Source organism: Pseudomonas sp. RA_105y_Pfl2_P56 (assembly GCF_963970845.1).
Taxonomy (GTDB): Bacteria; Pseudomonadota; Gammaproteobacteria; order Pseudomonadales; family Pseudomonadaceae; genus Aquipseudomonas; species Aquipseudomonas baetica_A.
Genome location: NZ_CAXAPL010000022.1, coordinates 57672 through 104258 on the forward strand (window position 1 = coordinate 57672; position 46587 = coordinate 104258).

The window sequence follows — 46587 nt, forward strand, 5'->3', positions numbered from 1 at the left end:
CTGCAAAATCCCGCCGGCCAATTCGTTTTTTTCAGCAGGCGCCGGAAGTTGAGGATCGTGTTTTCATCGGGAATTCGATCCAGATGCAGCCCGGAAAACTGGCGCAGGATCGTGATCTCGTAAAGTGCTTCTTCCATCGCCGGATCGCTATAGCCGAACCAGTTTTGCATCAGATGCACCCGCAACATCGCCATCAACGGATACGCCGGACGACCACCTTCGCCTTTCGGATAGTGCGGTTCGATCAAGGCAATCAGGCCCTTCCAGGGCACGACCTGATCAATCTCGATCAGGAAGCGCTCGCGGCGGGTCTGCTTACGTTTGCCGGCGTACTCGGCATCGGCGAAGGACATCTGTTTCATCGGAGCTCAACCGTTCGATTCGTGTGAGGCGGGTATTTCAGCAGATCGGGAAGTCTTTTTCAGAGTTTCCCTAAACCTTCGTTCATGGGTAGATGAACGCTTTCACGTCGCAGAAGTTGAACGTTCGCCGAGGTCGAGACCTGCTGAGCGGACAAAAAAAATCCGATGTTACAGATCCGGCATCGGATTTCCAGAAAGTCCAGCGTGAGTTCAAATACTTAAATAAACAGCATTACGCATGGCTGCAGGTTTTCGGTCCTTGCTTTCACTCCGGTTGCTTGGGAAGTGTATAGGGCGCCGGTCCCCTTGAGTTTTTGATTACCTCTGTCGATGACGCTGGTTCCGGCGGAATCGTTACGGGTGCCGGACCTTTCTCTTTCGGTGGTAAATCCTTCTTGCTCATGAGTCAGTCCTCCATTACCAAGTTGAACCCCAAGCCTGTGCGAAAACAATAAAAACGACCACTGTCAAACCTGACAGGTATCAATATCGAATTCGAATTATCCACCGCACGATCCGTTCTATGAAATATAGAATTCAACTCCCGCCTTTAGTAGCGATACGGTGTCAGTTCCGGTCGAATTGAAAGGACCGCGCGCCTGGCCGGCGGATTTTACATATGTGACCCCAAGGTAGCTCTAATTACGCCCATAGAAAGACTATTGTTTATCGCGAAACAACATTAAAACCTGTCAACTCTGACAGGTGACGAAGTACAAGACACCGTTTAACTTCAACTCCGCAACTAGCAAAAACAGGCAAAGCAACAAAACAATTCCCACCATCCACTATTAACCGCACGAAAAGGATTTTTATAATGGGCAAGCTCGTTGGTAACTTCTATGGCGCCTATGGCGGATCCAACATTTATCTGTATGTCACTTACAGTGATGACATCGGTGGAGCAGTAACAGCAACCGCCAGTGTTAGCGGCCCCACGGGCACACTGACAGGACATCAAACCATTGGCGCAACCACCACAACGGTTATGCTGACAGGTACAATCGGAGAAAACGCGGAAAGTTGGACATTTAACACTTCAGATTTCAACACCTTAACTGGAGGCCGTAACTATGCAGGCCCCAACGGCGTCTGGACTTATCAAGGTTTTGGACTTGGGCGAACTTAAGGCTTCCTGCAACTTCAAAGGGGAAATCATTCACCTCTAAAAAACACAAAAAAACCCGCCTCACGGCGGGTTTTTTTTAAACCAGTCTAACGCTCAGGCTTAGTTAACCTTGGCGTTCAACTCACCTTTCAGATAACGCTGGTACATCGCTTCCAGGGAGATCGGTTTGATCTTCGAAGCATTACCCGCAGTACCGAACGCTTCATAACGAGCGATACACACATCACGCATTGCAGTCACGGTGGCGCCGAAGAATTTACGTGGGTCGAATTCGCTCGGGTTGGTGGCCATCAGGCGACGCATGGCGCCAGTGGACGCCAGGCGCAGGTCGGTGTCGATGTTGACCTTGCGCACGCCGTGCTTGATGCCTTCTACGATTTCTTCAACCGGTACGCCGTAGGTTTCTTTGATGTCGCCGCCGTACTGGTTGATGATCGCCAGCCACTCTTGTGGCACAGAGGACGAACCGTGCATCACCAGGTGGGTGTTCGGGATGCGCTTGTGGATTTCCTTGATGCGGTCGATGGCCAGCACGTCACCGGTTGGCGGCTTGGTGAACTTGTAGGCGCCGTGGCTGGTGCCGATGGCGATGGCCAGGGCATCCACCTGAGTGCGCTTGACGAAGTCAGCGGCTTCTTCCGGGTCGGTCAGCATCTGGCTGTGATCCAGAACGCCTTCGGCGCCGATGCCGTCTTCTTCACCGGCCATGCCGGTTTCCAGCGAACCCAGGCAGCCCAGCTCGCCTTCTACCGAGACGCCGCAGGCGTGAGCCATGGCCACGGTTTGCTGGGTCACGCGGACGTTGTAGTCGTAGTCGGTCGGGGTCTTGCCATCTTCGCCCAGGGAGCCGTCCATCATCACCGAGCTGAAGCCCAGTTGGATGGAGCGCTGGCAGACGTCAGGGCTGGTGCCGTGGTCCTGGTGCATGCACACCGGGATGTGCGGGAATTCTTCGATCGCCGCCAGGATCAGGTGACGCAGGAAGGGTGCGCCAGCGTATTTACGGGCGCCGGCCGAAGCCTGAACGATCACCGGGGAGTCAGTCTTGTCAGCGGCTTCCATGATGGCGCGCATCTGCTCAAGGTTGTTGACGTTGAAGGCTGGAACGCCGTAGCCGAACTCGGCTGCGTGGTCCAACATCTGGCGCATGCTGATAAGTGCCATTGTGTGTGTCTCTCCCGGTTGAGGGTCGTTAATCGTGCCAGCCTGCCGGAGCGGCGGCGGCTATTCAAGTGATTGCAGATCGGGGGTTGAGGCCCGGTCTGGTGATTCGATAAAGCAAAATCCTGAGAACTACACAGAACCCTGTGGGAGCGAGCCTGCTCGCGAAAGCAATCTTGCAGTCGCTGATGCAGTGCCTGTCAGACCGCTTTCGCGAGCAGGCTCGCTCCCACATTAGAACTGTGGTGTGTCAATTACTGCGCTTTGCAGCCGCGGCCAATCAGGTCATTGGTGGCGACCCAGTAAACCAGGCCCTCGTCACCCTTGACGTGAAACGCCAGCATGCCGTCGCTGTACAGCGTGCCCGAGGCGCCCGGCTCTTCTTTCAGGCGATAGACCTGATCACCGCCGCCCAAACGGACGTCGACTTCCTTCTTGTCGGCATCGGCGTAGCGCCACAGCACTTTGGCCTGGCTGTCGCAGGTCCAGGTCGTCCAGTTATCCGCCGGGGCGGACGACTGAAACAGGTTCAACTGCGCGCAACCGCCCAACAATGCCAACGCCGCAATGGCGATCAAGCCTTTCATCCGTGTTCCTCGACCGGCAGCGCACGCCGCCAGCCCTGAGTTAAAGAGTCAGACCCGTCAAGGACAACCATGTTCCTTGGCCGGGGTTTGCGTCTCGTATTTCTCCAGACCGTCCGGCCCCGAGCGCTTGTTCAGCACCGGGTTGGTTTCGGCCTGCCAGTCGGTCTGATAACAGCCCTTGTTCAACTCGCTGGGTGCCGGTGTCGCTTCGGCCTTCGGGTTGCTCCCGCAGGCCGCCAGCGTACCGGTCAGCAGCAACAGTGCTAACGACTTGACCATGTGACCACTCCTTTGCCTGGCCAAACGGGCGGCCTCAGGCCTTGGCCCGGGTTTCCAGGACTTCAACGGCCGGCAGCACTTTGCCCTCGACGAATTCGAGGAACGCGCCACCACCGGTGGAAATGTAGGAGATTTGCTCAGCCACGCCATATTTATCGATGGCGGCCAGGGTGTCGCCACCGCCCGCAATGGAGAACGCAGCGCTGTCAGCGATGGCCTGGGCCAGCACTTTGGTGCCGTTGCCGAATTGGTCGAACTCAAACACGCCGACCGGGCCGTTCCACAGAATGGTTTTCGACGATTTCAGCAGTTCGGCGAAGTTCGCGGCGGTCTGTGGGCCGATGTCCAGAATCATGTCGTCGGCAGCGACGTCAGCGATCAGTTTGACGGTCGCCTCAGCGCTTTCAGCGAATTCCTTGGCGCACACAACATCGACCGGCAGCGGCACGCTGACCTTGGCGGCGATGGCGCGAGCGGTGTCCAGCAAGTCCGGCTCGTACAGCGACTTGCCAACCGGGTGACCGGCAGCGGCGAGGAAGGTGTTGGCGATGCCGCCACCGACGATCAGTTGATCGCAGATCTGGCTCAGGCTGTTCAACACGTCGAGCTTGGTCGACACCTTGGAGCCGGCAACGATGGCCGCCATTGGCTTGGCCGGAGCGCCCAGGGCTTTGCCCAGTGCATCCAGTTCAGCGGCCAGCAACGGGCCAGCGGCGGCGACTTTGGCGAACTTGGCCACGCCGTGGGTCGAGCCCTCGGCGCGGTGCGCGGTGCCGAAGGCGTCCATCACGAACACATCGCACAGGGCGGCGTACTGCTGGGCCAGTTCGTCAGCGTTCTTTTTCTCGCCCTTGTTGAAGCGCACGTTTTCGAACAGCACGATGTCGCCAGCCTTGACGTCAACGCCGCCCAGGTAATCAGCCACCAGCGGCACTTCACGGCCCAGCGCCTTGCTCAGGTAGTCAGCGACTGGCTTGAGGCTGTTCTCGGCGGAGAATTCGCCTTCGGTCGGACGGCCAAGGTGCGAGCACACCATGACGGCGGCACCTTTTTCCAGGGCCAGCTTGATGGTCGGCAGCGAAGCCAGGATACGCGCGTCGCTGGTGACGACACCGTCCTTGACTGGGACGTTGAGGTCTTCGCGGATCAATACGCGCTTACCTTGCAGATCGAGGTCGGACATCTTCAACACGGTCATGGGTCGCACTTCCTACGGTTTTTTTGAAGTTGCTGTTTGCAGATAGTGTTCTGCAACGTCCAGCATTCGGTTGGCAAAACCCCATTCGTTATCGAACCAGGCCAGGATGTTCACAAGCTTTGGGCCTGAGACACGGGTCTGGCTGGCATCGACGATGGCCGAATGTGGGTCATGATTGAAATCACAGCTTGCGTGGGGAAGCTCGGTGTAAGCCAACAGGCCTTTGAGCGGGCCGCTGGTGGCGGCTTCACGCAAGATCCGGTTGACTTCATTGGCGTCGGTCGCGGTGGTGGTCTGCATCGTGATGTCGAGGCAGGAGACGTTGACCGTCGGCACGCGTACGGCTTTGGCCTGAATTCGCCCGGCAAGTTCCGGCAGCAGACGCTCGATACCGCGCGCCAGACCGGTGGACACCGGGATCACCGACTGGAACGCCGAACGGGTGCGGCGCAGGTCTTCGTGGTGATAGGCGTCGATCACTGGCTGATCGTTCATCGCCGAGTGAATGGTGGTGATCGACACGTAATCCAGACCAATGGCCTTGTCCAGCAGACGCAACAGCGGCACGCCGCAGTTGGTGGTGCAGGAGGCATTGGACACCAGCAGTTCGTCGCCGGTCAGGCAATCCTGATTGACGCCGTAGACGATGGTGGCGTCGACATCCGCCTCGCTGGCCATTGGCTGCGAGAACAACACGCGTGGCGCGCCGGCGTCGAGGAAACGCTGGCCGTCTTCACGGGTGTTGTAAGCGCCGGAGCATTCAAGCACCAGATCGACGCCCAGGGACGCCCAATCGATGCCTTCGGGAGTGGCACTGCGCAGGACCTTCACGCAGTCGCCATTAATATGCAGACAATCGCCCTCAACCCGCACTTCGCCGGGAAACCGGCCATGAGTGGAGTCAAAGCGTGTCAGGTATTCAATGCTGGCCATGTCAGCCAGATCGTTGATTGCGACAATTTCAAACCCGGCTTTTTCGCCTCGCTCAAACAACGCACGCAAGACGCAACGACCAATCCGGCCGTAGCCGTTGAGTGCAACTTTGTAAGGACGCGGTTGAGGCATGGGGTTCTCGATTACCGTTTGAATCCGTTATTGCAGTGGCGTCTGAACCACCGCTTTCGCGAGCAAGCCCGCTCCCACATTGGAATGTAATTTCCTGTGGGAGCGGGCTTGTTCGCGAAGGCGTCAGTCCGGACGACGCGACTTCTGGATCAGTCTTCCAGCAGTTCTTCAGCCTGACCCAGGATGTTTTCCAGGGTGAAGCCGAACTCTTCGAACAGTGCTGGCGCAGGCGCCGACTCACCGTAAGTGGTCATGCCGATCACGCGACCTTCCAGCCCCACGTACTTGAACCAGAAGTCGGCGTGAGCCGCTTCGATCGCAATACGCGCGCCAACCTGCAACGGCAGGACGGCTTGCTTGTAGCCAGCATCCTGAGCATCGAACACGCTGGTGCAAGGCATGGAAACCACGCGCACCTTGCGGCCCTGCCCGGTCAGTTTGTCGAAGGCTTGAACAGCCAGGCCGACTTCCGAACCGGTCGCAATCAGAATCAGCTCCGGCTCGCCTGCGCAGTCCTTCAGCACGTAGCCACCGCGGCTGATATCGGCGATCTGGCCAGCATCACGGGTTTGGTGCTGCAGGTTCTGACGCGAGAAAATCAGCGCCGACGGGCCGTCCTTGCGCTCCAGAGCGTTTTTCCAGGCCACAGCCGATTCAACGGCATCGGCTGGACGCCAGGTGTCGAGGTTCGGCGTGGTACGCAGGCTGGTCAGTTGCTCGATCGGCTGGTGCGTCGGGCCGTCTTCGCCCAGACCGATGGAGTCGTGGGTGTAGACGTGGATCACGCGCTGCTTCATCAGAGCGGACATGCGCACGGCATTGCGAGCGTATTCCATGAACATCAGGAAGGTCGCGCCGTAAGGCACCAGGCCGCCGTGCAGGGTGACGCCGTTCATGATGGCGGTCATGCCGAATTCGCGCACACCGTAGTACATGTAGTTGCCGCTGGCATCTTCAGCGCTGACGCCTTTGCAACCTTTCCACAGGGTCAGGTTGGAACCGGCCAGGTCGGCCGAACCGCCAAGCAGTTCCGGCAGCAGCGGGCCGAACGCGTTCAGGGTGTTCTGACTGGCTTTACGGCTGGCGATGGTTTCGCCTTTGGCAGCGACTTCAGCGATATAGGCCGAGGCTTTCTCCGAGAAGTCAGCCGGCAGTTCACCGCTCAGACGACGGATCAGCTCGTTGGCTTCAGCCGGGAACGCGGCGGAGTAGGCAGCGAAACGCTGATCCCACTCGGCTTCAACGGCACGGCCAGCTTCTTTGGCATCCCACTCGGCATAGATGTCGGCCGGGATTTCGAACGGGCCGTGGTTCCAGTTCAGTGCCTGGCGGGTCAGAGCGATTTCCGCGTCACCTAGTGGGGCGCCGTGGCAGTCTTCTTTGCCCTGTTTGTTTGGCGAGCCGAAGCCGATGGTGGTCTTGCAGCAGATCAGGGTCGGCTGCGCGCTCTTGCGCGCGGTGTCGATGGCAGTCTTGATCTCTTCCGGGTCGTGACCGTCAACGTTGCGGATCACTTGCCAGTTGTAGGCTTCGAAACGCTTCGGGGTGTCATCGGTGAACCAGCCTTCGACTTCGCCGTCGATGGAGATGCCGTTGTCATCGTAGAAAGCGATCAGCTTGCCCAGACCCAGAGTACCGGCCAGGGAAGCGACTTCGTGGGAAATGCCTTCCATCATGCAGCCATCACCCAGGAAAACGTAGGCGTGGTGGTCAACGATGTTGTGGCTCGGACGGTTGAACTGCGCCGCCAGGACTTTTTCTGCCAGCGCGAAACCCACCGCGTTGGCCAGACCCTGACCCAGCGGGCCGGTGGTGGTTTCAACGCCCGGGGTATAACCGAACTCCGGGTGACCCGGGGTGCGGCTGTGCAGTTGACGGAATTGCTTGAGGTCGTCGATCGACAGGTCGTAACCGGTCAGGTGCAGCAACGAGTAGATCAACATCGAGCCGTGGCCGTTGGACAGCACGAAGCGGTCACGGTCAGCGAACGATGGATTGCTCGGGTTGTGCTTGAGGTAGTCGCGCCAAAGTACTTCGGCGATATCTGCCATACCCATAGGGGCACCGGGATGGCCGCTGTTGGCTTTTTGCACGGCATCCATGCTGAGGGCACGAATGGCGTTGGCACGCTCACGACGGCTAGGCATCGCTGATCTCCTGGGTGTGAATAGATTGAAACGGAAAAAAGGAGGGCATTTTCCCTCACCGGAGCGCCTCGGGGCAATGACAGATAGTCATCCGGAGGCGTTTTTCCCATGGTTAGCGGCCGATTGTGCGGGTGAAACCTTTCCGCTGCTGGTTTGTAGAGTTAACCCTTCAGCGAGAAGTGCCATCTATCGTGCAATATCAAAACTTTTTGATATTGCCCTTGCAGTGCTTTGTGCCCATCAATAGACTGCCTGCCCTATGAACTTACACGCGCCTTCCATTCGACATGATGATTGCGACGAGCTGGCAGCCCTGTGCAAGGCCGGCGGCGATCCGCTGCGGCTGAATGTATTGCGCGCGCTGGCCAACGATTCGTTCGGTGTACTGGAACTGGCGCAAATCTTCGGTATCGGTCAGTCGGGCATGAGCCATCACCTTAAAGTGCTGGCCCAGGCCGATCTGGTGGCGACCCGCCGCGAAGGCAACGCGATCTTTTATCGCCGCGCCCTGCCCCACACCGAACTGCTCGGCGGCAAACTGCACGCGGCATTGTTAGAAGAAGTCGACAATCTGACCCTGCCCGCCGATGTTTTGGCGCGCATCGCTCAGGTTCACGGACAACGTGCGGCGGCCAGCCAGGACTTTTTCGCCCGGGTGGCGGAGAAATTCCGCGCCCAGCAAGACTTGATTGCAGGCCTGCCGCAGTACCGCGACAGCGTGCTGGCCCTGCTCGACAAACTGAACTTCAATGGTGCTGCCACGGCCATTGAAGTCGGACCCGGCGATGGTGCTTTTCTGCCGGAACTGGCCAGCCGCTTCAGCACCGTCACCGCGCTGGACAACAGCCCGGCGATGCTCGAACTGGCGCGTCAGGTATGCGTTCGCGAAGAACTGGCTAACGTCAGCCTGCAATTGGCCGATGCATTGAACAGCTCCAGCCTTCAGGCCGATTGCGTAGTGCTGAACATGGTCTTGCACCATTTCGCCGCGCCGGCCGAAGCGCTCAAGCACATGGCCAACCTGCTGCAACCGGGCGGTAGCTTGCTCGTAACAGAGTTATGTAGCCACAACCAGAGTTGGGCCAGGGAGGCCTGCGGTGATCTGTGGTTGGGGTTTGAACAGGATGATTTGGCCCGTTGGGCCACCGCTGCGGGACTCGTTCCCGGGGAAAGCCTCTATATAGGCTTACGTAATGGTTTCCAGATCCAGGTTCGCCACTTTCAGCGACCGGCTGGCGACACTCACCATCGGTAAATTCAGGAAAACATCGAGATGAGCGAATACTCCCTCTTCACCTCCGAGTCCGTGTCTGAAGGACATCCGGACAAAATCGCCGACCAGATTTCCGATGCGGTGCTGGACGCCATTATTGCCCAGGACAAACACGCACGCGTTGCGGTGGAAACCCTGGTCAAGACCGGCGTGGCCATCGTAGCCGGTGAAGTGACCACCAGCGCCTGGGTCGACCTGGAGCAGATCGTTCGTGACGTGATCTGCGACATCGGCTACACCAGTTCCGAAGTCGGCTTCGACGGCGCCACTTGTGGCGTGATGAACATCATCGGCAAGCAATCCCCGGACATCAACCAGGGTGTTGACCGCGCCAAGCCTGAAGATCAGGGCGCCGGCGACCAAGGCCTGATGTTCGGCTACGCCAGCAACGAAACCGACGTTTTGATGCCAGCGCCGATCACCTTCTCGCACCAACTGGTGCAGCGTCAGGCCGAAGCCCGTAAATCGGGTCTGCTGCCTTGGCTGCGTCCAGACGCCAAGTCGCAAGTCACTTGCCGTTACGAAGGCGGCAAGGTTGTCGGTATCGAGGCGGTTGTCCTGTCGACCCAGCACAACCCTGAAGTGTCGTACAAAGACCTGCGCGAAGGCGTAATGGAGCTGATCGTCAAGCACGTACTGCCTGCCGAACTGCTGAGCAAAGACACCCAGTTCCACATCAACCCGACCGGCCAGTTCATCATTGGCGGCCCGGTAGGTGACTGCGGCCTGACCGGTCGCAAGATCATCGTCGACAGCTACGGCGGCATGGCCCGTCACGGCGGCGGCGCGTTCTCCGGCAAAGATCCTTCGAAGGTTGACCGTTCGGCGGCTTACGCTGGCCGTTATGTTGCCAAGAACATCGTCGCTGCCGGCCTGGCCGAGCGTTGCGAGATCCAGGTGTCCTACGCCATTGGTGTGGCTCAGCCGACGTCGATCTCGCTGAACACCTTCGGCACCGGCAAGATCAGCGATGACAAGATCATCAAACTGGTGCGTGAAGTGTTCGACCTGCGTCCATACGCGATCACCACCATGCTGGACCTGCTGCACCCGATGTACCAGGAAACCGCAGCGTACGGCCACTTCGGTCGCACGCCGCAAACCAAGACGGTTGGCGAAGACACCTTCACCACCTTCACCTGGGAAAAAACCGACCGCGCCGACACCCTGCGTTCTGCTGCCGGCCTGTAATTCCCTGGCGGCATGAAAAGCCCCGCACGGTTCGCGCCGTGCGGGGCTTTTTCTTGCCCCAAATGCGAGGCTGAATTCAACCGATACACCTGCACAAGCGGGCTTGCCCGCGAAGACACCCGAACAGGCGACATCAATTCCCGATCAGAAACACCCCGCAAAACACCCCACACACCCAATCTGGAATCCTCGCCTAGCCTTCAAGCACTCCCCTTGAGCAAGGACGCTCACGATGTTTGCCACACTGCGCCTGTTGATGACTTTTCTGCTGACGCTCCACAGCTTCAACGCCCAAGCCGAATGCCCGAACTGGCCTCCGGCCCAAGCCCAACGCGAAATCACTACCCTGCAAAACCAGATCGACCAATGGGACGACGCCTATCACCGCCAAGGCCGCTCATTGATTGCCGACGAACTCTACGACCAATCGCGCTGGCGGCTAAGCGATTGGCGCCAGTGCTTCAACTTGCCATTGACTGCCGCGCCTTTGCGCACAGCCTCTGGCACAGTGGCGCACCCCGTCGCCCATACCGGCCTGGACAAACTTCATAAAGCCGAAGCCGTTGAGGCCTGGCTTCGGGATCGCAAGGATGTCTGGGTACAGCCCAAGGTCGATGGCGTTGCAGTGACGCTGATGTATCGCGGCGGACATTTGCAACAGGCGATCAGTCGGGGAGACGGCATCAGCGGGCAGGACTGGACCGCATCGGCGCGCAAGATCGGCGCCATTCCCCAACAACTCAAGCAACCGCTGGATTTGCTCGTGCAAGGCGAACTCTATTGGCGACTGAGCGAGCATGTGCAAGCACGCGCCGGCAGCGTCAACGCCCGCGCAATCGTCGCCGGACTGATGGGCCGCAAAGCCCTGAGTTCGGAGCAAGCCGCCGGGATCGGACTGTTCGTCTGGGACTGGCCGCAAGGGCCTTTGGATCTGGCCGAACGAACATCCACCCTGGCGACATTGGGTTTCGCCTCGACCGAGCGATACAGCCATCCCGTCGCCCACCTCGCAGACGCGCAGAAGTGGCGCGATCACTGGTACCGCTCGCCCCTGCCGTTTGCCACCGATGGCGTCGTTCTGCGCCAAAGCCAGCGGCCGTCCGCCGAGCGCTGGCAGGCGCGTGCACCCTACTGGGCCATCGCCTGGAAGTATCCGTTCGCTCAGGCGTTGGCCGACGTGCGCAAGGTCAATTTCAAAATCGGCCGCACCGGGCGCATCACCCCCGTACTCGAATTGACACCCGTCATGCTCGACGACCGGGAGATCAAACGGGTCAGCGCCAGCTCTCTGAAACGCTGGCAGGAACTGGACATTCGCCCCGGCGATCAGGTGGCAATCAGTCTCGCCGGGCTGACGATTCCGCGCCTCGACCGTGTTGTGCTGCGCACGACCGAACGCGCAGACATTTACATCCCCGACTCCAGCGAATTTCACGCACTCAGCTGTTGGCAACCGACAGCGGGCTGCGAAACCCAGTTTCTCGCTCGCCTGACGTGGCTCAGTGGCAAACAGGGGCTGGCCATGTCGCAGGTCGGCCGGGGCACTTGGGAGAAACTTCTGGAAACAGGCCGTCTGAACAACCTGCTGGATTGGTTGACCCTCGACGAGCCAGAGCTTGCTAACATTGCCGGCTTTGGCGAACGCAGCAGCGTGCGCCTGATGGACAGTTTTCGCAGTGCACGGCAACAACCGTTTGCACGATGGCTCAAAGCGCTGGGCTTACCGCCCACCGGCCAGGCACAACTGGCTGACTCATGGCAGGCGCTGGCACAACGCGACACCGCACAATGGCAGGCAGAGCCCGGCATCGGCCCCGGTCGCGCAGCGCAGTTGAGCGCATTCTTCCGCGAACCGCAGGTGCAGGCACTGAGCGAAACCTTACACGCCGCCGGAATCGACGGTTTCTGAACATGCAAACCCGGCGCGCCGGGAACCCAACGGCCACCGAGGCGCTCCAACAGCGCAGTGCCCAACCGACCCGATTGCCCTTGCACATGGAGCTCTTATGAAATTTCTTGCACCGCTCGCCCTGCTCACCCTCTGCGGTGTGATGGCCGCCCCCGTGATGGCCGCTGAAGACGCTCCAGGCCTGACCGGCTGCGCAGCCAAGAAGCAAGGCATCATGAACCAGATCGAGCAGGCCAAGTCGCGCGGCAATGCCGATCAGCAGACAGGGCTGGAAACGGCGCTGCGCGAAGTCACCGAACATTGCACCGACGCCGGCCTGAAGAAAGAGCGCGAAAACAAGGTGCTCGATGCCAAACACGACGTCAGCAAGCGCCAGGCGGATCTGGACAAAGCCATGAAGAAAGGCGATCCCGAGAAGATCAACAAACGCAAAGACAAACTGGCCGAGGCGCGCAAGGCATTGCAGGAAGCGCTGGACGAAATCGATAAATAAGAAGCCGGCAAGCTGCCTGACGTCATCGCGAGCATGCCCGCGATGACGTCAGGCTACAAAGATCAATGATCCCGAAACTTTTTATGGCAAGCGCTGCAGGCATCTTCAACTTTCTGTACCGCAGGCCCCAGGTTACTGGCCTTGTAGGGCTGAACCTGGCTGGCGATCACCAGCTCACCGGTCGCCGCTTCAAGGGTACGGGCCATTTCCTGAAAACGGGCCTGGTTCTGCCAGACATCGTCCTTGGCGCTGGTGTGATCTTCTTCGCGAACTTGCGGGAAATGCTTCCAGGGCTCATGGGACAACGCATCGAGCTTGACGGCACCTTCGGCGAACTTCGGTCCGTCGAACGGAACGCGCCCACGCAACATGCCGCCCAGGTTTTCACTGGTCTTGAGCATTTGTTTGAAGATCGCTTTGCGTTGACCCAGCGGGGAATTCGGATCGACACCGCCACAGGCGGACAAGGTCAGACAGGCCAGCAATACAACAGAAATTCTTTTAAGAGTCATGGTGGCTTCAGGTCACGGAATTCGGCGGCCAGTATCCTCGCCTCACCGACAAACACCAATAGCCCTATTAAAAATACGGATTGCTTGAGCGCATGGAGCTCTCGGGCAGCCAGCACAGGAATCACTCCATGAACAGCCGTTTAAAAGCCTGGCGTCACCCGCTGATCGCAACGCTTGCGCTGCTGGCAATGCTGGCTGGTTGTACCGGCGGCGACGACGCCAAACCGAAAACCCACGCCTTGGCCACTTACTCCAGCGCAACGTGGGAAGCATTGCCGGCCGTGTCCGACAGCGATCTGGTGGCCGGTTTCGGTTCGTGGCGCAGCGCTTGCACCCGACTCAAGGCAGATCCGGTCTGGGGCGCCACCTGCGCAGCGGCGACCAATGTTTCGCAGAGCGCCAAGGAGATCCGCGCGTTCCTCAAGCAGAACCTCGACGTGTTCGGCTTGCGCGCCGAGAACGACAACCCCAACGGCTTGATCACCGGTTACTACGAACCGGTCTACCCCGGCAGCCTGACGCCAACCGAAACGGCCAATGTGCCGGTGTACGGCGTACCGGAGGACATGATCATCGTCTCCCTCGACAGCATTTATCCTGAGCTCAAGGGCAAGCGTCTGCGCGGTCGCCTCGAAGGCCGGGTGCTCAAGCCGTATGACGATGCCGCAACCATCGAATCCAAAGGTGTGAAAGCACCCGTGGTGGCTTACCTCACCGACCCGATGAATCTGCAATTCCTGCAGATCCAGGGTTCCGGGCGGATACAGACGGCGGACGGCAAACAACTGCGTATCGCCTACGCCGACCAGAACGGTCACCCGTACCGACCAATCGGCCGCTGGCTGGTCGAGCAAGGCGAGTTGAAGAAAGAAGACGTCACCATGGGTGCGATCAGCAACTGGGCCAAGGCCAACCCTTCGCGCATCCCGGAACTGCTGGCCAGCAACCCGAGCTACGTGTTCTTCACGCGCAACCCGGACAGCAATGAAGGCCCGCGCGGGTCGTTGAACGTGCCACTGACGGCCGGTTATAGCGCGGCGGTAGATCGCAAGGTCATTCCGTTGGGCAGCCTGTTGTGGCTGTCGACCACCCGTCCGGACGGCACGGCTTTGGTGCGGCCAGTGGCGGCGCAGGATACCGGCGGCGCGATTGCCGGCGAAGTTCGTGCAGATCTGTTCTGGGGCACTGGCGATGCAGCCGGGCAACTGGCCGGGGACATGAAGCAGCAGGGGCAGATCTGGATGCTCTGGCCCAAAGGTGTCGCGTTGCCACAAGTGCCGCAGGTGGCAGACACAGCCAAAAACAAACCTTAGGTTACTCGCGCTTTCGCGAGCAAGCCCGCTCCCACAGTTGGAATACATCCCCGTGGGTGCGGGCCTGCTCGCGAAGAGCCAGTAGCCACACCCCAGAATCAGATCGACACAAAGAAGAACGAAGCAATCAATCCCATCCCGACAAACCACACCAGCGACCGCAAAATCGCCCAGTCCGCCAGATAGCAGATGATGTAAAGCAGGCGACTGGTGATAAACAGCACCGCCAGCACATTGACCGTCACCAACTGCGCCGTGCCCACCAGATGCGCAACGATCACCGCCGCCGCAAACGCCGGCATCACCTCAAAGCTGTTCATCTGCGCCGCATGCGCCCGCCGGGCTACGCCACCGACGCTGTCGAGAAAATCCCGGGGATCATGATTGTCGCTCAGCCTGAAACCGCCCGAGACCTTGGCCACAATCGTGCACACATACGGCAAAAAGATCGCAATCAACACACACCATAAAGCCACCGTCATAACGCCATCCTTTTTCGAGTGATAGGGTTTGCGGGCGGTCAGAACTTCATGACCAGCATGCCGATCAGCACCAGCCCACAGGCTAAGAGCCGCGGCCGACCGAAAGGTTCTTTCAGATAACGCATGCCGAACAGCACCACCAGGATCACGCTGATCTCGCGCAACGCCGCTGCCTCGGCAATCGAGCCCAATTGCATCGCCCACAGCACCAGAGCGTAGCTGAACAACACGCAGAACCCGACCGCCAGCCCCAACTTCCATTGCTCACGCCAGAACTGTATGAACGCCGAGCGCTTGGAGGCCCACGCCAGCAAGGGAAATGGCCAGGCGCTGAGCAGCGTGACCCAGACCAGGTAATCCAGCGGATGCGACCAGCGCCGCAACGCTTGACCATCGATGTAGGTGTAGCAACCAATGCACAGGCCGATAAGCGCCACCACGGGCAGCATCGACCACGGTAAATGTTTACCGCCGCCGCCCTGCCACAGCAGGCATGCCATCCCGAACGGAATCAGCATGATGCCGAATATCTGCTGAGTGCTGAGTTCCTCACCGGCAAAGATCAGCGTCAGCGCCAGCACCACCAGCGGCGACAAACCACGCATCAGCGGATAGACCAGCCCGAGGTCGCCGACCCGATACGCCTGAATCAGCAGATAGCGATACAGCAGTTCAAAAGCTGCCGAAGCCAGAATCCACGGCCAGATGTCTGCGGGAGGCAAGCTCACAAAGGGCAACGCGACAGCGACAAACAACAGCGCCACGCTGTCCATGCACGCCACCACCAGCAGCCGCTCGGCGCTGAATTTGATCAGGGTATTCCACGCCGCATGCAGCAGCGCCGCTATCAACACCAGAGCCGTCGCCAGCACACCCCACTCCTTTTTTGTGGTTGACCCTGCACCCGTCAGTCAGGTTATGGATGCGTGATATATCAGCAACTGTTTATACCGCAAGCGATCACGCCGCACTCCATTGCACACTGATAAACAGCACCGGCTCCTTTCCCTCCGGGAGAGGGCCGGGGTGAAGGTCTCTTCATCGGATCACACCTCACTGTGTCCCCAGCCTGATTCAGCCCATCCAACCCTTGCACTGAAGAATCGGTGCGCTGTCTTTCCACACCTCATCCCAAGGACCCCGGATGCTCGAGCTCGTAGCCGCTTTCATCTGCCTCACCACCCTGCTCACCTTCGTCAACTTCCGCTTCATCGGCCTGCCGCCGACCATCGGCGTGATGGTGACCGCACTGATGTTTTCCTTGCTGCTACAGGGTCTCAGCGTGCTCGGCTATCCCGGCCTCGAAGAGCGTGTGCAGCAACTGATCGGCCAGATCGACTTCGGCGATTTGCTGATGAACTGGATGCTGTCGTTCCTGCTGTTCGCCGGCGCCTTGCACGTCAATCTGAATGACCTGCGCAGCTATCGCTGGCCTATCGGTCTGTTGGCAACCGTTGGTGTCTTGATCGCTACCACGCTGATCGGCAGCCTTGCCTACTATATTTTCGCGCTGTTCGGCTGGCACGTGAGTTTCCTCTACTGCCTGTTGTTCGGTGCGCTGATTTCGCCCACCGACCCGATCGCGGTGCTCGGTGTATTGCGTACCGCCAATGCCTCAAAACCACTGAAAACCACCATCGTCGGCGAGTCGCTGTTCAACGACGGTACCGCCGTCGTGGTGTTTACCGTGCTGCTGGGCATTGCCCAACTCGGCGAAACCCCGACCGTCAGCGCCACGGCCATGCTGTTCGCTCACGAAGCCATCGGCGGCGTGCTGTTCGGTGGGCTGATCGGTTATCTGGTCTATCTGATGATCAAGAGCATCGAGCAGCACCAGATCGAAGTGATGCTGACCTTGGCACTGGTGATCGGCGGCTCGGCGATGGCCAGTGAGTTGCATGTTTCGGCACCGATTGCGATGGTGGTTGCCGGACTGATCATCGGCAACCTGGGCCGCAACCTGGCGATGAACGACATGACGCGCAAATACCTCGACGGCTTCTGGGAGTTGCTCGATGACATGCTCAACGCCCTGCTGTTCGCGCTGATCGGCATGGAGCTGTTGTTGCTGCCGTTCAACTGGTTGCACGTAGCAGCGGCGAGCTTGCTGGCGGTGGCGATCCTGCTGTCGCGCTTGCTCACCGTGGCCCCAGCGATCCTGCTGTTGCGGCGCTGGCGCACCGTGCCACGCGGTACCATCCGCGTGCTGACGTGGGGCGGGTTGCGCGGCGGGGTCTCGGTGGCCCTGGCGCTGTCGCTGCCACTGGGGCAAGAGCGTGATCTGCTGCTGAGCATCACCTACATCGTGGTGCTGTCATCAATCCTGCTTCAGGGCCTGACCATTGGCCGCGTCGTTCGCGGGGTGACCCGTGCACAGAACGTCAGCGCTGCCGATTCAGCACACTGACAGCTCAATCAGGCACCTTCGCAGAGCACTCGCTCTGCGACGGCCTGCTCAGCATCCCGAGCAGATGCCACAGCGCCCACGTATTAACCAGCAGCTCTCAGCACCGCATCAACCTGCTCGGCAGCGTGTAACAGAATGCTGTCGCCTCTAAAACTTCCAATCATTTGAAGCCCTGCGGGTAACGCCCCGATATCGCGAACCAGAGGGAGGTTAATTTGAGGCAAGCCAAACGCCATCCAGAATTTGCTGAAATCGGAAGGTCCGGTAGCGCCCAGGCCCTTCGGAGCGACGATGCCACAACTTGCCCCCAGGACGGCATCGAAAGGCTCGAATATCGGTTCCAACACCGTGGCCAACGTTGCCAAACGCTTCTTTGCCGCTGACTCTTGCTCCCACGTCGTCAGACTGGCGCGCTCGATCATGGCCAATAATTCTTCACTTAGTTTGTCAGGATGCGCTTGCAGTTCTTTGGCCAATGAACGAGCGCCCTCGCAATCGTTTATCAGCAGATGGTCATCAAATACCGCAGCAAACTCCTCAGGCAGCAACACCTCGCTCACTTGATGTCCCGCCGATCTCAGTTCTTCAACAGCAGCGTCCAGTGATTGCGCCACATCCTCGTCGACCTGATCCCAACGGGCGGTACGACAGAAGCCGAACTTACATAAACGACGATCATTAACACCCTTGGCCAAACCGGGGATCAAGACTTGAGCCATCAGTTCCAGATCACGCACGGAGCGGCCATACCAACCCACCGTATCGAAGCTCGGCGCCAAGGGTTTGACCCCCTCTAGAGAAATCAACCCATACGAAGGTTTGAACGCATACAGTGCGCAATAGGATGCTGGCTTGATCAATGATCCGGCTGTCTGTGAGCCCAATGCGATTGGAAAAAAGCCTGCCGCCATTCCCGCTGCCGAACCGGCACTTGAACTTCCTGGAGTTCTGTCAAGATCATGTGGGTTGCGGGTTGGACCGGTATGCATGTAAGCGAATTCGGTGGTATGGGTCTTGCCCATGATGACGGCTCCGGCCTGGCGCAGAAGCGCGACGACATGAGCGTCACGCGAAGGCCGGTTGTCCTCATAGATGGGGGAGTAAAAACGGGTGGGATGATCCAGGGTGTCAAAGATGTCTTTGACCCCCACGGGCACACCCGCCAGGAGGCCTTTCGCATCGCTGTTTTTTAATTGGCAAGCTTGACTGCGCACCTTGTCCGGGTCGAAGGACACAAACGCATTTATGCTTCGCTCTTGCGATTCGACACATTCAAGAAAGTGCTCGGCGACCGTTTCTGCGCTCACGACACCAGAACGCACCATGTGCGAAATGGCAGTGGCGTCTGCGTTATTAAAAGTTTGCATATCGCTCCTTGGGCTTCCCTTCGAAAAGCACTTGATGGGAGTGCACTACATGGAAACTTCAAGCGGCAAAAACTGACTGCAAGTCAGTGAAGCCTTTTATCTCGATAGGATTTGCGGCGGGATCCAGAAAAAACATGGTTGCTTGCTCACCAGGCTCTCCTGGAAAACGAATGCTGGGGGGCAGAACAAAATTCACTCGGCCTTTGATCAAACGGTCTTTTAAAACAATCCAGTCCGACATCTTGAGTATCACGCCAAGATGGGGCATTGGTACGTCGTGCTCACCTACTTTCCCTGTGTTAGTTACCCTAAAGGGCTCTCCCAAATGCAACGACAATTGATGCCCGAAAAAATTGAAATCGACCCAGGTATCGGTGCTACGACCTTCCTCACATCCCAGCAACTCACCATAGAACTGGCGGGAAAGTTCCAGATCGCTGACGTGAATAGCAACATGAAAAATAGACTGCATAGGTAGCTCCTGAAGGTCGCCGGAAGACGGAAATAACTGGCGAGTTGAAGACTGTGCGATTTATATCAAAAGAGATAGCATGTAATTTTTTCGATATCGAAAGTATTTCTTATGGATACGCGTTACTTGAAGAGCCTCATCGCCGTCGTGGAATCAGGCTCCATAGCACATGCCGCACGCATCGAAGGGTTGACGGCAGCGGCGATCAGCCAGCGAGTGCTCGTGCTCGAACGGCAACTCGGTTTTGAGCTGCTATCTCGCGTCGGGCACGCAGCCAAGCCGAGTCAAGCCTGCCTTGGTTTATTGCCCAGAGCTAAACGCATCGTTCGCGAAATCGAATTACTGGCCGCAGATGCTGACGTGCGGGGGCTTACCGGGCAGTTGAGAATAGGCGCTGTTTCTACTGTTCTCACGGGGCTGCTACCCGGGGCATTGCGAGCACTGACCGAGTTGGCGCCGGGGCTCACGCCGGTCATCGTGCCCGGAACATCGCGGTCGTTGTATCAAGCGCTTCTTTCGGGAGAAGTGGACGCTGCGATCCTCGTCGTTCCGCCGTTTGAGTTGCCTAAAGCCCTGCAGGCGGTATCGCTACGCAAGGAACCTCTGGTGTTTCTGTCGAAGCAAGAGTGCGCCGATAGCATCCCGACCCAACTGATGACCCAACCGTACATCCGCTACGATCCTGATTCGTGGGGTGGGCGGCATGCCGAACATTATTTGGCGGACCATGGATTGATACCGACGCCGTTGGTAGATCTGGATGCATTGGAGACCATCGCCATGCTCGTGACTGGAGGTCTTGGCGTGAGCCTCGTGCCTTATTGGTCGGGCTTTGAACAATGGGGCCATAAATGTGCCGTGAGCCGGGTTGGCAATGATCGGTATGACCGAGAGATCGCGCTGATCCGCTATGTTCAGACTGACCGGCCGAACATGATGAGCGCTTTGTGCAAGGCACTTTCAACCGCGTAGCCTGACCGCACTCAATCCTTCTTCGATTTGCCATAAGCGTCGTCAGGGGCGGCGGATTTCACTGGCCGGCTTTCGCTACGGATTTGCGCATGACTGATCAGCGCGAAGATGAAGCTACCGCCAATGATGTTCCCGGCCAGCGTCGGCCCTGCGAACACCATCCAGAAATCACTCCACGGCAACTCGCCGGCAAACACCAGATACGACACTTCTGCCGAACCCACCACGATATGGGTGAAATCGCCGAGCGCCATGAGGTAAGTGATGAGGATGATGATCCAGATCTTCGCGCTCTCCATGGACGGAATCATCCAGACCATGGTGGCGATCATCCAGCCGGATACGATGCCTTTGGCAAACATCTGGCTTGGCTGGTTTTCCATGACCTTGCGACCGATTTCGAGAAAGGCCAGGTCCGTGTTGTTATCGAAAATCGGCAGTTCCAGCATTCCGTAAGCCACCAGAATGGTGCCGCACAAGTTGCCGACCAACACCACTGTCCACAGGCGGATCAGACGAGCAAAGTTGGCCAGGGAGGGTTTGCTCATCACCGGCAACACGGCAGTCAGGGTGTTTTCGGTGAACAGTTGCTGGCGGGCGAGAATGACCGCGAGGAAGCCGGCGCAGTAGCCGAAGCTGGCAATCACCTTGAACGCTTCACCGTCGGGCAGGCGAGAGTTGAGCAAGCCCATGGCCATGAGCGACAACCCCATGGTCAGCCCGGCGGCCAGCGCCGACCACCACAACGCAGCGATGCTGCGCTCCAGTTCATGATCACCTTGGGAGCGAATGATTTCGTGCAGCACCGCCGCACGGGGCGGTTGGCTTTCCTTGACATCGTCTTGCTCTTTGGCCGAGAGGTCAGGGGTCTTGCCGTCTGTAGGGGTTGTCATAGCGTCGGAACCGGTGGGGGCTTTTAGCTACGACCTCCGGCGCTCATGGCTGTTCAGTAGGCGGGAAAATCTTCGCCGCCTGCCACACCGCCCTCGCGGGCAAGCCCGCTCCCACAGGGGCTGCGCTGAAACTGCGGGAGCGTGACTTGCTCGCTGCCGATGTTACGGAGTGACCCGTTCATCGTCCTTGAACTGGTCTTTGACGTACTTGATCTCGGTCCGCCCATGCGGGGCCGGCAAGCCGTCTTCCCCCAGGTTCACAAAGACCATTTTCTCGACGGTGAGAATGCTCTTGCGGCTGATCTTGTTGCGCACTTCGCACGTGAGCGTGATCGAGGTGCGGCCGAACTCGGTGGCGGTGATGCCCAGCTCAATGATGTCGCCCTGACGCGAGGCGCTGACAAAGTTGATTTCGGAGATGTACTTGGTCACCACGCGCTGATTGCCCAACTGGACGATGGCGTAAATCGCCGCTTCTTCGTCGATCCAGCGCAACAGGCTGCCGCCGAACAGCGTGCCGTTGGGGTTGAGGTCTTCGGGTTTTACCCATTTGCGGGTGTGGAAATTCATGTTCACTCCTGAGCGTTTGCCGAAAGATGGGCGCCATCTTGGCAGACTGATCGGTCATGCTCCATGAGCCTTCGACTATGGTCGCCATTGGCGATCTTCATTTGGCCGACAGAAAGCCTTTGGAAGATCAGTCTAGACAGCTATAATCGCCCCCGTTTCAAAACGGTAACGTTCACTTGCTACCGTTTTCCCGCCACCTGTCCGAGGGGCGCTGCAGCAGGTTCAACCTGTCAGGCTCGGATGGGGCGTTGACTGGCTCAGGCCAGACACTAAACGCACAACGGCGCCCATTCGCATACATTACGAATGGAGGCTCTTCATGAGCGCTGTTATCACGCCTGCAGATTTTAACGATTACAAAGTGGCCGACATGTCCCTGGCTGCCTGGGGCCGTCGCGAAACCATCATCGCCGAATCGGAAATGCCAGCCCTGATGGGTCTGCGTCGCAAATACTCCGGCGAACAGCCGTTGAAAGGCGCCAAGATACTCGGCTGCATCCACATGACCATTCAGACTGCCGTGCTGATCGAAACCCTGGTTGCCCTGGGTGCCGAAGTACGCTGGTCGTCGTGCAACATCTTCTCGACTCAGGATCAGGCCGCTGCCGCTATCGCTGCGGCCGGCATCCCGGTTTTCGCCTGGAAAGGCGAAACTGAAGAGGAGTACGAGTGGTGCCTGGAGCAGACCATCCTGAAGGATGGCCAGCCATGGGACGCCAACATGATCCTCGACGACGGCGGCGACCTGACTCAACTGCTGCACGACAAGTACCCGCAGGTTCTGGATCGCGTTCACGGCGTGACCGAAGAAACCACCACCGGCGTACACCGTCTGCTGGACATGCTGGCCAAGGGCGAGCTGAAAATCCCGGCCATCAACGTCAACGACTCGGTGACCAAGTCCAAGAACGACAACAAGTACGGCTGCCGTCACAGCCTGAACGACGCGATCAAGCGCGGTACCGACCACCTGCTGTCCGGCAAGCAAGCGCTGGTCATCGGTTACGGTGACGTGGGCAAGGGCTCGGCCCAGTCCCTGCGTCAGGAAGGCATGATCGTCAAGGTCTCCGAAGTTGACCCGATCTGCGCCATGCAAGCCTGCATGGACGGTTTCGAACTGGTTTCGCCGTTCATCGACGGTATCAACGACGGCACCGAAGCCAGCATCGACAAAGCGCTGCTGGGCAAGATCGACCTGATCGTGACCACCACCGGTAACGTCAACGTTTGCGACGCCAACATGCTCAAAGCTCTGAAGAAGCGCGCTGTTGTCTGCAACATCGGTCACTTCGACAACGAAATCGACACTGCTTTCATGCGCAAGAACTGGGCATGGGAAGAAGTGAAGCCACAGGTACACAAGATCCACCGTACCGGTTCGGGCGCTTTCGACGCACAGAACGACGACTACCTGATCCTGCTGGCCGAAGGTCGTCTGGTGAACCTGGGCAACGCCACCGGTCACCCGAGCCGCATCATGGACGGTTCGTTCGCCAACCAGGTTCTGGCACAGATCTTCCTGTTCGGCCAGAAGTACGCCGACTTGTCGCCAGCCCAGAAAGCCGAGCGCCTGACCGTTGAAGTCCTGCCGAAGAAACTCGACGAAGAAGTGGCCCTGGAAATGGTTCGCGGCTTCGGTGGCGTGGTCACTCAACTGACCAAGCAACAGGCTGACTACATCGGCGTCACCGTCGAAGGCCCGTTCAAGCCGCACGCTTACCGCTACTGATTGACGCGGCGGCCTGCTCTCCCTGTGGGAGCGGGCTTGCTCGCCAAAGCGGTACATCATTCAACACAGATGTTGCCTGACCCACTGCTTTGGCGAGCAAACCTGCTCCCACATGGGCGGCGCAAGCCTCACAGGCTTCGTGTTTCCAAGGGTATTTCCCATGTCCCAAGACCGTCGCTACAGCTTCGAGTTCTTCCCGACCAAGACCGATGCTGGGCATGAAAAGCTGCTCAACGTTGCCCGTCAGTTGGCAACGTACAATCCCGATTTCTTCTCCTGCACCTATGGCGCTGGTGGTTCGACCCGTGATCGCACCCTCAACACCGTTCTGCAACTGGAAAGCGAAGTCAAAGTACCGGCCGCACCGCACCTGTCGTGCGTCGGCGACAGCAAGGACGACCTGCGCGGCCTGCTGAACGAGTACAAGGTTGCCGGCATCAAGCGCATCGTTGCCCTGCGTGGTGACCTGCCGTCCGGCATGGGCATGACCAGCGGTGAACTGCGTCACGCCAATGAGCTGGTTGAATTCATTCGTAAAGAAACCGGTGATCATTTCCACATCGAAGTGGCTGCTTACCCGGAGATGCATCCGCAAGCGCGCAACTACGAAGACGATCTCGCCAACTTCGTGCGCAAGGCCCGCGCCGGTGCCGACAGCGCGATCACCCAGTACTTCTTCAACGCCGACAGCTACTTCTACTTCGTCGACCGTTTGCAGGCGCTGGGCGTGGATATTCCGGTGGTTCCAGGGATCATGCCGATCACCAACTACAGCAAACTGGCGCGCTTCTCCGATGCCTGCGGTGCGGAAATTCCGCGCTGGATCCGCAAGCAACTGGAAGCCTACGGCGATGACAGCCAGAGCATTCAGCGCTTCGGCGAACACGTCGTCAGCGAGATGTGCGAACGCCTGTTGCAGGGCGGCGCACCGGGGCTGCACTTCTATTCCATGAACCAGGCCGAACCTAGCCTGGCGATCTGGAATAACCTGAAGTTGCCGCGTTGAAGCAGTTGCAAGCTTCACGCTAAAGCCGCAAAGCAAGATCAAGAGATCGCAGCCTTCGACAGCTCTCAAGAGCTGTCGAAGGCTGCGATCTTTTGCTTTTAAAGGCCCGAAACAGAGCTTGTGCAGGCACTTTCTGGCTCTTTCGTGTTTCTCGTCGTAATCTCAGGCCATGCCTTTGATCACGCAGTTATTCGCAGTGCTGGTTTTTGCTTGCCTGAGCTTCGCCGCTCGAGGCGAGAAGTTGCGTATTGTCACCGAGCCATGGGCGCCGTACGTGTACGAGGAGAACGGCAAGAAACTCGGGCTGGACTTCGAAACCACGGCCATCGTGTTCAAGCGCCTGGGCATTGAAGTCGAATGGCAATTCCTGCCCTGGAAGCGTTGCCTGTCGATGCTGGAAACCGGCCAGGCCGACGGCGCACTGGACATCTTTCACAGCGACGAGCGCGACGCCACCCTGCTCTATCCCAGCGAACCGCTGTCGGACGTCGAGTTCGTGATGTTCTATGCCAACGACCGGCCGCACCCTTTCAGCAAACTCGAACAACTCAAGGGCCTGACCATTGGCACCTCGCCGGGCTACCTCTACAGTCCCGACTTCAGCGAATCAACATTGTTTACCCGTGAGCCGGCCCCCACCCACGAAGCCAACTTCGGCAAGCTGGTACGCGGTCGTATCGACTTGTTGATCACTGATCGCCGCGTCGGCCAGCATTTGCTCGACGAGCTGAATCTGCGTGATCAGATCAGTGAAAATCCTGCCGTTATTAGCCGCCAGAGCCAGTTTCTGGCGGTTCGGCGCAATGCCGGGATGGATTTGCTGGTGCAGCGTTTCGGCGCAGAACTCAAACGGTTCAAGCGAGAACCGGCCTATGCCGTACTCAGCGCACGCTATGGCGCGGCACCTGTCGAGGACCCGCCGTTGGGCTCTGCTTCGGCCAGCCGCAAAACCGTTGAGCAGCAGGAAAGCAGCGCGCAGTGATTGCTCTGTTATACTCCGGCGTTCCCGCCAGGCTCACGCCCGGACGCCCGGAACCGTAACAGGCCTCTCGACCCGCTACAGCGCAGCTTTCCAGCCCGCGCGAGCGCTCCAGACGTGCCTTCGGAACCGCAGCAGGACCGGACGGGATTGCGTCCTCTTAAACGTCATTCGCGCCAGGCAAGACTCCCATTGGGCCAAGCCCTAACTAAAACAGGATTACTCATGTCCTTTGCTTCCCTCGGTCTCTCCGAGGCTTTAGTCCGCGCCATCAACGATGCGGGCTATACCGAGCCTACTCCGGTGCAACAGCGGGCCATTCCCGCCGTGTTGCAAGGTCGCGACCTGATGGTTGCGGCACAGACAGGTACTGGTAAAACCGGCGGCTTCGCCCTGCCGATCCTGGAGCGCCTGTTCCCCAACGGCCACCCGGACAAATCCCAGCGTCACGGCCCGCGCCAGCCACGTGTATTGGTTCTGACCCCGACCCGCGAACTCGCGGCCCAGGTTCACGAGAGCTTCAAGATCTACGCCCGTGACCTGAAATTCGTCAGCGCCTGCATCTTCGGCGGCGTCGGCATGAACCCGCAGGTTCAAGCCATGTCCCGTGGTGTCGACGTCCTCGTCGCCTGCCCGGGTCGCCTGCTCGATCTCGCCGGCCAAGGCAGCGTCGATCTGTCCCACGTTGAAATCCTCGTCCTCGACGAAGCCGACCGCATGCTCGACATGGGCTTTGTCCACGACGTGAAGAAAGTCCTCGCGCGTCTGCCGGCCAAGCGCCAGAACCTGCTGTTCTCGGCGACGTTCTCCAAAGACATCACCGACCTTGCCGGCAAACTCCTGCACAACCCGGAACGCATCGAAGTGACACCGCCGAACACCACGGTCGAGCGCATCGAGCAACGCGTGTTCCGCCTGCCGGCCAGTCACAAGCGTGCGTTGTTGGCGCACCTGATCACCGCAGGCGCCTGGGAACAGGTGCTGGTGTTCACCCGCACCAAGCACGGCGCCAACCGTTTGGCAGAATACCTGGACAAGCATGGCCTGCCGGCTGTGGCGATCCACGGTAACAAGAGCCAGAACGCCCGCACCAAAGCCCTGGCCGACTTCAAGGCTGGCGAAGTACGCATCCTGGTGGCCACCGACATCGCCGCTCGCGGTCTGGACATCGACCAGTTGCCACACGTCGTCAACTTCGAACTGCCGAACGTTGATGAAGATTACGTTCACCGTATTGGCCGTACTGGCCGTGCCGGCCGTTCGGGCGAGGCGATCTCGCTGGTTGCTCCGGACGAAGAAAAGCTGCTCAAAAGCATCGAACGCATGACCAAGCAGAAAATCGCCGATGGCGACCTGATGGGCTTCGATTCCAGCACCATCGAGGCCGAGAAGCCTGAAGTACGTGAACGTCCGGACGTGCGCAATCCACGCAACCCTCGCGGCCCACGCGGTGACGGCCCGAATGGCGGCGGTGGCGGCGGCGGTCGTAAAGACAAAGGCAAAGACAAGGGCAAAGACAAGCCCGCCGGCGAACGTGGCGAGCGCCCTGCCCGTCAGCAGAAACCACGCGAAGGCAGTGCGTCCCGCGAACAACGTCCAAGCCAGCCACCACGCGCGGCCGCTGACCGTGCACCGGACGAATTTCTTGACGACGATATCGATAACTTCGGTAACCGCGTTGATTACGTACCCAAGCCAGCCCCTGCCGGCGGCCGTGGCCGTCGTCCAGGCGCGCCGGCTCAGGGCGCAGGTTCGGGCGCACCACGCGGCGGTCAGTCGCAAGGTCGTCAGAACGGCCCGCGCAACAGCAACGGTTCGAGCACCGGTACTCCGCCGGGCAAACGCAACGGCCCGCGCAACGGCGCTCCGCGTGATGGCCAGGGTCGTCGTGACGAATCCTCGTCGTCCTCCTCTCGCAACCGCCGTCCGGCCCGTGACGATCAGCCACGCACCGAACCGGCTGTGCAGAACCCGCGCAGCAATGGCCCGAAGATCATGCACAAGGAATCGAAAGCCGACCGCTTCCCGACGCCTGAGCAACTCGATCAACTGCCAAGCCGCCCGCGTGGCGAAAAACCAGCGTTGCTGACCCGCAACCGCTGAGTTAACGCTGCCATGAAAAATGCCCTGGCTCGAAAGAGACGGGGCATTTTTTATGCTGCGCCTACATTCTCCTGTGGGAACCGTGGTGAGATGCAGACAATAAAAAACGCCCCCGATCTTACGACCGGGGGCGTTTTTGTGTAGCGGGCGAAAGTTACTTCGCTTTCACACCTTCAAACGAGATGTACAGGTCGACGTTGTCGGACTGTGGGCCCAGATCCATCATCTTGCCGAAATCGGAACGCTTGATGCTGGTGGTGCCTTCGAAGCCGGCACGGTAGCCGCCCCATGGATCCTTGCCTTCACCCAGGAACACAGCCTTGACCACGATTGGCTTGGTCACGCCGTGCAGAGTCAGGTCGCCGGTCACGTCAGCCGTGTCTTTGCCCGCGGCGTTCTTGCCAGTGGACTTGACGCTGGTGGAGACGAACTTGGCGTCAGCGAATTTGCCCACGTCCAGGAAGTCTTTGCTGGCGATGTGCTTATCGCGTTCGGCGTGGTTGGTAAATACGCTGGCGGTGCGCACGTTGAATTCGATTTTGCTCGCTTCAGGCTTGGCAGCATCAAAGCTGAACTTGCCGTCGATGTCTTTGAACGTACCGGTGATGTAGCTGTAACCCAGGTGACTGATCTTGAAGTCAACGAAGGCGTGTTGGCCTTCCTTGTCGACGATGTAGTCAGCGGCCATTACGTTGGCGGACAGCACGGCAGAACCGATTGCCAGAGCGGCCAGAGTCTTTTTCAACATGCTTTCTTTTCCTTTGAGTCGAGGTTGAGCTTCAGGCTTTGCGACCGAGCATTCGAGTGAGGGTCGCATCACGATCAATAAAGTGGTGCTTCAATGCTGCCAACGCATGGAGGCCGGAAAAAATTACCACCACCCACGCCAGCCAGAGATGAATCACCCCAGCGGTATCTGCCTGATCCGGTAGCCCGGAGAGCAGTGCAGGAACTTCAAACAGGCCAAACACCGGGATCCCGACACCGTCTGCGGTGGAAATCAGGTAACCGGCAATCATCACAGCGAACAACGCCAGGTACAGAAACCCGTGGCCGAATTTAGCGCCGATGCGGGTCATGCGGCTGTAGCTTTGCAGCGTCGGCGGCGGTGGGCTGATAAAGCGCCACAGCACCCGCAACACCATCACACCCAGCAGCACCAGACCGATGCTCTTGTGCAGGTCCGGCGCGTCTTTGCGCCAGGTGCTGTAGTAATCCAGCCCAACCATCCACAAGCCCAGCGCGAACAGTCCAAAGACCACCAGCGCCACGCCCCAGTGCATGAAGATGCTGACCCAACCATAGCGCGAAGAAGAGTTACGTAGCGGCATTGCCCAAATCCTGTGAGAACTGCGAACCAAGACTAGCGAGTTATCTATCGAATTAAAGCGGAAAATTTCGCTTTGAAATATCGAGAAATACGATCAAGAGCTTCTGGCCTCCGCGTTAAGGAAAAATTAACCAAAAACCTCAATCCTATCCCGACAGGAAAAAATTCTGACACAGAAAGCATTCTCAGAACTGATTCAGTGTCGGAAATCTCCACAAAAAATTAGGAATCAACCTTGTTTTGTGTAGGTTGACGCTTAGAGGACATCGTCTTTTATAGCCAAAAATGGCAAAAAATATTGCCCTTGTCGCCGCGGCTAGACCGCTCACTAGTCGTCTACTACCCTCCCAATGATCAAGAACCGGAATCTGCGGCAAGTAGCCGGATGCCAGTTCAATATCAGTACAGGGATAAGGGATGCGATTTGACGGCGAATTCGACGAGTTAAAAATAAAATTATTGTCACTGCAAAATGCAGGCGAGTGGAGGACTGTCAACCAAAATCAACATCAGTTCAGAGCCAACAATAGAGGAATAATGAATTGGTACCCGTCGACGGGAAACATTACCTTCCAAGGAGACCAGAATTCCTCAGAGCAACTAAAATCGCTGATAGAGGATTTACTGAATCATCAGGCACACGAAGAAATTTCTGAAACCGGAGAAATCACCACTGAAACAGAGGCTGCTGTAGCAGAACTTTCAGCAGACTCTCAAGGGCCAGACACTTATTTTCTTGACGATTCTTATTCCGACTCAGAACTAGTGATCGGCCTAGTCGGCACGATTGGAACCAACCTCGCCGAAGTCGCAGGATTAATAGAGGAGCGCCTACTTAAATTCAACTATACCGCTGATCGTATAAAAATCTCTACCGACATAATTTCAAACCTGGGAAATCCATCTCCCAGCTCAGACGAGTATGGAAGAATTACTGCTTACATGGAAGAAGGAAACAACCTAAGAAAAAACAGCAAGGACAATTCAATACTGGCACTAGGTGCTGCTGCAAGAATCAATTTACTTCGAAAAGAGCAGGAAGCATTTCGCAGGAAGTCCTTTATTATCAACTCTTTGAAGAACCCGACTGAAGTGCAGAGGCTTCGAAAAATTTACTCAAATGGATTTTTCCTGATTGGTGTGCATGCCGATCACACAAGGAGACATAATTATCTGACTAAAGACAAATCAATTTCCGAGGAGCAGGCGTCAAAGTTGATCGATAGAGACGCAGACGAACGAGACGATTATGGCCAGCATACCCGAGACACGTACCATCTTTCAGATTTCTTTATTAACTATAACGGAAACTCAGATTCGCTAAAGAAGCAAATCTGGAGAGTTTTTGATTTACTTTTCGGGAAGCCCTATATAACGCCAACATTTGATGAATATGCCATGTTCATGGCATTTTCGGCATCGCTGAGATCAGCTGATTTATCCCGACAAGTTGGCGCGGTACTGACAAAGGATAAATGTATAGTTTCCACGGGAGCTAACGATGTACCAAAAGCACACGGCGGACTATATTGGCCAGAAATAGATGAAAGCACACAGGAAATCGTAGACGCAAAAGATGGTCGCGATTATATGAAGGGAGAGGACTCCAATGCCACTCAAAAAAGGCTGATAATCGACAGCATCCTGAAGGTGATTCCGATGGAGTATCGTGAAGAGCTTCGCCCCCTCATTAAAAAAAGCAAAATCAAAGACATTACGGAATATGGCAGGGTCGTTCATGCCGAAATGGAAGCGTTGCTTTCGAGTGCACGACTAGGGATCAGCACCTCTGGCAGTGACTTATACTGCACAACTTTCCCGTGCCACAATTGCGCCAAGCACATAGTCGCCTCCGGAATAAAAAGAGTAATATATGTTGAACCTTACCCGAAGAGCAAAGCCTTGGACTTTCATTCCGACTCCATATCACTAAATCAGCAAAGCGACAATGTCGTATTTGCTCCCTTCATCGGAGTTGGGCCTAGGAGTTTTTTCAATCTATTCTCTACCAACCTAGGTAGCGGCTATCCTGTCATCAGGAAGTCTGACGATGGACAATCTCTTGACTGGAGCGAGCACGATGCTAAATTACGAACCCAAATGCTACCTTGCTCGTACATTGAACGCGAAACGATAGCCGCAAACCTTTTATCAAAGTACCTAGAGGGAAGCCAAAATGACACCAACTAAAGAAGACTTTCTCAACCATTTAGCGGAGTCTCGTCGCACTGTTGAGCAATGGCCGTCCTGGAAGCAAGAAGCACTTAAGGCATCTCCGCAGCATAACAATGCAGCTTCAACACCATCACAGCAAAAAGAAAAACGTTGATACGCTCGAAACATAAGAGTTATCGGTCGCACCTACAACTGAGCCGACTGCAATAATTGATATATAAATAATAGCCGCATCGAATATAGAAACATGGTTTCAATCCAATAAAAAGCGCGGCATCAGAGCCGCGCTTTTTTGTTTACCGCAAGGCCTTACTGCGCCTTGGTTTCGGTCGTTGCAGCAGGCTTGGCGGCAGGTTTTGCCACTGGTTTCTTCGCCGGCTCAGTCTTTTTCGCTGCAGGCTTGACCGCAGGTTTTTTGGCTTGGGTTTTGGCCGCAGGCTTCTTCGCAGCCGGCTTGGTCGCCGCTTTCTTCGCTGGCTCAGCTTTTACCGCAACAGCAGGCTTCGGCGCTTGCACCGGAGCTGGCGCAGGTGCCGGCGTTGGCGCTGGAGCCACGGGGGCTGGAGCCGGTTCCGGGGCCTTGGCTGGCGCTGGCTTCTTCTCGTCATCGGAGCCGCCAAACAGGTTGCTGAAGAAGTTGCCCTTCTTCGCCGCCACAGCACCTGCTGCGCCTGCCGCTGCAGCGGCCGGAACCACTTTGGCCGGTTCGAACGATTTGCCTGCCGCCAGATCTTCAACCTGACTGGCCGCACGCTGACCGGTGCGCAGTGCGCCTTCCAGCGTGCCCGGGTACAAGGTGTCGGTGTGTTCGCCAGCAAACGCTATGCGTTGCAGCGGGCGTTCCCACAGGCGCCAGAACTTGCTGATCTGGCCTGGACCGAAGGCCAGGTAGGCGCCGCCCATCGACGGGTCGATGCTGTAGCGGCGGATCTCATAACCGGTGAACGAGCCGCGGGCCTGTGGATAAAACGCGTGCAGACGAATCAGCACCTGATCGACCACCTGCTTGTCGCCGAACGCTTGCATCACGCGAGCATTGTCGCCGGACAGGTTGATCACCACGTTGGCGCCGCCCTTCAACGCCGGCTCGATCCACAACATGCCCAGACCTGTGTTGCTGTAGATCTCGCCGGACATGCGCGCCTTGCTTTCCCACACGGGCGTCTTGAACTTGAGCATGATCTGGTCGCGCCAGCCGTAGTTGGTGCCCTTGATCGCCGCCAGGTGCTGAGCGTCGAGTGCCGGCGTCATCTGAATCTTGTTCAAGGCGCGCAGCGGCACGGCCAGCACCACGTAATCAGCCTGATAACCCACAGCGCCGACTTTGACGGTCACACCGTCCTTGTCCTGGCTGATGGCCGACACCGGCGAGTTGGTCTTGATGACCTTGATCTGTTTGACGAAAGCCTGGGCCAGCACCTGGCTGCCGCCAACCAGACGCGCGGCGCGCAGGTCACGGTCCGAGACACCGCGATAAACGCGGTTCTGCTGGGCGAAGTACAGCAGCGACAGACGCGAGGGTTCGTCGTAGTGGGTGCGGATGTCCTGGTTGATCAACTGACGCGCAGTGGCCGGCAGGTTCTGCTTGTCGAGCCAGCTCGACACGTTGATTTGGTCCAGTGCGTGCAGCGTGTTGGTGGCCGCCGGGTTCTGCGGATCGTCAATCGAGCGCGCCAGATCGTCGAGGGTTTTCTGATAGCGTTTAATCGCCTCGGCAGTGGCCGGTTGCTTGGTCGCCAGATCAGCGGCGGAGAAATACTCACCGTCGATCAGATAACCCGGCGTGCGCACGAATTCCGGCGCCGGCGTGGTGCTCAACTTGAACGTCGAGACGTACTTGTTCAGCACCGGCTGAGTCTTGTCGTTGCCGATCCACTCGCTGGTGGCCATGCCCGAACGGCCGCCCAGGCTTGGCTTGGCTTCCAGCAACGTCACCTGCCAGCCCTTGTTTTGCAGCTCGTAGGCGGCAGTCAGACCCGACAGGCCGCCGCCGATCACGATTGCAGTTTTATCCTTGGCCAGCGCTGTAACGCTGAACAGCCCCAACATCACCAGCGCACAGGCGCGCAGCCAACCGACAGACATTCAGCGAACTCCGGAAATACACGTAGGAAAAAGCAGTTTTGCGGGTCAGACGACCCAAAGAACCGCGAAGAATACGTTAGCCATCAAAGCGCCGCCAGCGACGTCTATCGGCTCATACAAAGTAGCTCAATCGACACAATGGGTTGTTCCCGCGCGATGCATTGCATAGGCTTGCGCGATTGTTTGCCCGCGCCTGACGCGAGCCGCCTCGAGGAGACTGTAAATGGGCCTGAATAACCAGTGGATGCAACGCGACCTCGCAGTGCTGTGGCATCCCTGCACCCAGATGAAAGACCACGAACAACTGCCGCTGATCCCGATCAAGCGCGGTGAAGGCGTCTGGCTGGAAGACTTCGAAGGCAAGCGCTACCTCGATGCCGTCAGCTCCTGGTGGGTCAACGTGTTCGGCCACGCCAACCCGCGCATCAACCAACGCATCAAGGATCAGGTCGATCAGCTTGAACATGTGATTCTGGCCGGTTTCAGCCATCAACCGGTGATCGAGTTGTCAGAGCGTCTGGTGAAGATGACGCCCGAAGGCCTGAACCGGGTGTTCTACGCCGATAACGGTTCGTCCTGCATCGAAGTCGCGCTGAAAATGAGCTTTCACTACTGGCTCAACCGCGGCCAACCGAACAAGAAGCGCTTTGTCACCCTGACCAACAGCTACCACGGCGAAACCATGGCCGCGATGTCGGTCGGCGACGTACCGCTGTTTACCGAGACTTACAAAGCCCTGTTGTTGGACACCATCAAGGTGCCAAGCCCGGACTGCTACCTGCGCCCGCAAGGCATGAGTTGGGAAGAACACTCGCGCAACCTGTTCGCGGCGATGGAACAGACGCTGGCCGAGCACCATGCCAGTGTCGCGGCAGTGATCGTTGAACCGTTGATTCAGGGCGCTGGCGGCATGCGCATGTATCACCCGATATACCTCAAGCTGCTGCGCGAAGCCTGCGACCGCTATGGCGTGCACCTGATCCACGACGAAATCGCCGTCGGCTTCGGCCGCACCGGGACGATGTTCGCCTGTGAACAGGCCGGCATCCGTCCGGATTTCCTCTGCCTGTCCAAGGCCCTGACCGGCGGCTACCTGCCGCTGGCGGCGTGCGTGACCACCGATGACGTCTACAGCGCCTTCTACGACGACTATCCAACCCTGCGGGCCTTCCTCCACTCGCACAGCTATACCGGCAACCCGCTGGCCTGTGCGGCAGCGCTGGCGACGCTGGATATCTTCGAGCAGGACAACGTGATCGAAAACAACAAGGCCCTCGCCCAGCGCATGGCTTCGGCCACCGCGCATCTGGTCGATCACCCGAACGTGTCCGAAGTGCGCCAGACCGGCATGGTGCTGGCCATCGAGATGGTCAAGGATAAAGCCACCAAAGAGGCCTACCCTTGGCAGGAACGGCGCGGCTTGAAGGTGTTCCAGCATGCGCTGGAGCGTGGCGCATTGCTGCGTCCGCTGGGCAGCGTGGTGTATTTCCTGCCGCCGTACGTGATTACCCCGGAGCAGATCGACTTCCTCGCCGAGGTCGCCAGCGAAGGCATCGACATCGCGACGCGTGACAGCGTCAGCGTGGCGGTGCCGAAGGATTTCCATCCCGGCTTCCGTGATCCGGGCTGATTCGGTTTGCTTTAGATTTGCGGTGTTTGGACTGCCGCTTTCGCGAGCAAGCCCGCTCCCACATTTTGGAATGCATTTCCCTGTGGGAGCGGGCTTGCTCGCGAATGAAGTCGACACCGATCCACCTGATTCACATTTTTCCAGAGATCCGACATGAGACTGTCCCGCTTCTTTATCGACGCCCCGCTGAGCACTGGCGAACACGAACTGCCGGAAGCCCAGGCGCATTACATCAGCCGCGTGCTGCGCATGGCCGAAGGCGATGCGGTGCAGATGTTCGACGGCTCCGGCCATGAGTTTCGCGGTTCCTTGGTGGACGTCGGCAAGAAGCGCGTCGTGGTGCAGATCGACGAACAGTTGCCCGGTCAGGTTGAATCGCCGCTACAGATTCATCTCGGCCAGGGCCTGTCCCGCGGTGAGCGGATGGACTGGGCGATTCAGAAGGCCACCGAGCTGGGTGTCACTGAAATCACCCCGATCTTCAGCGAGCGCTGTGAAGTGCGACTCAAGGACGAACGCGCGGACAAACGCCTGATGCACTGGCGTCAGGTTGCAATCAGTGCGTGTGAACAGTGTGGTCGTTCGCGGGTGCCGGTGATTCATCCGCCCGTGTTGCTGGCCGATTGGCTGAAGCAGACGCAGGCAGACCTGAAACTGGTTTTGCATCCGGTGGCCGAGCCGCTGGTGAGCCATGCAAAACCTGCGACGCTGGCGTTCCTGATTGGCCCTGAGGGTGGTTTGTCCGATGCCGAGGTCGAGTTGGCCAAGGGCAATGGTTTTCACGCTGCGCGCCTCGGCCCGCGAGTGCTGCGCACCGAGACCGCACCGGTGGTGGCACTGGCGGTGGCCCAGCAACTTTGGGGTGATTTCTAACCCTTATGGGAGGGGGCTTGCTCCCTCCCACGACGATTGCGTCTACAGGACGTAAAACAGAATCGCCACAAAATGCAGCAGACTCCCGGCGATCACGAACAGATGCCAGATCCCGTGGGCGTGGCGCAACCGATGGTCGAGGGCAAAAAAGATAATCCCCACGGTGTACAAGACCCCGCCCGTGGCCAGCCAGGCAAATCCGGTGGTGCCCAGCGCCGCCAGCAACGGCTTGACCGCCACCAGCACAATCCAGCCCATTACCGCGTAAATCACGATCGACAGAATCCGCGCTTCGGAGCGCGGCTTGATCTCTTGCAAAATGCCGATCAGCGCCAGCCCCCAGACAATCCCGAACAGCGTCCAGCCCCACGGCCCGCGCAGCGTCACCAGACAGAACGGCGTGTAGCTGCCGGCAATCAACAGGTAGATCGAAAAGTGATCGACCTTCTTCATGATCGCTTTCTTGCGCCCGCGCACGCTGTGGTACACGGTTGAAGCGCTGTACAGCACCAGCAAGGTAAAGGCGTAAATCGCCACACTGACAATCTTCCAAGGACTGCCGTCGAGGCTGGCGATCACCAGCATCCAGACCCCGCCGATAAAAGCCGCCACCGCCCCGACCAGATGGGTCCAGGCGTTCAATCGTTCCCCGTGATACATGTGTCGCTCACCTCAAATTCATTACCGCAGCGCGCAAGGCTCGGGCCTTGAGCGTAAAAGCGCAATGTTTCTGTTAAACACGAGCCTGCACAGGTCGTGGTAATTGGGCACAATCGGCCGATACCAAAAAGAGTCCGCGCCATGCTGATCGACGAAGAGTTGACCCTGAAAAAACTCGAGGTGTTCCTCGCCTTCATGCGCACCGGCAATCTGGCCCGTGCCGCTGCCGAGTTGCAAACCAGTAACGTCAGCGTGCATCGCGCCATTCATTCACTGGAAAGCGCCCTGCGCTGCCCGCTGTTCAAACACGAAGGACGCAACCTGACACCGCTGGAAAGCGCTTATGTGCTGGAAGAGCGCGCGCAGAAGCTGATCCAGGACGTGGTCGAAAGCGTGCGCCTGACCCGCGAGGCTGCCGGGTTCTCTGCCGAACGCTTCAAGCTCGGCTCGCTGTATTCGCTGACGGTCAAGACCGTGCCGCAACTGATCATGGGCCTGAAGATCCGCCGCAGTGAACTCAACATCGATTTGATTCTGGGTTCCAACATCGACCTGCTCTACAAGCTGAAAAACATGGAAGTCGACGCGATTCTGGTGTCACTGGACGACAGCATCAACGACCCGGACTGCGAGCAGATTGCGCTGTTCTGCGATGACATCTTCCTCGCGACGCCGGCCGATTCAACGTTTGCCCAGCGCAGTGAAGTCGATCTGGCAGAGGTGCGCAACGAAACCTTCATCACCCTGACCCAAGGCTTCGCCACGCATCAGGACGGCAATCGGGTGTTCAAACAGGCAGGCTTCGAGCCGAAAGTGGCGATGCAGGTCAATGACATCTTCACCCTGCTGAGCATGGTCAGTTCCGGTGTGGGGTATGCGTTGCTGCCGGGGAGGATTGCAGCGGTGTACGAGAACCGGGTGAAGCTCATCCCGTTGCAGGAGAAGTACCGGTTGCAGCAGCACATTGGCGTGGTGTTTTTGAAGGCCAAGGAGCGCGATCCGAATCTGCTGGCGTTGTTGGCGGAGTGTCGAATGTATGCCAATCGGCAGGTCTGAAACCGAGTCGCGTCCTTCGCGAGCAAGCCCCCTCCCACAGGAAAACGCATTTCCCATGTAGAGGCGGGCTTGCTCGCGAAGGCGTCAGACCCGACAGCAGGCTGTCTTAACCCATCAACCCACGCATCAGCAAAAACAACACCGAAGGCCCGAGCAAACACCCCAGCGCGGTATAGAACGCGGCGGTGAGGCAACCATAAGGCACCAGCTTCGGATCCGTCGCCGCCAAGCCGCCGGCCACGCCGCTGGACGTGCCCATCAACCCGCCAAAGATCACCGCACTGCGAGGGCTGTTCAGGCCAATCATCGGCGCCACGAACGGCGTCATCACCATCACCAGAATCGCCTTGATCAGCCCTGCCGCAATCGACAGCGCCATGACTTCGGAAGTGGCGCCAATGGCGGCACCGGTCACCGGGCCGACGATGTAAGTCACCGCCCCTGCGCCAATGGTGGTCAGGCTCACGGCATCGGTGTAACCGAACGCCATCGCCACGCCGACGCCTGCGATGAAGGACGTGCCAACGCCGACAAACAGCGCCAGCACCCCAACAAATCCGGCACGTTTGAGTTCATCGACACTCACGCCGAACGCTGTGGCGACGATTGCGAAATCACGCAGCATCGCCCCGCCGAGCAAGCCGATGCCCGAGAGCATCGGAATATCCACCACGCCTTTCTGGCCCCCGGTCACCGCACCGCCGATATACGACAGCAACAGCCCGAGCAAAATGGCGATGGCCGAACCGTGCAAGCGGCCCTTGGTGAAGGTGTTGGACATCCAGTAGGACACCCACATGGTCAGGCCGACAATCAGGAACCCGCTGATCAGACCGTAACCGGTGATGACTTTCATCAATGATTCGTACATGGCGCTTACCCCACAGTCTTGGGTGGAATGACGGCGGCCGGTTCCTTGTTACCAAGGCGTACCAGCACGGGCACCATGGCAAAGGCAATGACCACCGCCAGCGTTCCCGCCAGAATCGCCATCGGCCCGCCCTTCAGCGCGCCATAAACATTTTGCTGGGCCGCCATCGCCACCACGATCGGAATGTAGATCGCGCTCCAGAACTCCACACCCTGCTCGGTCTTGCCCTTGAACCAACCGGATTTGTTGAGGTAACTGCCCAGACCGATCAACAGCAGCATCGCAATACCGACGCCGCCGACGTTGGCCGGCACGCCGATCAACTTGCCCAGCATTTCACCGATCCAGATACCCGCCAGGGTACAAAACGCCAGAAACGCCACACCGTAAATAATCATTGCTGTAGTCCTCAAATTGCATCGTCGAATGTTGTTTTTGTTGTTCGAAGCTTGAGTCGGCGGTCTTAGAGTTGGCGGCTTCCCTCCTCACGCAACAGCGCCTGCAAGGTGTCCAGGCGAGCACTGTCAAACGCAGTGACCGTGCCCTGCTCAAACACCCGGCGCGCCAGCCCGGTCAGCACCGCACCGGGCGGCAGTTCGATCTGTAGCCGCACGCCGCGTTCGTAAGCGCTTTGTACGGTGCCGCGCCAATCCACCACGCGGCACATGTTGAACGCGAGGTCGTCACGCAAGGCTTGGACCTTGACCACCGGCCGAGCGCGACTGCCGCTCAGGTAGGCGATTTTCGGGTTTTTCAGCTCAACGCTGGCGAAGGCCTCTGCCAGTCTCTGCGCGGGCTCATCCAGTAACGGACAATGCGACGGCACGCTCACCGCCAACCGTTTCGCCAGTCCTGCGCCACGGCTGCGCGCCAATTCAGCGACCGCGTGCATCGCCTCATCACTGCCGGCAATGACCACCTGGTTATCGGCATTGATGTTGGCCAGATAAACCGGCGACTCCTCGCCGTGAACCTGCGCCAGCAACGTTTCGACTGTGGATAATTGCAGACCGATGATCGCGGTCATGCCAAAGCCCTGTGGATAAGCCTGCTGCATCAACTCACCGCGCAGGCTGACCAGATGCAACGCATCGCTGAAGCGCAAAGCCCCCGCCACCACGGCTGCCGGGTAAGCACCGATGGACAGACCGGCGACGTAATCGGCCGTGAGGCCTTCACGCAGCAACTGCCGCGACGCCGCGACCCCGGCGATCAGCAGGCACAGTTGAACCGCCCTTGTGCGGCGCAACGCGTCGGCAGAATCGAGCAACAACACATCCTCGCCGAGCACGTCGCTAGCCTCGGTCAGCGTCTCCCCAGGCAAACGCTGGAGCATGCCCGGTTGTTGCGCGCCCTGGCCGGGGAACACCAGCAAACTGCTCACGCCGCCTGCTCCTGCGGATTCCATGGATCAGAAACCAGGCAGGCCTGATGCGCGTTTTTCAGCAGCACATGAGCCGAAGCGCCCGCCCACTCACGCAGGGCCACAGCGCCGAACGGCGTCTGCAATTGCATATCGACCCGGCATGAGGATTGATCGAAAAGCGCCACCAGTTTGCGTGCCTGATTACGGGTAATCAGTTGCGGCGTACGCAGGATCAAATCGAGATCGCTGCCCTCGTGCATCGCGGCAAAGCCGCTGGCCAGTTCAAACCCGGCACTGCCGCTGACACCCCAGACCCAACCGCAATCGTCGAGCATCGGGCGCAATTGCTTGAGGGCGCGCATGACGGGCAGATCACGCTCACTGTCGACATGACTCAGCGCCTCGGGGCTGACCCGACAGACCATCGAATCGACCGCCATGAACGCCGCCAAGCGCTGCTCACGCGAGACACCGCGCGCACCCACCGCGACAAAACCCTCAGCGCTCAAGGCCCGGCGCACCACCACCGGTTGCCCGGCGCTGAGCGACTCGATAGCCCAACCCGGCGCATCCGCGGGCAATTGCGCCGGGGTCATGCCCCAGAGCAGATCGTGGGCCAGAGGTGTGTTCACCACTGCGCCCTCAACAGTTCCCGCACGCGGCTGGACGCGGCACGATTCTTCGCGCCCAGACGATTGCTCAGCCCCGTGTTGGAGATATCGCTGATGGCGTGGGTCAGGCACTCAGTGACCCGCGCCAGATCCTGCGCTGTCGGCTGTTCGATCTGTTGCACCGACAGGGTTTCCCAGAGCAATCCGAGGCTGGCGTAGCTGTCGATGTCATAGGCCATCGGCGGCACACTGGCGGCCAATGCTTCGAGTTCTTCGACGCTGCGCAAGGTCACCCGCGCCGCCGAGGCTTTGCCCATCGCATGCACCATCACCCCGGGATCACGCAGGGCGATCAAACGGTTGGCCTGATAACCATGGGCCAGAAACGCACCGGACATGGCTTTGCCCACCAGCAGTGCAATCACCGTGTGCCCGGCCAAACGTGCGCGGGCATAGCTGTCTGCCGCACCGGCCAGCGCTTGATGAATGCCGAGGGCTTCCTCGCGACGACCGTAAGCCTGGCTCGGCACATCGACGATGGCGATCAACGCACGCTTGTGCGTTTGCTCACGGTCGGCGCTGATCGCGTCATCGACAGCCTTGGCCAGACCCCAGCCTTCCAGCAAGCCGACTTCGCCATCGCGAGCGCGAGGGAAACGGTTGTCCGGGTCAGCGACCACGGCCAGCAAGCGACCGAGCGCCGTGTCCGCCACCCGCAGTGACGCCGGCAAACCTTCGACGGTTTTCGCTCCGGCGCACAAGGCGTTGAACCAGTTCAAACCGCGCAATGAATAACCACTCATGAGCGCTCTCCTTGATACAGATCGCGAACCACCGAAGGCTCGATTTGCGTGTCAGTGTCCAGGCTAGCCAGACGTTGCAGGAACCACTCGGCCCTTTGACTGCGCGGTTGCGCCGGCAAGCCTTGCTGCAACAACTCGCCGACCTGCTGACGAATCTGCGCCACATCATCGCCGACATAGCGATCCACCAGACCACTGGCAAAGCGTTGCTCGCCCCCGGTCAGGCTCCAGATAAACGGCCGGTCGCGAGAATCGTATTCTTCGATCCCGGCTTCCTGTTCGATCACTTGCGGGCCGTTCAAACCAAGGCGCGCTTCCTGAGTCACCAGCAAATAGCTGCACAGCGCTGCCGCAATCGACATGCCGCCGAAGCAGCCGACGCTGCCCGCCACCACGCCCACCACCGGTTGGTACTGCTGCAAATCGACAATCGCCGCGTGAATGTCGGCAATCGCCGCCAAGCCAAGATTGGCTTCCTGCAAGCGTACGCCGCCGGTTTCCAGCAGCAGGATGGCGCGGGTCGGGAGGCCTTTGCGGTTGTCTTCGGCGGCCAGTTCCAGCGCGCCAGCGATCTTTGCCCCGCCGACTTCGCCAAGGCTGCCGCCCTGGAAAGCGCCTTCGATGGCGGCAATCACCACCGGCAAACCGTCGAGGTTGCCCTTGGCGATCACCACGCCGTCGTCGGCCTGCGGCACCACGCCTTGGCGTTCGAGCCACGGCGACATGACGCGTTGAAACGGGTCGAGCAATTCGCGAAAGCTGCCGGCGTCGAGCAAGGCTTTCGCCCGTTGCCGCGCGCCGAGTTCGACGAAGCTGTGCTTGTTGAGAAGCGCTGCGCTGTCAGTCATGGCCGATCTCCTCGAAACCTTGTTCCAGACGCAAGCGCACCACACCCGGTGTCGCGCCGAAGTCGTGGATATCGATGGCCATCGCCGGTGGCGTGGTGCCGTCGAACATCCGCGCAAACAAATGCTGCCAGCGCTGCTGCGCGCCGTTGACCGAGGTCTGCACATTGATCGTCAGCTTGCCGGCCAACCCCGGTTCGATCAGCACTTCCAGATCACCCGAGCCGACACAACCGACCAGCGCACGCCCGCGTGGCGGCTGCCCGGCGGGGAATTCAAACGATAGGGTTTCCATCAAAACGCTCCCTGAAAGATGCCGTCGTGCTCGATACGGTCGAGCAACAGCGTGGCGGCGAGCAAGTCGGCGGCGCCACCGGGCGAGGCATTCAATGCGATGAGTTGTTGATCCAGTTCGTGCAGGCAACGGCGACCGTTGAGGCTGGCGCTGCCTCCGGCGTCGAGCACCGCTTGCGCACCCTGTTGCATGGTTTGCAGGCCTTGTTCGCCGGCGCGATAGAGCACGCAGGTGTCGGCCAGGTCGGACATGATCGCGAGCAAGGCGTCGAGTCGGGCGTTCTGTTCGCCGTGGCCATGGGCGCGGCTTTTTTTCAGTTGCGGCAGGCCACGTTGCAGCACGGCCGGGAAGCCGAGTTGCGCTTCTTCGCGGGCACCGCGGGCGCCGTAGCGCAACGCGACTTGCGCGCCGTGGCTGAGCGGGCGCGGTGCGTAGCGGTCGTCGAGCAACGCCAGACGTGCGGCGCGCACAGAGATGGCACTGGCGCTGCTGGATCTCGTTTCCAGTGCAGCCGCCGTGACGATCAGGCCCAAGGCCCAGATCGCGCCGCGATGGGTGTTCACGCCGTGGGTGGTGGCGAGCATGGCTTGCTCGCCTTCACGGCCGATGCGGCCAATGCTTTCACGCAACGTCGGATTGATCTCGCCAATTTCAATGGCGGCCTCAGCCATCTCCTTGAACGCCGGCCACAACGACAGCGCCGACGCGTGCATCAGGCCCAGGTGCAGATCGGTGTGCGCGCCATTGCCGCGACGGTCGACCAGCGCCGGTTTCGGCGACAGATCGGCTTCGTCGATCAGCGCATCCACCGCCAGATCCGCCAGGTGCTCGGCCAGAGAAAGCGGTTTCGCTTGCAGGTTGAGTGCGTGCATTACCAGCTCCTGAACTTGGCGGGCGGGTTGTAGAGGCCGCCGGACCACTCGACCAGATCGGCGACGCTTTTCGCCGCGAGCAATTCGCGGGTGGCGTCAGTGCGGCGGATGCCGAGGTCTTCGGGCAAGGCGATCAGGCCTTCGCGGCGCATGCGTTCGGTGTCTTTGGGGTTGTGGCGCAGGCCGATGGCGGTGACGCCTGCGACCGCAGCGATCATCGCTTGGCGCTCTTCCAGCGAACGCGCCTTGTACAGGTAGGCGATGCCTTCCTCGGTCAGCAAGTGGGTGACGTCGTCGCCGTAGATCATGATTGGCGCCAGTGGCATGCCGCTTTTTTTCGCCACCTCCACCGCGTCGAGGGTTTCGACGAAGGTCGGTTTGCCGCCCTCCTGGAAGGTCTCGACCATTTGCACCACGAGTTTCTTGCCGCGTTCGAGCATCGGCTGCTGCGAATCGTCGTGGCGCATGTCCAGCCACGCCGGGGTGCCGTGACGGCGACCACGCGGGTCGTGGCCCATGTTCGGCGCACCGCCGAAACCGGCGAGGCGACCACGGGTCACTGTCGAAGAATGACCATCGCCATCGACCTGCAACGTCGCGCCGATAAACAGATCCACCGCGTACTGCCCGGCCAGTTGGCAGAACATCCGGTTGGAACGCAGCGAGCCGTCGCGGCCGGTGAAAAACACATCTGGTCGCGCGGCGATGTAATTTTCCATGCCCAGTTCGGTGCCGAAGCAATGCACGCTTTCGACCCAGCCGCTCTCGATCGCCGGGATCAGCGTCGGGTGCGGGTTGAGCGTCCAGTTGCGGCAGATCTTGCCTTTGAGGCCGAGGGATTCGCCGTAGGTCGGCAGGATCAACTCGATGGCGGCGGTGTTGAAACCGATGCCGTGATTGAGCGACTGCACGTTGTGTTTTTCGTAGATGCCACGGATCGCCATCATCGCCATCAACACATGCACAGGCTTGATATGGCGTGGGTCGCGGGTGAATAGCGGTTCGATGTAGAACGGCTTGTCGGCGACCACGACGAAATCGACCCATGAGGCGGGGATGTCTACGCGAGGCAATTCGCTGACGTCGTCGACCAACTGGTTGACCTGGACGATGACGATGCCGTCGCTGAACGCGGCGGGCTCGATCAACGCTGGAGTGTCTTCGGTGCTGGGGCCGGTATAGATGTTGCCGGCGCGGTCGGCCATGAACCCGGCCGAGAGCACGACATTGGGGATCAGGTCCACCACCAGCCGTGCATAGAGTTCGATGTAGGTGTGAATGGCGCCGATTTCCAGTAAGCCGTCTTCGAGCAACTGGCTGATGCGCAGACTCTGCGTGCCGGCGAAGGAGAAATCGAGCTTACGGGCGATGCCGCGTTCGAACAGGTCGAGGTGCTCGGAGCGGCCGACGCTGGGCATGATCATGTGCAGGTCGTGGAGCTTTTCCGGGTCGGCTTTGGCCAGCGAACGGGAGAGGAAATCCGCCTGCTTCTGGTTATTGCCCTCCAGCACCACGCGGTCGCCGGGATGAATCAACGCTTCGAGCGCGGCGACGATTTTGTCGGTGGGCAACACCGCACCATCGGCCATCCCGCGCACCTTGTCGAGGCGGCGCTGCTTCTCATCGCGCCGCCGCGTCCAGCGCGAGTCGGGGGAAATTGTTGTTGTCATGCTCACTCCACGGGGTTCGCTGTCGTGGAGCTAAGGTAGGTGTGTGGAGTGTGGGCATCAATCAAGCTGGGCGATGAATCATTACGCTCAAAGTAACGGTCTGGTTGGACCCAACGTTGCATTAAACAGGACAAGAAATTCAATATTGAGTGTCCGGCCTTATGGAGATTGAGCTCAATTTTAAAACAATCATGTCTGAGACGCGATTCACGCCTTTTAAATAAAGTCCCAAAAAAATGATTACCTCAGACCATCCCAAGAACAAGACGATCAAATTCTTATAGCGCTACAGCTTTTTTATTTCTTAACATTATTAACACCTGTCATACATGACAGGTGGACGCAAGTTTTAAATGTGAAATGATGTCCGTGCAAAAGGTTTTACAGCATCGGAACATACGCAACTCTAAAATGGAGCGTTTGAAATGAAAAAAATTGAGGTTTTAATTGTGGCGACAATATCGGCATTTGTTAGTCATGTTGCATTTGCAGAAATCGATGCAGGATGTAAGCAACTATGGGATGCCACAAGCGCTGCCCAGACATGCAAACTATCAAACCTTACAAAATATGAGGCTGGAGGTGCTGCTATTTGTACGATAGAAGCTACTTGCCTGGCCTCGAGCACACATCGCGAGATTGAGAATCGTATCAACTCGAGAGAAATCAATGACACGGTATATAACAAGGAAAGCGTTTCGGCATATACGATTCTTGAAACCGGGCTAAATAATTGCAATGGCAAACTTACGTATAACCCTTGCTAATGCCACAAACATGCAGCTCAACTAAAACCCGACTTAGCCTGCTGCACACGTTAAGTTAAGGCACAAAAATCACAAGAAGGCTGGATCAGTCCGCCGATGATCGTCCTCATGCTATGTATGGGAACGATCATTAAGACGAGTCAACATCATTGAAAAAAACTGGATCAATCTGTGGGCACTAACTTGTCCAAAATACGATTCACAGCCATCTCCGCCACCATCACCACCTGCGCAATACCTTGCACAGTCTTGCGGTGCGTACCTTCCACCATTGCCGCATGGTTGTTGAGCATGACCGTAGCCGAGCCGAGGGTTTCGCTGGCGTCGGCCAGCAGGGATTCGGTGTCGGCATTGGGGTTGGCCATGTACAGCGTGTTGGGGGTGTAAGGCGTGGCCATCAGGTCGGCGTTGGTCGGGCCGAGGTAATGGTCGAGGGCGCGTTCGGCGGCTTCGTGGAATTTCTTTGAATCGGGGGATTCGTAGGGGGATGCCGGGTCTGTGAGCGGGGGGTTAGGCGTAGGTTTAATCATCTTCAGGTTCCGAAATAAAGCTGGAACCGCTTCTCTGCTAAAAGAAGGGGTGGCAGCTGAACGCAGGTTAGCAGACCGGGGAACCTAAGGAAGCCGGCGCGCCGAAGCGCCCTGCGCACAGCCGCCATCGAATGCAGGCGCTGAGCCTGACGATGATGTATGTGCACCCTTAGATTAGCCACGGGCTGCTAAACCCGATCACTGGAAATCAGTGACGGAATCAAGTTACGCAGCATGCCAAAGGCGCACAAGCCGGCGGATTCTGGTGCATGCGTAGGCAGCGGCGCAAGGATTTGTAGGCTAGGGAGCCGTAACACCTAGTGTCTTTAAACAACGCGACTGGAAGGCGTTTATTGCGCACAGAGATTGAGGATTTGTCTGTCGGATTGAGGTGTGGCGACTGGCGCTTTCGCGAGCAAGCTCGCTTGTATGGTAGGACTTGAAGGGAGGAGGAGGGACAAGGCTCGATTCTGACTGTTAGCGCAGTACAGACCGTGGGAGATTTCACCCTCCTCCTTTCACCCAAGCGCCGATAAAGAATGCATCTGG

The 46587-nt window shown here is 58.6% G+C and carries 45 protein-coding genes, 1 pseudogene and 1 riboswitch (1 of these 47 cut by a window edge); of the genes and pseudogenes, 18 read left to right on the plus strand and 28 right to left on the minus strand.

Annotated elements, in window-relative coordinates; translation table 11 throughout:
* Positions 1-362, minus strand: a pseudogene (locus tag AACY11_RS16405) (IS5 family transposase); it reaches 615 nt to the left of the window's first position.
* A gap of 817 nt (positions 363-1179) precedes the next feature.
* Between AACY11_RS16405 and AACY11_RS16410 the strand changes: the two are divergent.
* Positions 1180-1491 carry a hypothetical protein gene (locus tag AACY11_RS16410; protein ID WP_339430300.1) on the plus strand — a complete coding sequence of 104 codons (312 nt, stop codon included), beginning with the start codon at positions 1180-1182 and terminating at the stop codon, positions 1489-1491.
* Positions 1492-1590: 99 nt separating this feature from the next.
* Here the strand turns inward: AACY11_RS16410 and fba are convergent, their stop codons facing one another.
* From fba to tkt, 6 genes are all read right to left on the minus strand, one after another.
* Entirely contained in the window at positions 1591-2655 is a 1065-nt protein-coding gene (fba, locus tag AACY11_RS16415) for a class II fructose-bisphosphate aldolase (RefSeq protein ID WP_008081027.1), read from the minus strand.
* A 251-nt stretch (positions 2656-2906) separates the two neighbouring features.
* Positions 2907-3239 carry an MliC family protein gene (locus AACY11_RS16420; protein WP_221732333.1) on the minus strand — a complete coding sequence of 111 codons (333 nt, stop codon included), beginning with the start codon at positions 3237-3239 and terminating at the stop codon, positions 2907-2909.
* A 57-nt stretch (positions 3240-3296) separates the two neighbouring features.
* On the minus strand, positions 3297-3518 hold the full coding sequence (locus AACY11_RS16425; protein WP_339495298.1) for a hypothetical protein: 222 nt from the start codon (positions 3516-3518) through the stop codon (positions 3297-3299).
* Positions 3519-3552: 34 nt separating this feature from the next.
* A complete protein-coding gene (locus tag AACY11_RS16430) occupies positions 3553-4716 on the minus strand; it encodes a phosphoglycerate kinase (RefSeq protein WP_221732335.1) in 1164 nt (387 codons plus the stop codon).
* 12 nt (positions 4717-4728) lie between these two features.
* Positions 4729-5781: an erythrose-4-phosphate dehydrogenase gene (gene epd / locus AACY11_RS16435; protein WP_339430301.1), complete on the minus strand. Its 1053-nt coding sequence runs from the start codon at positions 5779-5781 to the stop codon at positions 4729-4731.
* 149 nt (positions 5782-5930) lie between these two features.
* Positions 5931-7928: a transketolase gene (tkt, locus tag AACY11_RS16440; RefSeq protein ID WP_339495300.1), complete on the minus strand. Its 1998-nt coding sequence runs from the start codon at positions 7926-7928 to the stop codon at positions 5931-5933.
* A 259-nt stretch (positions 7929-8187) separates the two neighbouring features.
* Here tkt and AACY11_RS16445 point away from each other — a divergent pair, with 259 nt between their 5' ends.
* The 4 genes from AACY11_RS16445 (at position 8188) to AACY11_RS16460 (ending at position 12794) form a co-directional block, all read left to right on the plus strand.
* Positions 8188-9183, plus strand: coding sequence for an ArsR/SmtB family transcription factor (locus AACY11_RS16445; RefSeq protein ID WP_339430303.1), 996 nt, complete (start codon positions 8188-8190; stop codon positions 9181-9183).
* 18 nt (positions 9184-9201) lie between these two features.
* Positions 9202-10392, plus strand: coding sequence for a methionine adenosyltransferase (metK, locus tag AACY11_RS16450; protein WP_339430304.1), 1191 nt, complete (start codon positions 9202-9204; stop codon positions 10390-10392).
* A gap of 232 nt (positions 10393-10624) precedes the next feature.
* The gene (gene ligB, locus AACY11_RS16455) at positions 10625-12301 is read left to right on the plus strand and encodes an NAD-dependent DNA ligase LigB (protein WP_339495302.1); all 1677 of its coding nucleotides are present in this window, start codon (positions 10625-10627) and stop codon (positions 12299-12301) included.
* 97 nt (positions 12302-12398) lie between these two features.
* Positions 12399-12794: a DUF1090 domain-containing protein gene (locus tag AACY11_RS16460; RefSeq protein ID WP_339430306.1), complete on the plus strand. Its 396-nt coding sequence runs from the start codon at positions 12399-12401 to the stop codon at positions 12792-12794.
* A 62-nt stretch (positions 12795-12856) separates the two neighbouring features.
* Here the strand turns inward: AACY11_RS16460 and AACY11_RS16465 are convergent, their stop codons facing one another.
* Positions 12857-13306 (minus strand): c-type cytochrome, encoded by a 450-nt coding sequence (locus tag AACY11_RS16465; protein WP_339464488.1) that lies wholly within the window; start codon positions 13304-13306, stop codon positions 12857-12859.
* Between the two features lie 128 nt (positions 13307-13434).
* On the opposite strand from AACY11_RS16465, the gene mltA reads away from it, so the two are divergent.
* A complete protein-coding gene (gene mltA, locus AACY11_RS16470; protein ID WP_339430308.1) occupies positions 13435-14619 on the plus strand; it encodes a murein transglycosylase A in 1185 nt (394 codons plus the stop codon).
* Positions 14620-14717: 98 nt separating this feature from the next.
* On the opposite strand, the gene AACY11_RS16475 is transcribed toward mltA, so the two are convergent.
* A complete protein-coding gene (locus tag AACY11_RS16475) occupies positions 14718-15101 on the minus strand; it encodes an MAPEG family protein (protein WP_339430309.1) in 384 nt (127 codons plus the stop codon).
* Positions 15102-15139: 38 nt separating this feature from the next.
* On the minus strand, positions 15140-15973 hold the full coding sequence (locus AACY11_RS16480; protein WP_339464489.1) for an EamA family transporter: 834 nt from the start codon (positions 15971-15973) through the stop codon (positions 15140-15142).
* 272 nt (positions 15974-16245) lie between these two features.
* Between AACY11_RS16480 and AACY11_RS16485 the strand changes: the two genes are divergently transcribed.
* Entirely contained in the window at positions 16246-17508 is a 1263-nt protein-coding gene (locus AACY11_RS16485; RefSeq protein WP_339430311.1) for a cation:proton antiporter, read from the plus strand.
* An 83-nt stretch (positions 17509-17591) separates the two neighbouring features.
* Here AACY11_RS16485 and AACY11_RS16490 read toward each other — a convergent pair whose 3' ends face one another.
* Entirely contained in the window at positions 17592-18875 is a 1284-nt protein-coding gene (locus AACY11_RS16490; RefSeq protein WP_339495304.1) for an amidase, read from the minus strand.
* Positions 18876-18933: 58 nt separating this feature from the next.
* Positions 18934-19347: a VOC family protein gene (locus AACY11_RS16495; RefSeq protein WP_339495306.1), complete on the minus strand. Its 414-nt coding sequence runs from the start codon at positions 19345-19347 to the stop codon at positions 18934-18936.
* Between the two features lie 111 nt (positions 19348-19458).
* On the opposite strand from AACY11_RS16495, the gene AACY11_RS16500 reads away from it, so the two are divergent.
* A complete protein-coding gene (locus AACY11_RS16500; RefSeq protein WP_339495308.1) occupies positions 19459-20319 on the plus strand; it encodes a LysR substrate-binding domain-containing protein in 861 nt (286 codons plus the stop codon).
* An 11-nt stretch (positions 20320-20330) separates the two neighbouring features.
* On the opposite strand, the gene AACY11_RS16505 is transcribed toward AACY11_RS16500, so the two are convergent.
* Together AACY11_RS16505 and AACY11_RS16510 are read right to left on the minus strand one after the other, a co-directional pair.
* Positions 20331-21212: a formate/nitrite transporter family protein gene (locus AACY11_RS16505; protein WP_339430315.1), complete on the minus strand. Its 882-nt coding sequence runs from the start codon at positions 21210-21212 to the stop codon at positions 20331-20333.
* 162 nt (positions 21213-21374) lie between these two features.
* The gene (locus AACY11_RS16510) at positions 21375-21782 is read right to left on the minus strand and encodes an acyl-CoA thioesterase (RefSeq protein ID WP_221732351.1); all 408 of its coding nucleotides are present in this window, start codon (positions 21780-21782) and stop codon (positions 21375-21377) included.
* Positions 21783-21979: 197 nt separating this feature from the next.
* Positions 21980-22078, plus strand: a riboswitch (S-adenosyl-L-homocysteine riboswitch).
* A gap of 23 nt (positions 22079-22101) precedes the next feature.
* On the opposite strand from AACY11_RS16510, the gene ahcY reads away from it, so the two are divergent.
* The 4 genes from ahcY to AACY11_RS16530 all read left to right on the plus strand — a co-directional run bounded on the left by ahcY (position 22102) and on the right by AACY11_RS16530 (position 27599).
* A complete protein-coding gene (ahcY, locus tag AACY11_RS16515; RefSeq protein ID WP_221732352.1) occupies positions 22102-23511 on the plus strand; it encodes an adenosylhomocysteinase in 1410 nt (469 codons plus the stop codon).
* 160 nt (positions 23512-23671) lie between these two features.
* Positions 23672-24517, plus strand: coding sequence for a methylenetetrahydrofolate reductase [NAD(P)H] (gene metF / locus AACY11_RS16520; protein ID WP_339495310.1), 846 nt, complete (start codon positions 23672-23674; stop codon positions 24515-24517).
* Positions 24518-24686: 169 nt separating this feature from the next.
* Entirely contained in the window at positions 24687-25499 is an 813-nt protein-coding gene (locus AACY11_RS16525) for a substrate-binding periplasmic protein (protein ID WP_339495312.1), read from the plus strand.
* Positions 25500-25721: 222 nt separating this feature from the next.
* The gene (locus tag AACY11_RS16530) at positions 25722-27599 is read left to right on the plus strand and encodes a DEAD/DEAH box helicase (protein WP_339430318.1); all 1878 of its coding nucleotides are present in this window, start codon (positions 25722-25724) and stop codon (positions 27597-27599) included.
* A 154-nt stretch (positions 27600-27753) separates the two neighbouring features.
* Here the strand turns inward: AACY11_RS16530 and AACY11_RS16535 are convergent, their stop codons facing one another.
* Both AACY11_RS16535 and AACY11_RS16540 read right to left on the minus strand, forming a co-directional pair.
* Positions 27754-28347, minus strand: coding sequence for a YceI family protein (locus AACY11_RS16535; protein ID WP_339430319.1), 594 nt, complete (start codon positions 28345-28347; stop codon positions 27754-27756).
* A gap of 31 nt (positions 28348-28378) precedes the next feature.
* Positions 28379-28930, minus strand: coding sequence for a cytochrome b (locus AACY11_RS16540; protein WP_339430320.1), 552 nt, complete (start codon positions 28928-28930; stop codon positions 28379-28381).
* A gap of 416 nt (positions 28931-29346) precedes the next feature.
* Here AACY11_RS16540 and AACY11_RS16545 point away from each other — a divergent pair, with 416 nt between their 5' ends.
* Entirely contained in the window at positions 29347-31119 is a 1773-nt protein-coding gene (locus AACY11_RS16545) for an anti-phage dCTP deaminase (RefSeq protein ID WP_339495314.1), read from the plus strand.
* Positions 31106-31258: a hypothetical protein gene (locus AACY11_RS16550; protein ID WP_339430322.1), complete on the plus strand. Its 153-nt coding sequence runs from the start codon at positions 31106-31108 to the stop codon at positions 31256-31258. The genes AACY11_RS16545 and AACY11_RS16550 overlap by 14 nt, the downstream gene beginning before the upstream one ends.
* A gap of 155 nt (positions 31259-31413) precedes the next feature.
* On the opposite strand, the gene AACY11_RS16555 is transcribed toward AACY11_RS16550, so the two are convergent.
* Complete coding sequence (locus AACY11_RS16555) at positions 31414-33189, minus strand: flavin monoamine oxidase family protein (protein ID WP_339464493.1); 1776 nt, start codon at positions 33187-33189, stop codon at positions 31414-31416.
* Positions 33190-33412: 223 nt separating this feature from the next.
* Here AACY11_RS16555 and AACY11_RS16560 point away from each other — a divergent pair, with 223 nt between their 5' ends.
* Both AACY11_RS16560 and AACY11_RS16565 read left to right on the plus strand, forming a co-directional pair.
* Entirely contained in the window at positions 33413-34819 is a 1407-nt protein-coding gene (locus tag AACY11_RS16560) for an adenosylmethionine--8-amino-7-oxononanoate transaminase (RefSeq protein ID WP_339430324.1), read from the plus strand.
* Between the two features lie 153 nt (positions 34820-34972).
* A complete protein-coding gene (locus AACY11_RS16565; protein WP_339430325.1) occupies positions 34973-35692 on the plus strand; it encodes a 16S rRNA (uracil(1498)-N(3))-methyltransferase in 720 nt (239 codons plus the stop codon).
* A gap of 42 nt (positions 35693-35734) precedes the next feature.
* Here the strand turns inward: AACY11_RS16565 and trhA are convergent, their stop codons facing one another.
* Positions 35735-36352: a PAQR family membrane homeostasis protein TrhA gene (gene trhA, locus AACY11_RS16570; protein ID WP_123469511.1), complete on the minus strand. Its 618-nt coding sequence runs from the start codon at positions 36350-36352 to the stop codon at positions 35735-35737.
* Between the two features lie 141 nt (positions 36353-36493).
* On the opposite strand from trhA, the gene AACY11_RS16575 reads away from it, so the two are divergent.
* Positions 36494-37408: a LysR family transcriptional regulator gene (locus tag AACY11_RS16575; protein WP_339464494.1), complete on the plus strand. Its 915-nt coding sequence runs from the start codon at positions 36494-36496 to the stop codon at positions 37406-37408.
* Between the two features lie 106 nt (positions 37409-37514).
* Here the strand turns inward: AACY11_RS16575 and madM are convergent, their stop codons facing one another.
* From madM to mdcA, 9 genes are all read right to left on the minus strand, one after another.
* Positions 37515-38279, minus strand: coding sequence for a malonate transporter subunit MadM (madM, locus tag AACY11_RS16580; RefSeq protein WP_339430328.1), 765 nt, complete (start codon positions 38277-38279; stop codon positions 37515-37517).
* Positions 38280-38284: 5 nt separating this feature from the next.
* Positions 38285-38677 carry a malonate transporter subunit MadL gene (gene madL, locus AACY11_RS16585; protein WP_221732363.1) on the minus strand — a complete coding sequence of 131 codons (393 nt, stop codon included), beginning with the start codon at positions 38675-38677 and terminating at the stop codon, positions 38285-38287.
* A gap of 65 nt (positions 38678-38742) precedes the next feature.
* A complete protein-coding gene (gene mdcH / locus AACY11_RS16590) occupies positions 38743-39663 on the minus strand; it encodes a malonate decarboxylase subunit epsilon (RefSeq protein ID WP_339430329.1) in 921 nt (306 codons plus the stop codon).
* On the minus strand, positions 39660-40280 hold the full coding sequence (locus AACY11_RS16595; protein ID WP_339495319.1) for a malonate decarboxylase holo-ACP synthase: 621 nt from the start codon (positions 40278-40280) through the stop codon (positions 39660-39662). The genes mdcH and AACY11_RS16595 overlap by 4 nt, the downstream gene beginning before the upstream one ends.
* Positions 40274-41059 carry a biotin-independent malonate decarboxylase subunit gamma gene (mdcE, locus tag AACY11_RS16600; RefSeq protein ID WP_339430331.1) on the minus strand — a complete coding sequence of 262 codons (786 nt, stop codon included), beginning with the start codon at positions 41057-41059 and terminating at the stop codon, positions 40274-40276. The genes AACY11_RS16595 and mdcE overlap by 7 nt, the downstream gene beginning before the upstream one ends.
* Positions 41056-41907, minus strand: a complete 852-nt coding sequence (locus AACY11_RS16605; protein WP_339495321.1) for a biotin-independent malonate decarboxylase subunit beta — start codon at positions 41905-41907, stop codon at positions 41056-41058. Before AACY11_RS16605 ends, mdcE begins: the two co-directional genes overlap by 4 nt.
* Positions 41900-42199, minus strand: a complete 300-nt coding sequence (locus tag AACY11_RS16610; protein WP_003229075.1) for a malonate decarboxylase subunit delta — start codon at positions 42197-42199, stop codon at positions 41900-41902. The genes AACY11_RS16605 and AACY11_RS16610 overlap by 8 nt, the downstream gene beginning before the upstream one ends.
* A complete protein-coding gene (locus AACY11_RS16615) occupies positions 42199-43071 on the minus strand; it encodes a triphosphoribosyl-dephospho-CoA synthase (protein WP_339430333.1) in 873 nt (290 codons plus the stop codon). The genes AACY11_RS16610 and AACY11_RS16615 overlap by 1 nt, the downstream gene beginning before the upstream one ends.
* The gene (mdcA, locus tag AACY11_RS16620) at positions 43071-44741 is read right to left on the minus strand and encodes a malonate decarboxylase subunit alpha (RefSeq protein WP_339464500.1); all 1671 of its coding nucleotides are present in this window, start codon (positions 44739-44741) and stop codon (positions 43071-43073) included. The genes AACY11_RS16615 and mdcA overlap by 1 nt, the downstream gene beginning before the upstream one ends.
* Before the next feature lie 425 nt (positions 44742-45166).
* On the opposite strand from mdcA, the gene AACY11_RS16625 reads away from it, so the two are divergent.
* Positions 45167-45508: a hypothetical protein gene (locus tag AACY11_RS16625; protein ID WP_339495323.1), complete on the plus strand. Its 342-nt coding sequence runs from the start codon at positions 45167-45169 to the stop codon at positions 45506-45508.
* A gap of 164 nt (positions 45509-45672) precedes the next feature.
* On the opposite strand, the gene AACY11_RS16630 is transcribed toward AACY11_RS16625, so the two are convergent.
* Positions 45673-46038 (minus strand): DUF6124 family protein, encoded by a 366-nt coding sequence (locus AACY11_RS16630; RefSeq protein ID WP_339464501.1) that lies wholly within the window; start codon positions 46036-46038, stop codon positions 45673-45675.
* Between the last annotated feature and the right edge of the window lie 549 nt (positions 46039-46587).

Coding starts and splice junctions, on each gene's coding strand:
- AACY11_RS16510 (WP_221732351.1), bottom strand. CDS start 21,782: ATGAATTTCCACACCCGCAAATGGGTAAAACCCGAAGACCTCAACCCC.
- AACY11_RS16565 (WP_339430325.1), top strand. CDS start 34,973: ATGAGACTGTCCCGCTTCTTTATCGACGCCCCGCTGAGCACTGGCGAA.
- AACY11_RS16630 (WP_339464501.1), bottom strand. CDS start 46,038: ATGATTAAACCTACGCCTAACCCCCCGCTCACAGACCCGGCATCCCCC.
- AACY11_RS16550 (WP_339430322.1), top strand. CDS start 31,106: ATGACACCAACTAAAGAAGACTTTCTCAACCATTTAGCGGAGTCTCGT.
- AACY11_RS16430 (WP_221732335.1), bottom strand. CDS start 4,716: ATGACCGTGTTGAAGATGTCCGACCTCGATCTGCAAGGTAAGCGCGTA.
- AACY11_RS16560 (WP_339430324.1), top strand. CDS start 33,413: ATGGGCCTGAATAACCAGTGGATGCAACGCGACCTCGCAGTGCTGTGG.
- trhA (WP_123469511.1), bottom strand. CDS start 36,352: ATGTATCACGGGGAACGATTGAACGCCTGGACCCATCTGGTCGGGGCG.
- epd (WP_339430301.1), bottom strand. CDS start 5,781: ATGCCTCAACCGCGTCCTTACAAAGTTGCACTCAACGGCTACGGCCGG.
- AACY11_RS16610 (WP_003229075.1), bottom strand. CDS start 42,199: ATGGAAACCCTATCGTTTGAATTCCCCGCCGGGCAGCCGCCACGCGGG.
- metK (WP_339430304.1), top strand. CDS start 9,202: ATGAGCGAATACTCCCTCTTCACCTCCGAGTCCGTGTCTGAAGGACAT.
- AACY11_RS16460 (WP_339430306.1), top strand. CDS start 12,399: ATGAAATTTCTTGCACCGCTCGCCCTGCTCACCCTCTGCGGTGTGATG.
- AACY11_RS16540 (WP_339430320.1), bottom strand. CDS start 28,930: ATGCCGCTACGTAACTCTTCTTCGCGCTATGGTTGGGTCAGCATCTTC.
- AACY11_RS16500 (WP_339495308.1), top strand. CDS start 19,459: ATGGATACGCGTTACTTGAAGAGCCTCATCGCCGTCGTGGAATCAGGC.
- AACY11_RS16575 (WP_339464494.1), top strand. CDS start 36,494: ATGCTGATCGACGAAGAGTTGACCCTGAAAAAACTCGAGGTGTTCCTC.
- fba (WP_008081027.1), bottom strand. CDS start 2,655: ATGGCACTTATCAGCATGCGCCAGATGTTGGACCACGCAGCCGAGTTC.
- AACY11_RS16485 (WP_339430311.1), top strand. CDS start 16,246: ATGCTCGAGCTCGTAGCCGCTTTCATCTGCCTCACCACCCTGCTCACC.
- AACY11_RS16475 (WP_339430309.1), bottom strand. CDS start 15,101: ATGACGGTGGCTTTATGGTGTGTGTTGATTGCGATCTTTTTGCCGTAT.
- AACY11_RS16545 (WP_339495314.1), top strand. CDS start 29,347: ATGCGATTTGACGGCGAATTCGACGAGTTAAAAATAAAATTATTGTCA.
- ahcY (WP_221732352.1), top strand. CDS start 22,102: ATGAGCGCTGTTATCACGCCTGCAGATTTTAACGATTACAAAGTGGCC.
- mdcE (WP_339430331.1), bottom strand. CDS start 41,059: ATGAGTGGTTATTCATTGCGCGGTTTGAACTGGTTCAACGCCTTGTGC.
- AACY11_RS16465 (WP_339464488.1), bottom strand. CDS start 13,306: ATGACTCTTAAAAGAATTTCTGTTGTATTGCTGGCCTGTCTGACCTTG.
- AACY11_RS16625 (WP_339495323.1), top strand. CDS start 45,167: ATGAAAAAAATTGAGGTTTTAATTGTGGCGACAATATCGGCATTTGTT.
- AACY11_RS16605 (WP_339495321.1), bottom strand. CDS start 41,907: ATGACTGACAGCGCAGCGCTTCTCAACAAGCACAGCTTCGTCGAACTC.
- AACY11_RS16420 (WP_221732333.1), bottom strand. CDS start 3,239: ATGAAAGGCTTGATCGCCATTGCGGCGTTGGCATTGTTGGGCGGTTGC.
- AACY11_RS16445 (WP_339430303.1), top strand. CDS start 8,188: ATGAACTTACACGCGCCTTCCATTCGACATGATGATTGCGACGAGCTG.
- AACY11_RS16535 (WP_339430319.1), bottom strand. CDS start 28,347: ATGTTGAAAAAGACTCTGGCCGCTCTGGCAATCGGTTCTGCCGTGCTG.
- AACY11_RS16555 (WP_339464493.1), bottom strand. CDS start 33,189: ATGTCTGTCGGTTGGCTGCGCGCCTGTGCGCTGGTGATGTTGGGGCTG.
- AACY11_RS16615 (WP_339430333.1), bottom strand. CDS start 43,071: ATGCACGCACTCAACCTGCAAGCGAAACCGCTTTCTCTGGCCGAGCAC.
- ligB (WP_339495302.1), top strand. CDS start 10,625: ATGTTTGCCACACTGCGCCTGTTGATGACTTTTCTGCTGACGCTCCAC.
- mdcA (WP_339464500.1), bottom strand. CDS start 44,741: ATGACAACAACAATTTCCCCCGACTCGCGCTGGACGCGGCGGCGCGAT.
- mltA (WP_339430308.1), top strand. CDS start 13,435: ATGAACAGCCGTTTAAAAGCCTGGCGTCACCCGCTGATCGCAACGCTT.
- AACY11_RS16425 (WP_339495298.1), bottom strand. CDS start 3,518: ATGGTCAAGTCGTTAGCACTGTTGCTGCTGACCGGTACGCTGGCGGCC.
- AACY11_RS16490 (WP_339495304.1), bottom strand. CDS start 18,875: ATGCAAACTTTTAATAACGCAGACGCCACTGCCATTTCGCACATGGTG.
- madM (WP_339430328.1), bottom strand. CDS start 38,279: ATGTACGAATCATTGATGAAAGTCATCACCGGTTACGGTCTGATCAGC.
- metF (WP_339495310.1), top strand. CDS start 23,672: ATGTCCCAAGACCGTCGCTACAGCTTCGAGTTCTTCCCGACCAAGACC.
- AACY11_RS16505 (WP_339430315.1), bottom strand. CDS start 21,212: ATGACAACCCCTACAGACGGCAAGACCCCTGACCTCTCGGCCAAAGAG.
- AACY11_RS16530 (WP_339430318.1), top strand. CDS start 25,722: ATGTCCTTTGCTTCCCTCGGTCTCTCCGAGGCTTTAGTCCGCGCCATC.
- tkt (WP_339495300.1), bottom strand. CDS start 7,928: ATGCCTAGCCGTCGTGAGCGTGCCAACGCCATTCGTGCCCTCAGCATG.
- AACY11_RS16525 (WP_339495312.1), top strand. CDS start 24,687: ATGCCTTTGATCACGCAGTTATTCGCAGTGCTGGTTTTTGCTTGCCTG.
- madL (WP_221732363.1), bottom strand. CDS start 38,677: ATGATTATTTACGGTGTGGCGTTTCTGGCGTTTTGTACCCTGGCGGGT.
- AACY11_RS16495 (WP_339495306.1), bottom strand. CDS start 19,347: ATGCAGTCTATTTTTCATGTTGCTATTCACGTCAGCGATCTGGAACTT.
- AACY11_RS16410 (WP_339430300.1), top strand. CDS start 1,180: ATGGGCAAGCTCGTTGGTAACTTCTATGGCGCCTATGGCGGATCCAAC.